This is a genomic window from Fischerella major NIES-592, assembly GCF_001904645.1.
Taxonomy (GTDB): Bacteria; Cyanobacteriota; Cyanobacteriia; order Cyanobacteriales; family Nostocaceae; genus Fischerella; species Fischerella thermalis.
This window is the reverse complement of record NZ_MRCA01000004.1, coordinates 230687-288357: the sequence shown is the minus strand read 5'-3', so window position 1 is coordinate 288357 and position 57671 is coordinate 230687. Positions and strand designations below refer to the sequence as shown.

The following is a 57671-nucleotide window of genomic DNA, read 5'->3' as shown; positions in this document are numbered from 1 at the left end:
CATTTAGCAGGATTGTTAATGATGTATTCGCGAATGCGATCTAAAGAACCATCAGCACGAATGATGTGGTCGTAGAATCGTGATTGCCAAGCAAAATGGTTATGACCGTTTTCCCGACACCAACGGGTGACAACAGATTTGTATGATCGTGCGATCGCACCTAACGAACCTGGTTTGGGAGATATGTTAGACATGAATTGACGTTGGGTGATGTCCCATGGCGCATCATTTTGTGTAGAGACGTTACACTGCAACGTCTCTACGTTTTCGGGACGGTCGATAACAACAATGCCGTGTACGTGATTGGGCATAATGACGTAGGCATCGATGTAGGTGTAATCAAAATGGTTGGGAATGTCTACCCAGAATCTTTGGGCAATTTCCCCAATTACTGATAAATGCACCTGACCTGAAACCACGTTACCGAAATCATGGTCACGATTTTTGGTACAAATGGTAATGAAATACGAACCGTTGGCGGCATAGTTGCGATTTGGCAAACGGGTTGATTCAACCCGGTATTTACCTTGGAATTTTGGTTGTGTCATGGTTACAATTCCAAATCCGTTACCCTGATGTAGAGACGTTGCAATGCAACGTCTCTACCCATTGCAACGTCTCTACTTCTTCAATTTCTCCACTAAGGTTTTGGTAGATTCTTGCTGTTGACGTGGTGGGAGTTTTTGCAATCCGAAACCATCAAATAATTCGTTCAACTTCACCGTTAAACCTAGATAAGGCCCACCGGCTGAACGGGTTCCCGAAAAGTCACGGTCATCAACTTTACCAAAGACATAACCAGCAGACAGGCGTAAGTTAGGTGTGAGATAGTAACCTGCTTCAACAACAAAGCCTGTTTCTGTATAATTACTTTGACTAATCACACGTGCTTCACCGAGCACATCCCAGCTGTAGCCTGGACGATAGGTTGCCCGTAATTGTCCTAAGTTCACTGTGCTAGTTCCTACTAAATCTTCAGCTAAATAAGAAGTACTCTTGCGTAGAGCATACTTACCGTAAAATTCCCATTGCCAATTGGGGGCGTAGATAGCTTCCACAGCAAAGGTATGGTCTTCGGAACCTGTACCACTCCCCAATAGAACAGTATCAGGAATGACGGCAGGATTTTTGCGATATTCATAACGCAGCAAGGCGTTAAATTTATCATTTTGAGGATCGCGATAGGCTAGACCAACTTTCAGGTTGGCTGTGTCTCCCAGTCCTGTTAGTTTTTGATTGGCAGAATTTGCCTGTTGATAACGTACTAAGGCTGTGATTGCTGGTGATATTTTACCTGTTGCACCTGCGGTAATTACGGTATTGTAACCACGGTCAGAACTGCGATGCTCCAAACGGGCGCTGGCTTGGAACTTCGGGTTATCAGTGTATTCCAGACCAATGCTGTAACTATCACCACTACCAAAACCCAAGGAGTAGCCACTTTGACCGACAGCAAAAGGCTGGGGAAATTGTTGCCCTGTGGCGGTGCGTCCGAAGAAGTTGCCAAAGAGGTGTTCATAAGCAAGATTGAGTTTTAAGCCAGGGGCGATTGTCCAACGGTTATTTAATCCTATGGCTCCTTGGGTAGTTAGTTCGTTCGCCCCACCCAAAATGGTGTAACGACCAGTGATAGTGGTATCTCTACCAAGTTTGTGTTGACCATTGACACTGAAACTGGTGATGGAGTTATCGTCATATTGACCGCGAGTGAAAAACTGTTGGGCCAAACTGACATTGATACCAGGTACAACAGCCCAATTTAAACCAAACGCAGTCCGGTCTGGATAGACAGGATCAGTTTCTGAAGATAGAGTTAATTCATTGATGGCTTGGAAAGTGAGGGTTTTAGTAATAGGGATTTTCAGTTGCGATCGCAATTGATCGGAATTTGTAGAGACGTTGCATTGCAACGTTTCCAGACACAAGCGGTCTTCCCTGTCCCGATGTACCCAATCCACATCTAAGGTTGCTCTTCCAAAGCGCTGTTGAATACCCGCAGTAATTGTCGTCAGAGAATTATCAACTTTGCTTCCAGGAACTGCTTGTGTACGCGGTGCAAATAACTCCTCAAAAGTATCTAGCGGTTGGGGTGCAGTCCCAAAATTATCTTCGTGGTCGTATTGGAACCGTAAATTTGTAGTAGGTGAAATTTTTCCTATTAATTGTGCGCCGTAGCGAGTTTGACCAGGGACAAAGCTGATTGTAGCATCGTTAGCAAAACCTGCATCTGTGGAACGGTAGTATGTCCGTCCACGTAAACCGGGGAAAATTTCTCCCTCGGCTTCAATCCGGTAGGCGGAACCGCTCACCTTTCCTGAGATGTCGGAACTATTGGTGGAATGGGCATATTCTGCGATCAATTTGCCTCTTGAACCCAAAGCAATCTGTGCATCTGCACCGTAGAGTTCAAAGTCATGCATCCCCTGGTCTTGTTGGAAGTAAGTTGTTCCTATCCAACTTTCTTTGTTGAGGGTGCGGTCAAAATTGTATTGTAGACGACCAGCATAAATATTACTATCGGAACCACTACCTTTGTATTGGTAGGTGACGACGATGCGCCGGACTAAAACCTGTCCGTCCTCACCTAAATCAGTACGTTGAATGGGTTCCCGGAATAAGATAGTGCCGCGATCATAGTCTATCTCGTAATCAGGGCCACGATTAAGTTGCTTGCGTTCCAACACAGTACCAGAACGGTTGAGTTCTTCCAACTCAATCGCGATGTTTTCACTACCCGGAACTAGTAATCTACGGGAAAGGAAATAGTAACCACTCGTACCATCAGGAGCAATGATATCCCTTTGAAAAGCTTCGATGTTATTGCCATAGAAAGCAGTGAGTTGTAAATTTCCCAGGCTGTAGTTTCCCTTGAAGCCATGCAATTGGCGTGTTACCGAGGTAAATTGCTGGGATGAACGAGCAAATTCCTGGGTGGTGTAGTCACCCCACATGAAATAATCGGGATCAGCACCGGTCGTTTTAGGCGATCGCTCAAATCGTGCATAGACGCTGTCAATAGAAGGTGTGAGTACTTCGGTTTTGGAACTGTCACCGTAGACAGGATAATTTTGATCGTTGAACTGGAAACTACGAAACAGCCTGTTATCACAGTTGCAGTCTTCATTCAGATTACGAGAACTGTTGTAAGCACCAGTAAACAACCATTCTCCAATCGTCCCAGTGGCAAATACTGACGAGCGTACATCTAATTGAGTACTATTGTCTTTCTTCGGCGGGAGAAAATCGCGAAAACTGCCGTAGTAATCTGTACCCCTAGCACCCAAACGCACATCTACTATCCCAGTTACCAAACTCGGACGCAGGGCTGTTTCAAATTGCAGTTGAGTGTATGCTTCTAAATCATTGGCGATCGCTCGAATTCTCACTGTTTGAGCATTCAAACTTGATTTCACAGAGGCGGTAAATTGCCCTTTCTTTGCCTCTACTTGGAATCCAGGTTGATCAGGTTTAAAGTCTGTACCGACAAACTCACCAGCCGTAGATACGAGAGTAACAACAGTATCACGGTTGGAACGGTTGCCATTTTCATCTCGGAGTTCCCCCTTGATTGTAGCTATGGAACGTCCATCTGCTGGAATCCGAGTTTCAACGGTTTCCAATTTCAATTGTGTGGGTGCGCCTCTGACAACTACTTGCACGCTGACAGGAGATTCACTAGAACCTACCACTTGGCCAGTAATAGTGTTGGTTCCTTCTTTGAGCGAGACACCGTACCATGTCTGCGTTACTAAGTTAGTATTGGCATCCGTTTCTGTCCGTCCCACCAATGATGGATCTACCAAATCCCCATTCACCCGCAATTCTACCTCTGTATCTAGTGGAAATTGCAGGATGACTGTGGTGGCTGGTATATCGACGACAGTATCAGGGGTGAGGATTTTGATAGGAGTAGGAGAAGATGTGTTTTGTGCTAGTTGTTTTAGACTTTTTGGTAATTGGATATCTTGTGCTGGTTGAAATGGTTGTATCCCTGGGGATGTTGTCGGAGATGGAGGAACCTCTGGTAAAGCGGATAACTGTTCCGTCAAGGGCGAGTCAATAGTCTCTTCAGATAAAATTGCGTTGGATTCTGGAGGTTTCTCTACATCTTTTGAGTGCTTGGGTGTGAGGTCTTGCTGTTCTTCTGGAATAAGATTGGGGTATTCTGCCTTAGCTACAATAGGATACAATGCTAGACTCACAGCCCCTGCGATCGCCCCCATGAATCTGAGGTTGAAACTAGTGATCTGACAACCTGAGTTTGAGGGGTAAAGCAACGAACCGCAAAGGCGTGAAGAACGCAGAGGACGAGAAAGAGAGGATAAAACTAGGAATAGGTTTACCTGGCAAAGTTTGTGTGGTGAACTACTTGTTGTATTCAATAGTTGAGACTTCAATAACTCCCTTCTGCCATTTGCCGTCTGCCTTCTGCCTTCTTGATTCATTTCTTGACCTCCTCACCAGATGCGGGGGTGACTGCAAAATTCATGCGTGCCATACCACCGGGTTCTAAACGTACTAGGCGGGATTGGCTGTTGCGTTCTTTAAATTTGAGGTTGGGTGCTAGGGTGTAACCAGGCAAGCTGCTGAGGTCAAGAACTCCTGTATGATTACCGGGTAAGACATTAGCTACAGAAAACAAACCATTAATATCAGTAGTTATACGGTTGCCGTCTTTCATAATAATCACTGCATTGGGAACTCCCGGTTCGCCTGATTGCTGTTCGCCATCAAAGTTTTTATCTACAAACACTCGGCCGATAATTGTGCCGCAGTCTGATACAATTCCCGGTCTAATTTGTAACTGGTGTGTAGCTGGTCCGTCTTTAGTGAGGAAACGGTTATCTGCTCTTTGAGCAGTGACACTGGCTAAGTTGCGTCCCGATCCACGTACTGCATCTGGCGTGAGTTGGGCTGCATAGGCAATATTTAATACTTTTTGCGACGGAATCACGGTATTTGTCCGGAAGACCACATTGGAGCCATTGCGTTCTGCTGTGATGGTGACGGGCTGACCATCAATTTCACCCCGGACGGATTTGGGTAAGAAATTGAAACCCAAGGGTAAGGTGTCGGTAACTACTAAGCTATCTAAACCAGCATCAGCTAAATTTCTGACTGAAAGGCGGTAGATGACTGTGTCTCCTGGTTCAGCCACAGCGCGATCGCCTGTTTTGACAATCTGTACCTGTTCCGGCTGACACATATTGGTAGTAAATTCAAAAGCTAGTAAGTCTAGTCCTTGGAGTTCAGCATTGGCGACTAAGACAACCGTTGATTCAGTTTGGGTTTGACCTGTAAGTGTAATTGGTTGACCGTCTAAGGATGTAGCAACATAGCGAACGACATTATTATTCTCTATACCAGTGCTTTGCACAATTTGAATTTTGATGCGACGCTGTTTATAAATAGAATTTGCTGGAGGATTAACTACAAAAATATAGGTTCTGCCAGGATCGGTTTGACCCACATTCGGATCAAGTAGGAAGTTATAAGCACCCAGTGGTTCTGTATTGGTTAGGAAATAGGGGTTGCTATTCTCAATATTTGGTTTTAATCCACCAGGAATTTTGTTGTTAGAAATATCAGGTAATTCTGTGCGAGTTAGGGGTAACAATTTTCCTAACTCTGTCCCTGTGGGATCGTTGGGGTTAGGCTCATAAACAGCAACAGAAAAGCCTGTATAGTCAGGTAAAACATTACCAGCACATCCTAAAATTCGTCCTAGTGGGTCAACTAATGGGCTAGGAGCAGCTTGAATCTGACGGGAAATTCCTTGATATTTAAGATTATTACTAGAATCTGTATAGGTATAAGTAGCTTGATTTGTAAAGTTGGTCAACGGCTTGCTACTCTCAACTTGAGCGATCGCAGACGTGGAAGTCTGCAATACACTTGTGACCAAAAACGTTGCTGCTATCCGCCTCAACCAGCTAATCTTGGCATGATTTTGCCATTGCGAACTTTGAGGGCGCACGCTTATACTCTCCTGTGAAACTTTACGGTTCCGTAGCTGGGAATTTCAGTCAACAGTGATCACTGACAACTGATCACTGTTGACTGACTTAGCGCACCTGCACTTGATAAGTTCCTTTGATTTGCGCCTTGGCTGCAACGGATGTACCAAAATTCCACCGAATATGGGTGTAGGCGATCGCTGGTGCAGGGCGAGTTTCCACTTTGCCATTGGGAAGCTTGACTTTTACCGTTGGCTTTTCTACAAAGGTACGTCCGTTATCAATGCTGTAAGTAATTTTGGCGCCAGTGTTAGGATTCACGGTTGCAGAGTTCAGCACATATATCATTCCTTTGGGAATTGGCTGATTAATAACAAGATTTTTGACTGCTTTATTGCCGTTGTTGACACCAGTAACTGTGTAACGGAGTATATCCCCTGGTTGTACTACGGCTTTACCTGACAATTTTTGCCAGCTTTCTTTTTGCTTACCTTGGACTTGCTGTCCTAATATTTTCTTTTCTGCTTCTAGGCGCAACTCTACTTGGCCCTTGGCTTGGGTATTTTGAGCCAAAGCAGCATGAGAATGCCAGATATTTGTGAGTATCGGAATTTGATTGACAAATGGAAGTGTAACAATCAGTGCTACTGCTCCCATACTGCCAATAGAAAAACGCTTCATATTGATACACCTGTTCAAAATTTTTCTTATTGGTTATGAGAGACGTTGCATTACAACGTCTCTACAAACTACTAATTCACCTTGCGTTGGAATGTGAATGTTCTAGATTCACCCGGTGCAACGTTACCTGTGACAGTATCCACGTACTTGGTGACATCAGTATTCACAGTTGTGCCGGTTTGGTCAATGCTAGAGTTAGTTGCAGGATTACCGTTGTAGAAGTTGATGGTTGCAGCCCCAGAATCTTTAGCTGACCCGACAATGTTACTGGTATCGATTTTACCGTCACTGTCGTTATCTAATGCCCAGTTGTTACCGCCCGTTGTACCATCTTCAGTAATCACAACTTTGTCAGCTCTTAGGAGTATGTTACCTGTACCAGCTTGAGCTTCTGAAATATTTTTGTAGGTAATCCGGTACTCAATAATGTTTCCTGGTGCAGGTTTCTTCGGATCGCTGCTGAAAGTACCATCGTTACCTTGAACAGCTGGGCCAGTTCCTGGGAGTACCCGTGATTCCTTGACTAGTTTCAAGAAGCCAGTGTAGACGCGATCAATTGTGGTATTCTGCGGTTCTGAACCTAAACCAGGTGTAGCATCATCAACAAAGGCGGTAACAGGAACTGGGAAACCTTTATCAATATCGGTAGACAGAGGAGTATTTGCAGGTAGATTTACCTCAACACCGTAGTTGACATTTGTACCTGGTGCAACGTTAGAAATAGTAATGTACTCAGAGGTAGCATCAATGGGAGATTGGTCATTGGTTGTGCTGGGATTACGGTCTGCATCATACAAGAACTCGTCACCATCCCAGACATAGGATTTGGACTCAGCCCCGTAAGTAATGGTTACTAGCGTACCCACAGGTAAATCAGCAGGGTTAGCTGGTGGTGTGGGAACCAGAGAGATGTTGTTCGGGTCAGTGCCGCTATTTCTAACTGTATTCGTAAAAGCTACACTAGAGGGATCAAGGGTGGAACCGGGGGCTTGATTTGGAGGTACAAAGGAAGATTTGTTAGTGAAGTCATCGTTATTGCTGGTTGGACCAATAGCATCTGGGGTACGTTCAGGCCCGTTCAGTACATCAGAAGCAAGAGGTGTTTGCACTGTAAAGGTGTTTGCTTCACCACCAGCACCACTACCACTGTTGTTGTTACCAGAGTCTGTACCTGTGTTACCTAAGTCAGTGGCGTCATTGATATAGCCGTCAGTCACCGCAGGATTTGTATCAGGAACACCATCATTATTGGTATCTGTGGAACCTGGAGGAATTGTCTGACCGTCGTAGTTACTGGGACTTTGGTCACCGGATTCATCGTATACCAGGGTTGTACCGCCTGAGGTTTGACCAAACAATTGAGCAATGTTGTTAACTGTTAGTGGTGAAGTTGCAGTTGATTTAACTTTGACGTCAATCGAAAATCCACTCACTGTTTGACCTGGTGCAATGGAAGTAATTACAGCTGGGTCGTTGACAAAACCGACACGGGTAACTGTAGAAAGGTTGGTAGCACTTGTAAGTGGTTGCCAGGTAGCGTCGTTAGCATTAATACTAATTGGGTCGGTTGTATAAACTACCTGCCAACCAGGTGGTGGAGTGGGTACAGCCGCTAATTCTGTACCATTCGGGATTGCATCGGAAACTAAAATGCGCGAACCTGTCAAGCCATTAATTGTTGTGCCCACCAGTGGTACAGGAGTAATATTGTTACCTGTTGGGTCGTTTAACTCTACCCTTAAACTCAAGACGTAGCTCAGGGTATCATCAGTAATTACTGGGGTGTTGGCATTGTCATAATTACTGCGGGTTTTGAGAATTGTAGCCAAGGCATAGTTCTTCAGGGAGGAATTTACAGTTGCTTTCTGAGTAGCGCTAGCCTCACGTACTCCGTTTACAGGTGTGCCAGCAACTTCTCCTGTAGCCGATCCATCGGCGTTATCTACGGTGTAAACGTCACCACCATTAGGATCTCGCAGTTGGTTCTGACCGTCACCAGGGGTATCACCAAGGGTAACGGTAATTACATCATTGGTTTGAGCTCCAGGTTGTACAGTTACCGGCACACGTACCAAGATTGAACCGTCAACAGGAATGGAATCTGTAACATATTCACTACCACTAATTGGTGTCCAGGTTGTACCGCCATCGGTGCTGTATTCCAAATTACCTGCCGTTGCTGGGCCTGTAACACGGGCTAAGTTGGGAACACGAAACTTGGTGGGGTCGTTACCGACGTTGGTGACGGTGTAGTTGTAGTACAGGATATCACCCACTGCAACTGGAGTTCCTGATGTATTGTCTGTAATGCCAGAGGCTGTGACAGTTATACCAGCGACCTCTGCTACGGTGACAGTTACTGTATTAGAAGTAGTATTGATGGTCGTGCCTGGATTATTCGGATCTTCGTAGGTTGCAGTTGCCGTGTTGCTAATCGATTGACCGGCTGTTGTGCCTTCTGCTAATACAGGGGCAACGAATTGGAAAATGCCGTTGGCAAGTAACGCTGTTATTACCAAGGAACGATACAGCCTTGGGGTTTGCTTGACAAAATGATTGAGTTTTGACATAATTTATACCGCTTAATTTATATTCAAAGTCAATCCTGTATCAAAACACAGGATTTTTTATCCAAAAGTTTCTATTCTTAGCAGGACTTACGCAAAAATTGACAAAAAGCTTAAAGTATTGTAGACGCGCAGCGGCTTCCCGCAGGGTATCGCCATGAGGCCAAGAACGCCAAGGGTTCGTAGACTGTGCGTAAGTCCTACTTAGGTGAGATAGCCGCAGATTTACTTGATAATTCAGGTTCAACCCAACACAAAAGCTAAATAACTACCTAGCTTTTCAGCGTTGGATGAAATAACGCAACACAAAAGGTAGACCTTTCGGCAATTGTGAAACCAAACATGGTTTGCCAAAACATGTACCAACAGATTCCTGCTCTTGAGTATTCATGTTTGATCATGCACCGTAGGATTTGAGTACTGCTTGAGTAGAGACTTTTAATCAACCATATGTCTAACCTAAGAAATCTATCTCAAGACATATTGATTAATTGTTAAAGGCATGAGTACAAAAGTAGCATTTATTACAAACTTAGACCATTAGTGAAAACAATGAAATTTTATTTGTTTGAGCTATAGTTGCTGTTGCTAAATATACATTTCAATATAATACATTGATAAGATTACGGAAATTTAGTCAGTAAAGATACATATATTCATAATCTATTGATTGTATGCATAGGATTGAATGTATGCAATTTATGCAATTTTATTAGCGTCTTAAAACCGACAAAATTTATCGGGTATGTTTGACTGGTATTTTTACTCGTGATAGCATCAAGCGACAGTTGAGGGACATCCAGGGAGAAGCTAGTTTATGACTCAGGCAATTGACACCCAAAAGGCAACCGCCGCTTTCAAAGCTTTGAAATGTAAAGAATGCGGTGCAGAATACGAACTCAAAGCCAGCCACGTATGTGAGTTCTGCTTTGGGCCTTTGGAAGTAAGTTACGACTACAGCAGCCTTCGTCAAACTGTCACCCGCGAATCAATTCAGGCGGGGCCAAATTCGATGTGGCGCTATCGGAAGTTTTTGCCTGTGGCTAGCGAGAATCCTATTGATGTGGGAACTGGTATGACTCCCTTGGTGCGTTCGCAACGCTTGGCACGTCGCTTAGGCTTGAATAAGCTTTATATTAAAAATGATGCAGTGAATATGCCTACCCTCAGCTTCAAAGATAGGGTGGTATCAGTTGCTTTGACACGAGCACGGGAGTTGGGTTTCACGACTGTTTCTTGTGCTAGCACTGGTAACTTGGCTAATTCTACTGCTGCGATCGCAGCTCATGCTGGTTTAGATTGTTGTGTCTTCATCCCTGCTGACTTAGAAGCTGGGAAGGTTTTGGGTAGCCTGATCTACAGCCCTACTTTAATGGCTGTTAAGGGTAACTACGACCAAGTTAATCGCCTCTGCTCGGAAGTTGCCAATACACACGGTTGGGGTTTTGTCAATATTAACTTGCGTCCTTACTACTCAGAAGGTTCCAAAACTTTGGGCTTTGAAGTTGCCGAACAGCTGGGTTGGCAGCTACCTGACCATATTGTTGCACCTCTGGCATCAGGTTCGCTGTTTACAAAAATTTATAAAGGTTTCAATGAATTTGTGGAAGTTGGTTTAGTCGAAGGTAAACCAGTGAAATTTAGTGGCGCTCAGGCTGAAGGCTGTTCACCCATCGCTCAAGCCTTCAAGGAAGACCGTGACTTTATTCAACCAGTCAAACCAAATACAATTGCTAAATCGATCGCGATCGGCAATCCAGCAGATGGTATTTACGCTGTCGAAATTGCCAAGAAGACAGGTGGTAGCATTGAATCTGTAACGGATGCTGAGATTATAGAAGGCATCAAGTTGCTAGCGGAAACCGAAGGTATTTTTACTGAAACCGCTGGTGGTACAACTATTGCCGTGCTGAAGAAATTGGTGGAAGCTGGCAAAATTGATCCAGATGAAACCACCGTTGTCTATATCACTGGCAATGGTTTAAAAACCCAAGAAGCTGTACATGGGTACATTGGTGAACCTTTGACAATCGAAGCAAAGCTCGATAGTTTTGAGGGAGCCCTTGAGCGTTCTCGTACACTTGAGCGCCTAGAATGGCAGCAAGTTCTTGTTTAGTTAGTGGTTAGTGGTTAGTGGTTAGTAGGAATCAACCACTAACTACTAACTACTAACTAATAACTATTAACAACCAACAACCAACAATTAACAGTTAAAAATGTCTGTAAAAGTTTTAGTCCCTACCGCTCTGCAAAAATTTACTGATAATCAGGCTACTATAGATTGCAATGCTAGTACTATTGCAGAACTTTTTGAATCTCTAGAGCAATCTTTTCCTGGTATTAAGTCACGCTTGTGTGATGAAGGAGGACAGCCACGAAGATTCTTGAATTTATACGTCAACAGCGAGGATATCCGGTTTTTAGAAGGAGTAAAAACACCTTTAAAAGAGGGCGATGAAGTCAGTATTGTTCCTGCTGTAGCTGGTGGTTGATCGGAAGTTATGAGTTATGAGTTAAGAATGACAATTTATAGCTCATAACTCTTTGTTTTTATGAGTACATTGATTGTGACTAATGAGTTATTAATTGGTTGAGTCTTTCTTGCCAATGTTTATTGTTATCAATAGTCAAGATAATTCTCTGATAGGATTCATTTTGTAATTCAATAGTTAAATAATCTTTATCTCTATTTACATACCAAAACTCTTTGCCTCGGTCTGTATAATAAGTACCAGCTTTAATCAATCCTGGAATAAAGCTACCAGCAGCGCGTATTTCTTTCCAATTACTTTCAGGCTCTGCTGTTTTAACTTGGGTAATATGTGCGAGCGGGATAGTCCAGCTTTTTCTCCAGCGAACGGCTAGTAGTTGTTCTGTAAATGTAAATTCTATATTTAATTTATTTTCATTGATATATAAATTCATAGTTGATTTCAAAGACTGATTTGAATTTAGGTCTATATTAAGACTTAGAATTATTGTCACTATCAATAAATTTTAAACTTGGAAAAATTTATACAACTTTACCATGGGCTGCTTGCAAATAGGAGTTAGTATATGTAGACTATTTTGGCTATGTCAAAATGAAAATGACCCCTATCTAAGGTATCTCAAGGTGAGCGATCGCTCCCCAAGCTTCCCTAAAAGCTATACATAAGGATTGATCTGAGCAATGACAGAACAAACCAATCACAATGAAGCGGGAGAGGTGGCTCCCAGCACCGATTCCCCGGAAGCGACAGACATTCCCACTTCCAACGCGCCAGATTCAAAAGCAGCAAATCCAGACACAAACCCCAATGCAGCTAAAACTACAACTGCACCACCCAAGCGGGAAAAACCCGCCGCCGCAGCTAAAACAGCAGATGGGGAAAAACCCGCTGCCAAGGCTGCTAAGAAGGAAAAACCACCAGCAGTTGAAGATAAGCCGTTTTCAGAGTTTATCCAACAATACTACTTACCTGCTTTACAAAAAGCTGTAGCCCAAGAAGGGGTAAAAGACTTACAAATTTCTTTTGTAAAACAGCCGGTTCCCATCAAAGGGATGGAACAACTCGGTGAGTGTTGGCAAGTTGTTGGCAACTTTGCAGATGGCGTACGCCACTTCAATTTATATTTTCCCGATGAAGATATTCAAGGGAAAAAAGCTTTTTCCTGCAATGAAGGGAAACGCCCCAGTACTTTGGAATCATTTTTAATTGATGAACGCAAAACCACACTAGATTTACTGGTGTATGGTTTGATGCAGCGATTGAATGGTCAGAAGTGGCTGGGGAGAAATTAACCTAGCTCATAGAAATGGTAGGTAACAGCTCCAGTTATGGGGTCGTTATCTATCCTCACATAACCTGATTTCAGTAAGTCTTTTAAAGCTGATTCTACTTCTGCAAAACTGGCTCCAGTTACTTTTACGCCTTGAGTAACAGTGATCATCCCACCTCGACTTTCAGCAGCCTCGATGAGTTTGACAATCAGTTGATTACCAGTAGGACGATATACTTGTGAAGCAACTACAGCTTGTTCCAAAGGTACGCCAAAGGGCGACACACCTGCTTTTAATTTTAGTTTTAGTTCGTGTTCATCTACCATGTTGGGGATGAAAAACAAATCTATAAACTGACCGATGCCAAAAACACCATAGGTCACTAACCATAACAAACCCGTCCCAATTTTGCCATTGTATAAACGATGTAATCCTCCCAATCCAAAAAACCAACCTGCACTCAAGATGTAGGAGACAAATAGACGTTCTTGGTGATCTTTGTTGGTATGGTTTTCTGCATTCATCTTTTTTCAACCCCTTGGACTCTTCACTCTTGGTTTTTAGACAGTTTTCTTATTGTTTTTTGTTTCTTGTGGCAATAGACTTTTAGATTAAATTTTGTGGTAAGGACGAGTTTGTATAATAAAGGATTTCTAAGTTGACTAAAATATTGCTAAACTCGCCTCTATATTAAGTAGTTGGCGGCTCTAAACATTGTCACTACGACCATGATTTGACTAACGCTAACCCACTTAATTCTAAGATAACTAACTTGTTGGATAAATTTAGAATTCGCAGTGACTAAAAATACAGAATATTAATTTTTATGTCACAACTAGGAACTAAGCAGGGAATAAAACAAGATTGGTAGATGAATGGCTAGACAGTGTTGACGTGGCTTACAAATTTAAGATTGATTTTGTACTCAGTTGTGAATACTTATGATAAATGTAATAGTAAAATACTAGCTATTTTAGGTACATCTATCCATGTTAACAAAAAAATCTATATTCTTTTTTCTGGCTTTTTTAGGAATTTTATCTATTTGTACATCAGCCAAAGCAGAATTTGGCTCTGAATCTACTGCATCCCAAGAACAAGTCGAAAAAGAGGTATTAGCACAAGCCAATGCAAAAGTTACAAGTTGTGATAAACAAGATAAAAGTGATACAACCTTACTTTTTAATACTAATAATGGCAAGACTGTGAGAGTTTTTCGGACAAGAAATACTTCACCACAGCAATTATTGATGAATATATATGACAGCAAAAACCGTAAAGAATTAGCTGCATGTTCTCCAGCAGCGCGGTTAACACAACCAAATCAAATTACTTACAATACAAAGGTGCAAAACACGATATACTATGCCACAGTCTTAATTAATAAGCAATCAAAAATAGAAGGAAGTATAATAGCAACTGATCAAAACGGCAAAAGAAGATTGTGGACAGAACCAGCTGCTGGCGAGGTGACGTTGAAGCTGAGAATTTCTGATTGACACAGTCCCATTGCTAAACGCTTTGCGTTCTAGCGGAAAATTATTTTTGTTCGTACATTTGTTTATGTCTTGCTACAAGTTGGAGATATTTCTCGTTAGTTTTAGCTTGTATCCACTTTTGTTTAAAGATGTTTGCTGATTCAGCTTTAATTGGGTCTACTTCATAAGATAAGATTTTATTTCTCACTTGCTTTTCGGCTTCTGCAGAGCCAGCCTTTTGGGGATTGATTTTATATTTTCTGCCACTTTTGTGGTTTGCATAACGGCGCGATCGCGTGTAACCCATTTGTAAAAATTTCCGTGCCATATCTACGCCCACAAAATCATCCTGATCAAGATAAGCTAGAAAATTTCATAGATTTTTTCGCCAGATTCTCGAGCAATATCTGGTGTTTTAAACAGCCAATGCGGCAAAATTTCCGATTTATATGGTTCTACCAAAAGCACACCCTGTTCACCTTTGCCAATACAATACAATTCAGGGTGTTGTCTAAAATTGATATTTTGAAAATCTAGTGAATAATCAAATATCATGATAGCTTTTTATTATTAAAAATAGATTTAAAAAAAAATCTTTGCCATCTATCCTCGAAAGTAAATTTTAGTAAAGTTATGTTATCCAGTCCCTACTCTCTCAACTCTGTTTTGACTCCAGGAGACTTGCGGCGTGTACATCATATAGCTTTGAATGTCCAAAATATGCAAGCTTCACGACACTTCTACGGCAATATTCTGGGTTTACATGAACTTACGGGCGATGAAGTTCCAGAAACGTTAAAGGATTTAGTTGTCCAGGGAAAAGTAGCTAACTTTATTACTCCTGATGGGACTATCCTTGATTTATTTTGGGAACCAGAATTATTACCACCAGATCCCAATCCAGAACGCACTTTTACCAGAGCTTATCATCTTGCTTTCGACATAGCTCCACCGAGTTTTGATCGCGCCGTCGAAGTACTCAGACAAAACCAAATTGCGATCGCCCACGGTCCAGTTACTCGCCCTACTGGACGCGGTGTCTATTTTTATGACCCCGATGGCTTTATGATTGAAATCCGCTGCGATCCCATTTGAAGGAGGACAAGGGAGGTGGGGAACTCGGCGCCCCTGGTGGGGATTAGGGGCGGTGGGGAGATGGGGAGAAAACAATTCAAAATTCAACTGAGTAAAATTCAAAATTTAGGAAGAGGGTGTGAGGAGTGGGGGGAGTGTGAGGAGAATAATATAGTGATACCAAGTTGTGTTTAAAAACCTCACCCCCTGCCCCTAATCCCCAACGCCAGGTGACGCCACGTGCTTTATGCCGAGAGACCCGTCCGCCGGAGTGGCTCCTTTATGCCGGGGAAAGAGTCCACCGCACTGGCTCCTCCCTTGGGGGAGTGGGGACCCCGAGTTTCCCTCTCCGAACTCGCGGAGAGGGGTGCCAAAGGCAGGGTGAGGTAATATCTATGAATGCAACTCGGTATGACAAATGACAAATAACAAATAACAAATAACCATTGACAATTGACCATTGACTAATATGCAAATTTTCCAAGTCATTGAAGAAGCAATCAAAAAACCTCCAATCCCACACGAACCAGCAAAACAGTCATTAAAAGCCTGGGCGATGTATTGCTTGCGAGACAGAGGTTTTAAGGTGGTATATGCTCAAAATGCTGATTTTGCTATTGAAATGAAGGGCGGTGAAAAACTTTATTTTAAAGTAGCAAACACTGATGATAACTTAGATCATCAATTTGGTTGGATAGTTTGGAACAGTGCTACAAAAACTGCTAGCCTTGTTCCCCCACAATAAAAAATGAGAAAATATATATTTAATTTATATCCTATAGGGTGGGGTATTGCCCACCCTATGATTTTTGTAAGATAAAATTTGTGCTACAAGCCAGACTAGATTGATATTGGGCGTTCTACATCATCTTCACCCAAGTACTCGCCATTCTGAATTTCCAGAATAATCAGTGGGATAAATCCTGGATTTTCTACCTGATGAAGTGTTGCAGGAGGAACAAAAGTTGATTGATTTTTATTAAGAAATTTTTCCTCCTGACCACAAGTAACCTTTGCTGTACCAGAAACAATGACCCAGTGTTCACCACGGTGATAATGGATTTGTGGTTTAATGCCGTGCTTTGGCTTAATTTCTATACGATTAATACTGTAGTTATTCCCTTTTTCTATGACTTCTACTTTGCCCCAATATCGTGTATCAATATGGGAAGAAGATTGATTGACTTTCGACTGAGTATTACAGTTCTCATTTCGAGTCATAACTAGTTTCTTAACTAGACAACTATTATTATTGTTCTCTAGCCCAAGGTGAAAATAACTACTGCTATAGAATTTTTAACTACATCTTTTTTAATGAATTTAAGGGAACTTCTGCATTTAACCATTCAAGAAAGTGTTGGTTGATTTCGGTGGGTGAAATTTCGGCAATAAAGTTAGTGTAATTAATATACTGGCGAATCACTCCTTCAATTTGTTCCCGATATCCAGCTTGAGTTTTCACAATTAAAACCATTTCTGGCTCTTCTGTGATTTCTCCTTTCCATATGTAAGCACAAGTAATAGGGAACCAATTGACACAAACAGCTAATTTTTGTTCCAATAAAGCACGACCTATCTGACGGGCTTCGTCTGCGTTATTTAAGGTAATGTAGTAAAGTTTCATATGAAAATTCTTGATATTGTTATCTAAATACTTGACTTTTTCTCAAAATTAGACGTTATTTAGTGTACCTAAGTTTTTCCAAAAAATCTATTACTAATAAACTTTAGTCAATTGTGCGATCGCTAGTTTCATCCAGCGTTGTAGTTTTGGTCATCTCTCATTGGTAGAACTGCGGCTAGTTGCCAAACTGTCACACTTTGCTAAACCTAGTCTAGGTGATTAGGCAAAATTGAACTTGTTATGGATGGAGGTAAAGAAACAGGAAATAGGCAGACGCGGTGCGGTGATGTATACCGTCAAAACCTTTAACTTACCTTTAACCCGGATGTTGCAGAATCAAAAAGTGTCCAGCTATAGTGCAGCTTAAAGTAGAATCAGCCAAAATTGATAGTAGGTATTTATTTATGAGAAATTGAATTTATGAAATGCTTACTACTAAATTTGGCACTTTTAATTGGTACACTTAGTTTGATTCCAAGCGCCTATGCCAACCAGGCGAATACTCCAGTAACTAATGGCAGTAATCGAGCAGGTTTTTTGGTTACTAAACCAGTGACAATTAACAACAGGTGGAGTAATATCAGCAACCGCAACAATCCTCTACAAACAACTGCAAATTCCATTACGGTAGTCAGGGAGCAGGGATGCACCAGGATTGATCCACTTGAGTTAATTCAGAATCCTGGTCTGGTTATCAAAGAATGCGAAGAGCGGAAAAATCAAACTCCTGAGTATCTCCAGCCAATAGAATATTTCAAGACTCCAAAACAAATCAATTCTGGTATTAATGTTACAGTGACTAAATTTTGACTTTATCAATTTACTGATCAATAACTATAGGGCAAATACTATAAGTACTGCGAGATTGAAACAGATTCGTCTCCATCGTAGCGATCGCACTCTCTGCAACAACCCCTACTAAACTGCAACTTCCACAGTCCCTTGTCTCATTATTTCCGGCGCGCGTACTCTCAAACTCAGGCGATCGCAACCACTAACCATTAACGGGACTTAACAAAAAAATGACCACCCAAAGGTATACCTTGAGTGGTAATTGTTAAATTTGTTGTTTGTTAATTGTTGATAGTTGATTGCAATAACCAACAACTAACGACAATCAACATTACTTAGACTCTGTGAAATCAGCGTCAATCACATCATCACCGCCACCACCAGCAGAGGAGGAAGCACCAGCATCTGTAGTACCAGCACCATCACCAGTTGCACCGCCACCAGCTTGCTGATAGATGTTGCTACCAACAGCAAACAACGCTTGTTGTAGTTCTGGCATTAGTTTCTTGATTTGCTCGTCGTCATCTTTGCTAATCGCATCGCGCAAATCTTTCACCAAACCTTCAACTTTGGTCTTGTCAGCAGCCGGGACTTTATCGCCCAACTCTTGCAATTGTTTTTCGGCTTGGTACGCCAAAGAGTCAGCTTGATTCTTGCGATCGATTTTCTCACGACGCTCTTTGTCGGCAGCAGCATTTTGCTCAGCTTCTCTTACCATCCGCTCAACGTCGGATTTATCAAGGGTAGAAGCACCTGTAATGCTAATGGACTGTTCCTTGCCAGTGCCTTTATCTTTAGCGGTGACGTTTAAAATACCATTGGCGTCAATATCGAAGGTCACTTCAATTTGGGGTACACCACGGGGTGCAGGGGGAATACCATCAAGACGGAAGGTTCCCAGACTCTTGTTATCGCCTGCCATTTCCCGTTCGCCTTGGAGGACGTGAATTTCTACGTTGGTTTGACCATCGACGGCGGTGGAGAACACTTCTGACTTCTTAGTAGGAATAGTAGTGTTGCGAGGAATAATCTTGGTCATTACACCACCCAAGGTTTCTACACCTAGAGATAGCGGTGTTACATCTAACAACAAGATACCCGTGACATCACCAGCAAGTACACCAGCTTGAATCGCAGCACCAACTGCTACCACTTCATCAGGGTTAACACTTTGGTTTGGTTCTTTACCTAACATCCGCTTCACCAAGTCTTGGACAGCGGGGATACGAGTAGAACCACCCACTAGCACGACTTCATCGATATCATTCTTGGTTAACTTAGCATCGCGCAGGGCATTTTCTACAGGGATACGACAACGGTCAATTAAATCAGAACAAAGTTCTTCAAACTTGGCCCGTGTCAGAGTCATATCCAAGTGTTTGGGACCATCTTGAGTCGCAGTGATAAATGGTAAGTTGATTTCAGCTTGGGTAACGCTAGAAAGTTCTATCTTGGCTTTTTCTGCTGCTTCTGTCAGACGTTGTAAAGCTTGTCTGTCTTTACGTAAATCAATACCTTCGTCTTTCTTAAATGCTTCTGCTAAGTAATCAACAATTTTTTTATCGAAGTCGTCACCACCAAGGTGGGTATCACCAGAAGTAGCTAGCACTTCAAACACACCGTCACCTACTTCCAAGATGGATACGTCAAACGTACCGCCACCAAGGTCAAATACCAGGATGGTTTCGTTGCTCTTCTTATCAAAACCGTATGCTAGGGAAGCGGCGGTAGGTTCGTTGATAATCCGCAATACTTCGATTCCCGCAATTTTACCAGCATCTTTGGTAGCTTGGCGCTGAGAGTCGTTAAAGTAAGCTGGAACAGTAATTACAGCCTGAGTTACAGTTTCGCCGATATATTTACTGGCGTCTTCTACTAGCTTGCGCAGAACTTTAGCAGAAATTTCTTCTGGTGCAAACGCTTTACCTACTTGGGGACATTCCAACTTCACGTTTCCACCACTTTGGACAACTTTGTAGGAAACTTCTGTGGCTTCGTTTGTAACTTCTTCGTAGCGGCGACCGATAAATCGTTTTACAGAATAAAAAGTATTTTCGGGATTCATCACCGCTTGGCGCTTGGCGATTTGCCCAACCAAGGTGTCGCCATTTTTGGCAAACGCCACAACTGACGGTGTTGTCCGAAAACCTTCCGCATTAGCAATAACCGTGGGTTTACCACCTTCCATTACTGCTACGCAGGAGTTTGTCGTACCTAAGTCAATTCCAACTACTTTTGCCATTGTAGGTGCTGGCTCCGTATAACTACAAATGAATGAATGGGAGTATAAGGGACTAATTTTTGAACTAACTGGTTTTTTGAAAGCAGCCAGTCCAGCATCAATACCTTTGGTTTTTACTTGGGCAAAAACCCAAGTCTATGCTGATATATATACTGAGCCTGTGTAGCCAGTCCATGAAGGGTGGTTTTCCGAACCTTAGCAAGGGCGGTTATGCTTCATGTTTCTACTTGGCTCATACATATTATTGCTTTCACTTCGTCTAATGTATGAGAATTAATACTTCCTGAGATTCGGGTGAACCGTAATCTGATGGTCGTGTTTGCCGTCTTTTGGTTAAGTTATGATCGTCAAGATGTAAGAAATACAAAAGCTTTTGATGAATGTGCGATCGCAAATGCAAATCCCAACTAGCCCTAGTAACGCTCTTTTGCTTGAGCGATCGCGCGGTAAAATCACAAGAGTGCAAAACTCAGTAACCTATAGAATGTGAAAACAGACAGCATCTTTTATCGTATTTTTCAGGAATTTCCCTACATCTTCTTTGAATTAATTGGTAAATCGCCTGAAACCGCAGACACTTATCAATTCTCCTCCATCGAAATTAAGCAAACTGCATTCCGAATAGATGGTGTTTTTCTTCCCATCCCAGAAGAACAAAACCCAATTTACTTTGTCGAAGTCCAGTTTCAAACAGACACAGAAATTTATTCGCGTTTGTTTTCAGAAATCTTTTTATACCTGCGTCAAAACCAACCCAAAAATTCTTGGCGGGGAGTGGTTATCTACCCAAGTCGTAGCTTAGATACATCAGATATCAACAATTACAGCGAATTTTTTACTAGTCAGCGTGTTAGTCGTATTTATCTGGATGAACTAGGTGAAGCAATATCCTTACCAGTTGGCCTTGCTACCATCAAATTAGTAGTAGACGATGAAAATCAGGCAATTGCAAATGCCAAGGAATTAATCAGTCGAACCCAACAAGAGATAGATAACGAACCGAAACAGCGGCAGTTATTAGAATTAGTAGAAACTATCTTGGTTTATAAGTTTCCAAAAATGACTAGAAAGGAGATTGAACTTATGTTTGGGTTAAGCGATTTGAAACAGACACGAGTTTATCAAGAAGCCAAGCAAGAAGGTAGGCAAGAAGGTAGGCAAGAAGGCGCGCGTCAAGAAAAATTTAGAATGATACCTTTGTTGTTGAGATTAGGATTGAGTATAGAACAAGCAGCAAAAGAGTTGGATTTGAGTGTAGAAGAGGTTCTGCTAGAGTCACAAAAACTCTCTCAAAGTCAAGATAGTTAAATAAAAAATAACAAAATTTGCACCGAAACATTATTTATGCTTTCTCCTATCCTCAAAACAAGACTCTCATCACCTTTACAAGTTGGCAACTTTGAGGTGAACAGTCGAGTTTTGCAGTCGCCTTTTTCTGGGGTGACAGATTTGGTGTTTCGTCGCTTAGTACGTCGCTATGCACCAGATTCGATGATGTACACAGAAATGGTGAGTGCGACGGAGTTACACCATGTCAAACAATTGCCAAAAATCATGGAGGTAGACGCCAACGAACGACCAATTAGCATTCAATTATTTGATTGTCGCCCTGATTTTTTGGCAGAAGCAGCACAGAAGGCAGTGGCAGAAGGTGCAGATACGATTGATATCAATATGGGTTGCCCTGTCAATAAAATTACTAAAAAGGGTGGTGGATCTTCCCTGTTGCGACAACCACAGGTAGCTGAAGCAATAGTACGGGAAGTCGTTAACGCTGTGGATCTCCCTGTAACAGTTAAAACTCGTATCGGCTGGAATGATGAGGAAATTACGATCCTGGATTTTGCAAAACGGATGCAGGATGCAGGCGCACAAATGATTACAATCCACGCCCGGACTCGCGCCCAAGGTTACAATGGTAACGCCCGTTGGGAATGGATTGGCCGTGTCAAAGAAGTGCTTTCGATTCCAGTGATTGCCAATGGTGATATTTTTTCGGTAGAGTCGGCAGTGCAATGTTTACAGTCAACGGGTGCTGACGGGGTTATGTGTTCTCGGGGGACATTAGGTTATCCGTTTTTGGTGGGAGAGATAGATTATTTTCTCAAGACTGGTGAGAAGTTACCACCACCAACACCGATACAGCGTTTGGAATGCGCCAAAAAACATTTACAGGCACTTTGGGAATATAAAGGTGATCGCGGAATTCTGCAAGCCCGTAAACATATGACTTGGTATGCAAAAGGTTTTGTGGGTGCAGCCGAGTTGCGTGCAGAATTGAGTTTGATAGAAACGGTACACCAAGGTGTAGATTTAATTGACAAAACGATTGAGCAGTTAAATTAATACCAATTTGAAAAAAGAATAGAACACGGAAATAATATCAGATCCCTCCCCAATCCCCTGATATTAAAAGTTTTTCTTTGTTTTCCCCCTTTCGGGGGGTTAATTCAACTTTTGCAAGAAGTCCACTAACTGCCACAATTCTGAAGTATTAGTTATTATTAAGTAATGTAACAATAATTGTCAGTCATAAGTCGCAAGTCTATTGTCAAGGTTTTAAATTCCCTAATACCAAGCCTAAAATCCAATGACAATTGACAATTGACTCTTGACTGTTGACTTAAATTTAAGTGCATTTGCTGTGAAATTACTTAATAAAATTGATACACCATTACGACAGAATCTGCTAGTTTTATTTACAGCAGGTTTATTATTCTGGTCTAGTTTGGCTTCTTTGTTGCCAACCTTACCACTTTATCTGGAAGAAGTGGGGGCGAGTAAGCAACAAATTGGGATTTTAATGGGCAGCTTTGCGATCGGACTGCTCTTATTTCGTCCTTGGTTGGGTAATTTAGCAGACCAACAGGGTCGTAAAATTGTACTACTGATTGGAATGGTAGTGGTAGCGATCGCTCCCCTCGGTTATGAACTCACGACCAATGTACAATTGTTAATGGTGTTGCGTGCATTTCATGGCATTAGTATCGCCGCCTTTGCTACTGGTTACATAGCGCTGGTAGCAGATTTAGCACCACCTAGCCATCGTGGTGAAATTATTGGCTACATGAGTTTAGTGAATCCGATTGGTTTAGCACTCGGACCTGCTTTGGGTGGTTATTTACAGGCTGCGGTTGATAATACCGCATTATTTTTGTTATCTGCGGGGTTAGGTGGGTTAGGGTTGTTATGTATTTTGCCAATTGTCAATCCACCAGTCCAGAAGCAAGCGCAAGTCGAAAACCATAATTCTAATTTTTGGCGAATGTTGTTTAGTCCCAGGGTGAGAGTACCAGCATTCGTGATGTTAATGGTTGGTTTAACAGTTGGGACTTTGCATACCTTTGCACCCTTGTTTATCAAATCTACTCGAGTTGACTTAAATCCTGGGTTGTTTTACACAGCTTCGGCAATCTCTAGCTTTAGTGGTAGGCTATTTATTGGTAGGGCAAGCGATCGCCTTGGGCGAGGACTTTTTGTGACTGTTGGTTTAGCTTTGTACTCTTTATCGATGGTACTGATGTGTCTAGCCAACAATGCCAGTACTTTTTTACTTGCAGCCCTGATTGAAGGTGCTGGAGGTGGTACATTAATTCCGATGATTTCAACACTCATGGCAGATCGTTCCCTTCCTCAAGAAAGGGGACGTGTTTTTGCTATCTGCATAGCTGGGTTTGATTTTGGCATAGCGATCGCAGGCCCAATTGGGGGTTTTGCTGCTGATCAATTCGGCTATCGCCTAAGCTTCGGTTTAGCAGCTGCTTTAACCGGACTTGGTATGATTGTTTTTCTTACCCAGTGCAGTAAAAATCTGCCCACTTCCCTACGTTTTGCCCTTGGTCGTGGTCAAGACTATTATGCCCTAAATGGAATTCAAGATTGAAAGCTGCAAATAAAAAATGAAGAATCCAACTTCTTCATTTTTTACTTTAGATTTGGAAACGGGCGAGGAGGGATTCGAACCCCCGACACCGTGGTCCGTAGCCACGTGCTCTAGTCCACTGAGCTACACGCCCTTGCGATCACAGAATCTAATAATAACACATCGTTATCATATGACGCAAGATAATTTTCAAAATACTTGTATTGACCTTACCCACCTAGACCACCAAGGGCAAGCCCAGATGGTAGATGTATCAGAGAAACCATCTACAGTTCGCCAAGCAACAGCAGCTGCAAGAGTGCGAATGCTAAGCGAAACCTTTGCTGCGATTCAAGCGGGAAACGCTCCCAAAGGAGATGTACTCGCAACAGCACGACTAGCAGGAATTATGGCTGCTAAACAAACAGCTAACTTGATTCCTCTATGTCATCCTTTACCTTTGCACAAAGTAGAAGTACTGTTAACACCAGATCCACAACTGCCTGGTTATCAAATTCAAGCCACAGTTAAAACCAAAGCCGAAACAGGGGTAGAAATGGAAGCCCTCACAGCTGTTTCTGTTGCTGCTCTTACCCTTTATGATATGGCAAAAGCTTTAGAAAAATCGATTCAAATTGAATCAATTCGATTAATTAGTAAAACCGGCGGTAAATCAGATGATTTTATCAATGACTTGCTTGGTCGCTAGGATTTGAGTGCGACCGAACGCGAGTGCTATGAAAAAATCCGCGATAGTAGTGCTTTTGACCCACGTTCCACACTACGTAGTTTTTTAACGCAAAGGGGCGCACAGACAGCGCGGAGGAACGCAGAGTTTTTCTAAGTTGATTTTTTGGCTAGACGGTAACAACAACCGAAAAAATCCTAAAATGGTTCAGAAACCAAATTTTATTAAAATCTGTAACAAAGTATATGCCTCCTCGTTGGCCTCGTAAACCCGATCGCAAAGACCCAGCTTACCGCAAACTAGATGACCGGATGAATTTTGCTGTCCATGTGGCAATATTTGCAGCCTGTAATTCGGGGTTATGGTTCTTTCACAACTTCTTAAAAGCTACTTGGGAATGGCTACCTTGGGTGACATCAGGGTGGTCAGTGATATTGTTAGTTCACCTGATTTATATTGCTGCGATCGCTAACTATTCGGAAATACCGCCCAAATCCACCTGAAGATGGACTAATAAAGCTGGGGCAATTGTAACTTGTGGCTGTAGAGTCTCCCAATAATTGAGCGATAATAGTTATAGTTTATAAATTCGCTTCCGTTCATTAGGGTTATTTTTATGACTAAGACTAACACCACAGAATTACTGGAAGCCCTAGCAAATGAAATTGGCGAAAACGTTTACATGGATATTGCCAAATGGCATTTATATCTATCAAATGCCAAATTGCATACTGTGGTTGCAGAACAAGTTTATCCCTTAATCACTGCTAATAAGCCTGTAGATGAAGATGATGTCATTCAGATTCTCGAATCTATTCCTGTGAAAATTGGTGGTGGTAGAAGGGAAATTCCTCTGATTGATTTATTACCTCTGCAATGTCAGGTGAATTTGGTAGATATTTTAGAAAAATTCCAACGCGAAATGTAATTTTTTTCTTTTGTGTTAAGTAGATTCAAAATTACTTGACTTACTAATTCTCTTTTGAAAAGAGAAGCTATGACTGCGTATCAGTTCTATTTATAAATCCACTCTAGTAGCAAAAATATTTGCAAAAGATTGAGAAGAAGGACTGTTACACAGTTTTTTTATGGTTGATTTTCTATTCAAGCAATATAAATTTACGGAGGTTATTTATTCTGTTGTTACAACTCAAAGATAGTGGTGAATTGTTGAAAATTCTTGATGTTCAAGAGTTAATTGATCCTAGCATCGATACTATTCATGCTAGAGATCAAGAAGGTCAAGAAGAACAATCACCAGAAGCTTATAAAAAAGAAGACCTCGTTTTTCCTTCAGGTGAAAGTCTACCACGCTGTTGGATGGATGCAAATTATAGAAATGCAAAAGCTTCTTAATTTGGTCGATTGATGTAGAGATGCGAGTAACATCGCATCTATGCTTTATTTGCTAAGGTCATTTTTATTTTTTACTACTTTAGGAACTTCCAAAAAATCATAGAATCTTCTTATAGCTTTTATTTTTTAAAATTGATGAGTAAACATAATTATTAAAATTTGGAATTTGAAAAATAAATCTCAAAATTCAAAATTGCCATGATGGGTATCACCCATCATACTTGCAATATTGAATGAATGTTATTATTAGCGATCGCACTTAAAAAATCTTCCTCACAAATACATCAATAAACAATTGGTGAGTTTGTTTGAGGAGATGCAATACAAAGAGCGATATCACTGATTTTGTGTGAAAAAATCAGAATTATTTGCAAAAAGAGGGATAATAATTGTTGTGGTTAAAAGTGAGGAGACTTTCTAGCAAAGTGACAATATAGGAGGTAAAGATGGGTCGTCTACTCTACGAAGAATCGTTGTCTTACAAGGGATATTTAATCATTCCTTTTGTTTTTGGAAAAGCGGATAATTACGAGATTTATTCGTATAAATTATTGTCAGAAATTGGTTACACAAGTAAATTCCACAAAGTGGAAAATCCAGCACAAATATATGGCAGTAGTGTCAGTAATATCCTGGATATTGCCAAAGAACATATAGACCAAAATTCAGAATTGGTTAGTGAAGGCGATTATTTTAAGAATCGCTATGTTTACCGTAATAGCCTCATAATTATTTATCGAGAAGAGGGTAAATATTTTTACGACCACTATCCACCAGATTCATTAAATAATATTGCAGCACCCAAAATCTTCACATCAGAATATGAATGTTTGAGTTGGATCAAGCAAGGACTTGATAGCCTGCATGTGCGGCGCAGGTAGTGGGAGATGGGGGAGTGGGGGAAGTGTGAGGGGAGTAAAAGAAATTTTCTATCCTTGTACTTCTCACACCCCACCCTTACGGGAAGCCCTCTGGGTAATCTTCGAGAAGCCGGGCTTCGCCCGTCTACGGGGGTTCGCAATCGTGACGGAAAGCGGAGCCAGTGCGGTGGACGGGTCTCCCGGCATAAAGCACCTGGCGTCCAAGACTGCGACCCCCTCACTGCTACGCGTCTACATACCCCTCATACTCCTCATACTCCTCACACCCTCTTTCAAGCCAGAGAAGTTAAGGTAGCCAAAAATTAGGCAAGATAGACTTACTCACATGACGCACTGTTCTATTGACAGTTCTTACTAGTTGAATATGAGGTTCATCAGCTGCCACTGGTAGAATTTGTGCTGGTGTTCCCTCGCCTAAGTGGGAAATCACTAAATTTGCTGCTTCTAATCCTGTGACGTAAGCTTTTTCTTGAGACCAAGAACCGTGGCGGCTAATAATCCAATCACCACTCATAAATACATTTTTTACGCTAGTTTTAGCTGGTAGCATATAGCGATAGCTACCAGGGGCAAAGTGAGTTACTGCTTGTGGTAAACGAATGACACTGCTATCGATTACTTTTGCTTGCTGAAATTCTGGAATGCAAGTTGCTAAATAACGCTGCACTATCGATACAATGTCCTGATCTTCTAGGGGAATAAATTGATTAGCATGATAAAAATCAACTTCTACTACTGTCCCTGATTCATGTTGATATTCATCGTGTAGCGCGTTTAAGTCAAAAAATGTCCAGCCTGTAGTCTGATCAAAGCCAAAGCAAGCATTAGAAGGACGAGGAATTGTAATTTTACGGTCAAACCAAAGACGAGTTGCTAAAACATCAATCGCCCCTAAGTTATTTAAATTCCGGAATTCTGCACGAGTTTGCAAACTGCTGCTACTTGAGACAATCTTTTTCATTCCAGTGACGCCGACAGCGAAAATTACTGCATCAGCATCAAACACTTCTTCACCACAAACTACACCTGTCGCTCGATTATTAGTATCAATAATTAAGTCAGTTACACGTTTACTGGTAAGGAATCTTCCCCCCAGCTTTTCAATGTGTTGTATCCACGGACGAAATATTTTTTCTCCCACGGTTCCCCGACACCAAACCACATCAAAATCAGGTTGATGTGCCAGAATAAAAAAGTAAAGCATTCCTAAAGTAGCTGCTGCGGAACATTGTTCACCAGGTGCAAACAAGCCCACCAATAACATTGGTTCAAATGACTCGCTATAAAGTCGTGCCGAAACTCCAAAATCTTTAAACAATTCCCGCGCAGTCACAAAATCATATCGTCGCCAAGCTGCATCAGAATTATCAAAATCAATGACGGCATAAAGTAAAGGTAAGGCACTGAGGCGATCAATTAATGGCAGACGTTTAAATTGAGTATAGATAAAAGTCCCTAGAGGTGTGGGAAGTTGGGGTAAATCTTGAAAAATTGGTGATTCAACTTCTAAACCTGCGGGTGAATATTGGGAAGAACGAGTCCAACTAGTAAAAGGGTTAATCTTTAGTTCATTAATTAGGGAAAAAATATTTCTGTAAGGATACCAAAAACCGTGAATTCCCGCTTCTACTGATCGTCCTCCTGGCGTTTTCCAACCTGCGACAAGTCCGCCAGGGTAGGAACCTGCTTCCAGAAGAGTCACATCGTATCCTTGTTTTGCTAGATGATAGGTTGCACCTAACCCAGCCCAACCTGCACCAACAACTATCACCTTTTTACGCTGTGATGCTTCTGTCATTGTTCAGTCTCCGGTTATCACTGTAGGGGTATACCCAGCCTTTGTGGTTCTAGTATTAATTTATTAGATTTTTAATAGCCAAAGTTTTGATTATGTAAAAAAAAGTGGAGCTAAGCGGATTCGAACCGCTGACCCCCTCAATGCCATTGAGGTGCTCTACCAACTGAGCTATAACCCCCCATAAAGTATTGAATTGTACAGCTTTTAGCAACTTTGTATAATTGCTATGAATTTTTCACTTTTATGATTATACAACAAAATCTGCTTTTTTAGCAAAAACTATCATTAATATACATTAACTGAAGCAAATTTGCAATTAATTCAGTGAGCAGTTCTCAGTAATCAGCGAGCAAATTAAATTGCTTATTGTTAACTGTTGACAGTTCACTGATTCCCAACCACTAACCAATACAATAGTCTGAAAATTCATAATCTCAAAAGGCTAAGATGCGGGCGCTATTGTCTGGGTACTACGGTAAAGGAAATGGTGGCGATGAGGCTTTGTTGGCAACGCTACTGCAAATGTTACCATCTAATGTCACACCAGTAGTTCTTTCTGGCAATCCAGAGGAAACACACAATCGTTATGGTGTAGAAGCTTATGAACGTATGGCTTTTCCTAGCTTAATCAAAGCTTTACGTTCTTGTGATGCTCTAATTTGGGGTGGGGGTAGTTTAATTCAAGATGCTACCAGTGCGATTAGCCCATTTTACTATGGAGGTATGATGAGTGTAGCTCAAAAAATGGGCTTAAAAACTGTTGCTTGGGCCCAAGGTATCGGGCCTTTACATCGTCGTGTGACGCGCTGGTTGGCACGACAAACTTTTGCAGGTTGTACGAGAGTAAGTGTACGCGATCGCGCTTCGGCAAGTTTACTGTCTGATTGGCAAATTCCCCACATCCTCGCACCCGATCCGGTTTGGGCGTTACAATCCAAACCTGTAGAGACGTACCATGGTACGTCTCTACAACATGGTACGTCTCTACAACATGGTACGTCTCTACAACATGGTACGTCTCTACAAAAGGATTTATCTGCACCGAGAGTTGCTGTCACATTGCGATCGCATCCCCAACTCACCCCGACTCGCCTCAGTCATCTGACTCGCGCCTTGGTTGATTTTCAAAAAGCTACACAGACTTTTATTGTGCTGCTACCCTTCCAAAAGGCACAAGATTTGAGTATTGCCCAAGCAATGCAATCATCACTCAAGGATGTTAGTCAAATTCTTTGCTTGGAAGAACCACAATTGTTAAAGGGTGTGTTTCGCGGCATTGAAATGGCGATTGGAATGCGCTTACATAGTTTAATCATGGCAGCAAGCGAAGGTTGTCGCTGTTTTGCTTTGAGTTATGACCCGAAAGTTAACCTTTTAATGGAGGATTTAGATATGCCGGGGTGGCATTTGGCAAATCTACCAGATGACCCCAATATTATTAGTAAAACCTGGATTGAACATTACGCCAATGGTGATCCACTCTCATCAGAAAAAATCCAGTTTTTAGTAGATGGGGCGCTGATTCATCGCGAGGTATTGCACCAAGCTCTAAATCATTAAACACTGATAACTTTTCACTGAACAAAGCCGATGGCGGGATTTGAACCCGCGACCGCCCGATTACGAATCGGGTGCTCTACCACTGAGCCACATCGGCACAAACAGTCCGTAATTATAGCATCTTTAATATCATGGTACAACCGAACCCCGAAAACCGCCGCTCCCAACACCCAATGCATCCGGAACGGTATGCTCGTCTGAAAGCAGAAATCGCAGCCCCCTATCGCAACATACGCAAATTTATTTATCTCGGTGCTGGTGCTTCCGGTTTTATTGGTGCATTTATCTTCTTTTTTCAGGTGTTGGCTAGACGTAATCTTGATACTGCCTTACCCAATTTTGCACTACAGGTAGGAGTAGTTGCCGTGGCCATGTATCTGTGGCGCTGGGAAAATAGGCGGAAAAGTTAGTGGGAGGTGGGGAGGTGGGGAGATTGAGAGATGGGGAGGTGGGGAAAATAAACATTGATACTTGCTCCCCAATTCCCAATCCCCAATCCCCAATATCTCTACTGCACTCTCACCAAATAGGGGGAGGAAATAGCCTGAACTTGTCCAGCACTTGCCAGTGCTTGGTAAACAAAAGCAGCGACTTCTGCCCTAGTTGCTTCACGGTTGGGATTTAGTTGTTTTGCGTTTGGATAATTTACCACTAACAGTTTTGTCGTTGCTGCTGCCACTGGCCCGGTAGCATAACTAGGAATCTGGGCAGCATCTGAGTAGAAGGAAAGCACATTCTGGTTGTTAGCAGTTAAATTTAGACCGTTAGCTAACGAGACTAGTACCTGTACTCGTGGAATTTGCTGTTGTGGTTTAAAGGTGCGATCAGGATAGCCAGAAACAAACCCCAATCTATACGCATTTCTAATAGCATCATAAGCCCAAAATTTACTATTAACATCGCTGAAGTTAGTAGCTTCACGTTTCGGTTGAGTTTGGGCAAAGGCTTTAGTGACAATAGCTGCAAATTGCGCCCGTGTTACAGGATCATTAGGCTTAAAAGTACCATCTGGGAAACCAGCAATAATATTCTTAGATGCTAAAGCTTCGATATAGCTTTTAGCCCAATAACCAGCTGTTACATCCCTAAAACCGCCAGCTGGTATATCAACTGTAGAGGCAACAAATTCAACTGAACCAGCTATTTTCTTAGTATCAATATCGTTGCCAACAGCCAAAATCTTAATCGTTTTGGTAGCGTTATTGAGGTCATAACGGGTGTTATTACGAATCAGATTACCGCCAGGACTTTCGGTTGTACCAAGATCAGGCGCAGCATTGACAGTTGCTACTACACCATCCCGTTTATTTCCCTGAATAATATTCTTACGCAGGATAGGTTTAGCTGTGTTGTTGATATAAACACCGTCTTGATTGCCGATGATTTGATTTCCCTCAAGCAAAGGTGTAGCACTATCACTAACCGCCACACCAAAACCAGTATCTTCAAAGATATTATTCCGAATGACTCCAGCAGCAGATTTGGCTACTGAAAGACCATTACCTTTGTTTTGTACAAAGATGTTGTTTTCTATCCTGGGATTACCTTTACCTGTGACAAAAACGCCATCTCTGACACTGTTAGTAAATGTACTGTTCGTGATCGTGGGGTTAGTTGATTCTACCCATACAGCCGTGCCACGAGAGTCTTGATTCGTAACCGTTACACCTGTAATGAAGCTATCCTTTTCAGTCTTAATCGTCACATTTTGACTGGCAAAGGTAGGACTAATGTACTTACCGCTACCGACAATTAGTACACCCTGACCTTTGGTCGCTTCATCCCCTCGTAAAATTACGCCCTGCTTAACTGTCAGCGGAAAGACTTCCCCACTTTCTTTGTTATAAGTACCGGGTGCTAGTTGAATAGTTGTACCTGGTTGAGCTTGACTAAGAGCATAGGTAATAGTTTTATAAGGTTGTGCGGTTGATGTGCCAGCACCAGTGGTATCTGAGCCAGTTGCAGGATTAACGTAGATAACGTTTCCAGTTACAGGAACTGTTGTTCCCTGAGTGGTGTTTTGAATTATTGTTTGATTAGTGTTCTGATTTCCTGTTTGAGTAGTGTTTTGAATTTCTACTTGAGTGGTATTTTGATTTCCTGTTTGAGTGGTGTTCTGATTTATTGTTTGAGTAGTATCAGCGTTTACCCCAACAGGCAAAAGCAGAGAACCACCGGAAAGCAAGAATAAAGTGGTGAGTGCTACAGGTACTCGGCAAGTATTGCAAAGGTTTTTACCAACAAGTAAGCGAATATTTTTTTGTTGAATGGGAAAACCCTGATGTTTCATATTTATTTATTACGTCTGTGATGTGCTGATTTACCGCATGTTTAGAAATGTGTCAATTGCAGCCACTCATTTGCTAAACACATGCAAAACTATAGCGGAAGACATGCACCTTTGCAGCTGGGTTCCCATGCAAAATTTAATTTCTGTTTTGTAAACTCAGAAAAATTTACAAGAAAGTTAAAGAGCAAAGCTGACTGGTGGTAAGTGTTCTGGCTGTTTTGCTTGCCTAATTTAGTCAAAGTTAGATTAAGCGATCGCTTTCCATCATTAAGTTAGCGATCGCACCTTTATAGAGAATCTCTATACTTTAGTACTGTATTAGCCTGTCGTAAACACGCGTAGTACCGTGTATCCTTAAGTAAAATTATGTATATGAATGTATCAGTATTTTGATTTAAAAACTTAACATTAGTATATAACTAGAAATACAAATAGACAAAAAATAAAAAAAATATTAGGAAATCAAAAAAATCAAAAATTTCTGCAAAACTAGTAATTGTTCAAACGGGGTCAGCTGATATAAAGACCCTGAATATAAACCATCATATTTAAAAGGAGTCAAAACTATTTCAAGACTCCCTATGAAGTAAAACTCACAATGTTCTAAGTGCCAAGTAACAGCTTTATATTGCTTGGCACTTTTAATTTGCCAACTTCTAGGAAACGGAGATCGCCCTCCTAGCTTCTACGTCAGCCCCTAACCTTACGGAAAGCTACTATTGCATCTACGTGACAGAACCGCCTTTGTGGGATCTGATAACCGCGCTGGTTCAGAAGCATACTACTTCAGCTATTCAGGCAAAAATTTAGCATATAAAAAACTGGAAGCTACAGGATTTTTGTAAGCTTCCAATTATTGCTTGCTGTTTAAATAGCAAATTTAACAGTAGATATAATCCCAATAGGGAGGATTAGGATTAGTATTTTTGCAACAGAGACAAAATAGCCGGAAATCCTACCAGCCACAAAAACGATTCAACTATTACTTTTACTTTTTCTGATCTTAGTTGTATTAAGTATTAGCTTATTTGAGAGAAAGCAACATCCACCACAATGTTGTAACTCCTATAAGCAATATTTAGACTTGAGCAGAAAAAGAACCACCACTAGTAATAGCTTGAGTTTAGAAGCATTCTTAGTAACTCAGGTTCGGTTAAATTTTGATTATCCTTAGCTTTGCTAAAAAAGGCTTACTAGGGTGTTCAAATACTTAACCTCACTCACTGAACAGTATTTTTGCTCGTCTCCCTTTTTCAAGTTTAATGTTTTGATTGTTATGTTAATCAATAATCATTCATTTACTTGCTCCTAACTATGGAAGTTTTAGGTAAACTAGATATCTAATTTTATTATTTATAATGTATAAAACTAAATCCTTGTTGTTATGCCAAAGTGGCATATTCTTTTATCAAAGCAACTCGGAAACGTCAAGTTTTATATTATTTTTACATTTGCTTTACGTACACATAAATAGTTTAATTACCCCAAATTTCGTTTTGTAGTTTTATTAGGATGTGTCATGCCGTAGGCTAACGCATCATTGAGTGTTTTTTGGTACGTTAGGATCAATGTCCATAACACACACACCATACCAGAATCAAGCCCTTGTGTGTACGCTTGAGCCTCGTTTAGGGGAGGACACCAAGGTGGTTATACCAAGTTGTGTTTAAAAACCTCACCCCCTGAAGGGGTGCCAAAGACGGGGTGAGGTAATATCTATGAATACAACTCGGTACTAATTTGACTTTTGCAAGAAGTCTAAGAAAGTTACGGAATCTAAAACAGGGTATTTCTTCTTTTTTTACCTAAATCAATCTAATAACCCCAGACCACTTTCTAAATTTGATAACTGATAAGTCCCCACTGATTTAATCATTCTGCCATACCATAAATTACTAACTAGTATGGCAGGTGATGTGAAACTCAACCCAGTATATTTCTGGCTTTATTGACCCAAAAGATATCTTAGTTGATTTCACAAAATTTGAATGACAAATCTTGATTACTTTCTGGTTTGAGTTCCGCTTGCATTGATTGGTATTCGCGAATTTGTGTTCCTAGCCACTGGTTTTGATGACCACCACGAATTTCTCTTTTTTGTTTACCCACTACTTCTAGATAAGCCAGATCCTTGATTTTACTTAAGCAACTTTGTGAGGGATTGCTATCAGATTTTTTCTCGGAGGGAAGTTTGGCGACTTTGAGATTTTCGTTGCGCTGTTGATTAACTCTTTTGAGTTGCGAGTTTTCTTTGATTAATCGGTTGTAGGTGCGGTAAGGAATGTAATGTAAAGGATTGTAGCCAGCAAAGCGCAGTATTAAAACACAAGCCCAGGAATACTTACCTGCAAGAATGGCTTCTACTAACTGATCAAATTGTTCTGAGTTAAGAGTCTTCTCGAAGTTGCTAGTAGCGCTAGATACATTTTGGTTCATGGTGCTGTTGTCCTGGATACAATAAATAAGTTTGTTAGTTTTTGTGGTGAAGAGTGGCCTAAGCAAGATTTATCAATCGCTTTCGCTGTTTTGCAATTCCTTCATTGGTTTGAGGAACATATCAGCAATACGGCGATGGTGAATGATTTCGGCTGTGACTACTTGTCCGGGTGTGAAGTTGACAGTTTGATTGCTATCCAAAGCTATTTCTACCCGACGCACCCAACCTAATCTTTTATCTGTTTGAGCATCCCTGGAGACTGAAACAACTCTTCCTGAGAGAATGTTGTTATTTCTATAGCTAGGAATACTCTGCTTTTGCGTTTTAGCAACATTTAGACGCTGGGAATCAAAATTAAGCTTGATTTCTACCAAATCTCCTTTATCAACAAATGCTGCTTTTTGGGAGGGTAGTATGAGCAACAAAACCCCAGACGCATGAATTGGAGGAATTTCTGCAATAATTTGCTTAGGTTTAACTTCCTCGCCAGTACCACGGATATTTAAAGAGGACACAACCCCATCTATAGGTGCGTACAGAGATTTTGACTTTAACTGTACTTGGCTTTTGTTGAGCAAATTTTGAGTTTCGGTAATCTTCACTACTTTACCCAACTCTTGTGGTTGAAGTTGATAAAGCTGTTGTGATGGTGCAACTTTTCCTTGAACTTGGCTGACTTGTTGTATCTTTCCAGTACAGACCCAAACTAATACAGTTGCAAAAAAAACTAGACCGCCTAACAAAATTAGATGAGGAACAATAGAAGGGCGTTGTTCTAATACTTTTTGCAAAGATGTAGAGTAATTACTTGTACTCGTAATTCCTGTCTGGATTGTAGGTAGTTCTGAGAAAACTGCTCCTGGTGAAGCAACATTACCTCCGTAAATTGATGCCATTTCAGGTGTTAGAGCGTAGCAGGGATGCACATCCTGTAAGTTAATTTCTAAACTCCCTGATTGACTTGAGGTTTCGACTGCATTTGACCTGATGATTCTGTCCATGAGCTGACCTAAAATCGGAAACCTGACTATGAGTTTTAGGTTTGATAAGGCAGTGACTGAGGCAAAAATTTACCTTGAGTCATCTTTGTTGAATGGTAGGAAAAAGTCTCCGTTTGGCTCTTAGTAGATGCAGTTTTGCCCTCTTGAATATTTGGCTCACGCCTAATTTAATTACTTTCCCCTGGCGATATTACGTAGTTTTTTATACTAAAAATTAGGAGATGTTTAAGTGAAGCTGCTGGGATTCTACAAGAGCAAAGAAAAAAATATTCATGCTTGATGTTCAAGGGCAACATTCGTACTTATACTATTTTTTTTCATGAATGTCATCTGCTGATTTTTCATTTCTTTCCGTTCGGTGTAGTCAATATTTTTCCCTATCTAACTAATTATTATACAACTCAGATTTTGTCCATCAGTGTTAAATACATTAGGGGTTTCGCCCCTCACCTACTATTTATTTTTGACTTTGATTTTTTCAAAAATTATGAATTTCACTATGAACTTTATTGATAAGTTTTCAATAAATAGAAATACGCACATGTGATGTTGTTGATGTTTACGTGGCAGGAAAATAATAATAGTTTTTACTGTTATAGCAAGATAATCTTGTTTGTACTTACGACAAAAAGCTTACCTGAAGTTGTTTTCAGATTAGCATTCTATTGCAAATTTATAGTGAAACTGCTGTTAATTTTACTTGAAAATAAATACTTTGCTGTGAATAAATAGTTGTGTTTTTTACCTTTTTATGGTATTATGTCTGAGGTACTTTCAGCAATACATCTGTCAATCAAAAACAATTACTACAACAATTTTTTCGCAGAACAAATGTAGCGGTTAACGCTGTGCAAAATTATGAAATACAGCAACTACAAAGAAAATTAGTCGCTATTGGTATCCCTCAGTATTTGAAAAATTTATTTGCATCCTTTCTGCACTCCAATTTATTGATATAGGTACGATTACAGATGTAGTTGTTGTTGAAATAAGTGGTAATAAAGACCCTGAATTGTCATTAATTTTTGATGATTGCCTTGCTCAATGAGGATACCTCGGTCTAAAACCAAAATGTGGTCAGCATGGCGAATGCTAGAAAGATGACGGGCAACAAAGAAGATAGTGGTACATGCTTCATGAGTGGAAGTGTTGCTGGAGGGACGCAAACGAGCTAGATTTGAGGCGTTATCCAGGCAACTAGTAGCTTCATCTAGAATTAGGATACGTGGATTTCTAACTAAGGCGCGGGCGATCGCTATTTTTTGGCGCTGTTCATCAGCAAGCATTATCCCTCCCTCACCTACACGGGTGTTGTAACCTAGAGGTAAGGCTTGGATAAAAGTGTGTGCATCTGCAACTTTAGCAGCGGCGATCGCTTCTTCTAGGGAAATCTCTGAATTAAACAGTGTGATATTTTCCAAAATGCTGCCAGCAAATAGAAAAATATCTTGCGGTACAACCCCTAATTGACCACGCAATGACTGGGGAGAAACCTCAGCAATATTATGCCCATCAATTAAAATACGTCCGCTATGGGGACGATACAAACCTGCCAGTAAATTCACTAAAGTACTTTTACCAGAACCGTTAGTACCAACAATTCCTACAGTCTGTCCTGCTTTGATTTGAAAGGAAATATTGTGCAAGGTGTTGCGTTCTGCATTGGCATTGTAACGAAAACAAACCCGTTCAAACTGGATATCACCTCGAATCGGAGGTAAAACCATTTGTGGTTGTTGGCTATTTTCTTCTGGTTGGGTTGTAAGGATATCATCTAAACGTTCAGCAGAAATCAATATCTCTTGTAACTCATCCCACAACTTCACCAGTGCTAAAACAGGGTTGATTGTACTGCCAATCAGCATATTAAAAGCAACAAATTGACCAATTGACATCTGGTTGCCCATCACTAGCGTTGCCCCGTACCATAGTAAAAAAGTGATCCCCAGATGATTGATCAAACTAGTTGCTAGCTGTAAATTATTAGCTAACTTCTGACCCCGAAATCTTGTTTGGACGGTGTTGGTAAAACTTTCCTCCCAACGCCAGCGCATTGGACGTTCAGCAGCAGCTGTTTTAACTGTGGCTACACCAGTGACAATTTCTAGCATTGTGGAATATTGCACCGCCGATTTTTGCTTAAGTTCTCGTGAGGCATGTTTGAGAAGTGGGCTAGTTGCAGCAGTCACAACCACAATGGGTAGAATTAAAAGCAAGACGATGAGAGTCAAGCGTAAGTTGTAATACGCCATCAATCCCAAGTAAACAATCACCATGACCGCATCTAGGATAGTACTAAGTGCTTGCTTGGTGAAAAATAGTTGAATTTTGCGGTTTTCTTGAATAAGAGTAATAATGTCTCCTGGTTGACGGGATGCAAAAAACTGCAATGGTAAGCGCAGGGTACGGCTGATAAAACCGCCTAGTAACGTCAAATCCATGCGATTGGAAAAATAGTCCAGCAGGTATTGGCGCACTGCTTGGACGATAATCCGCCAAATGCCAAAAAATAGAAAACCAAAGGCGAAGATATTTAGAGTCAGAGAACTTTTATAAGGCAGAACTTGGTCAAGTACAACCTGAGTAATTAAAGGTGCTGCTAAACCAAACACTGTTAATAGTACTGACGCTAGAACGATTTGCCCAAGTAATTCGCGGTGATGCCAAAAAGCGTGCCAAAATTCTCGTAAGGAAACTTTTTCGTTCCGTTGAGCGTTTAAGTGTTTGGTTGGGAATAATAGCAGAGCATATCCTGTCCAGTTAGCTTCAAACTCTGGGCGCAAAAGCGATCGCTTGCCAATTGCGGGATCACAAATCAATACGCGATCGCCTTTGACTCGCCAAACAACCACGTAGTGAATCCCTTGCCAATGAGCAATCCAAGGGTTAGGTTGTAACTCTAATTTGCTCAAAGAAGCTCTAACTGGTAAAGCATCATAACCTAAGGTTTCTGCCGCATCCGCTAAAGACGAAAGCGAAGCCCCCATCCGGTCTGTCTGCGCTAGGTTTCGTAACTTATTCAGGCTGAAACGCTTACCCCAGTAGAGGCTAATCATCGCCAAACACGCAGCACCACAATCAGATGAACTCTGTTGCTGGATAAAAGGATAGCGACGCCAGAGTTTGCTGACCGACCAGCGCTGTTTCCTCGGTGGTGGCAAATTCATCTCTGCATAGGTATTTTCAGAAGACACAGCCGTTGTGTCCCCCTTGTCTTCCTTGTCCCCCTTTTCCTCCTTCTCCCCGTATCCCCCTTCTCCCTGCGTCCCCGTGTCTTCTTTCTGTTGCTTGTGGAGAAAAATTTCCGATGCAATTGTGCTAGTTAATTCTTCATATTGTTGAGGTAGGTGGTATACTAGCAGATCCGTTTTGGCAACCCAATCTGGGATTGTGGCATCGGGGTATCCCCAGCTTTCTCCTATTTGTGGTGGCTGATTTTCTAGCGTGGCACTCAAAATTTTTCCACTCCGCAGCCAAAAGCGTCCCTTTGATGGAGGGGTCGCTTCTACCAGGGTAGAGCCAGCACTGACGCTAGCTTGTTCCAAGTAAGGTAAAAGCTGGCGTAAAGAATGGCTAGTATGTGAACGTAATTCTGTGGCGGTTTTGAAAAAAATCAAAGTTTGTCGCTCACAGGTTATCTTTTGCAAATAGCGTTGCAAATTAGGTAGTCGTTTTAACCACTGTTTCAGGTCATCTACATATATTGATGCAACTAAACCAGCACTAGCTGCGACTGCTCGATACGGCAAAGGCTGATTGTGAAATAAACGGTCTACTCCAAAGGTTTGCTCTGCTATTAGCAACTGAGTAGATACCTCCCGTTTCAATTTTGGATCAAATCCCAGTAGCCGCACTCGACCTTGGCAAACTAAAAAAAGAAGATCATTTTGATTTTCTGTTTCTCCTGCGATCGCTAACTCCGCCAACTCATCCCCTAACTGAAATTCACGCAAAACCCAAATTTGATGAAAGTCGGATGCGAGGGTTGTGTCTTCTGCGGCTATCCTCAAAAGCTTAAGGATAGTCTGTTTTGGCATTGAAAATTTCTGATTCTTTGTATAAACAGGCTCTCTGTTACCCCCTAACGACGAATACGAGTTCATGTCTTAATCTCTAATGCCTGAGTAAGCTGATAAAATACCTGCTGAGGCAGCCAATGTTAGTGGATTTGATTTCATAAAGGAAGCTTGAGCTTTTGCAAAGCCCGATTTTTTGTGTTCTTAATCACTTTTTTCAGTTTTTTTTGAGTAGTTTCTTGAGAAAGAAAGTTTGTTTAATAACAGGTCAATCACTAAACTTTATTTAGTTTTTCACTAGGCTGTTAACCACCTCTTTAATGCATTTTTATAGAATTTTGATAACTTTAGTCAAGATTTTTTTGGTGATTTACCAAAGTTTTACTAAGCTTTTAATCCATATTTTCCATCTTGTGTCTCCTTTATTTGTGCTTTTAAGCACTTGTATACATTATTACAACTCTGGCAAATCATTCCTTAAAAGGATGAGGTTGTGCTTAAAAACATCAAACTGAATTGTTGGCATTAATAGCTCCAGCCCTGTCATTTGTTTATAGGGCTTCATGTCTTGTATCTGTCACAACAGACCAAAAAACTATTATATTACCATTGCTCCAGGAGAATGCAATACATAGTGGTCTTAGCAAGTAACCATGCATCCATAAGTTAGTTGCATTTTTTTGGAGAATTCATATTAGTCAATTACAAGCAATTACAATCAAAACCGGATTTTTTGTCTTCATGATCAAAAAAGATGGGGATCAGGAATTGGGATCGCGAACTGGAAGGAGGACAAGAAAGACGAGGGAGACAAAGAAGACAAACCAACCACTAACTACTAACAATCAACCAGCAACAACTAACCAATCATCAAATAAATTGCCCAAATTGCCATTGCCCGTAGATAAGTACTAGCGCGGAAAGTGCCGACAGCAGTAATTGCTTCTGGTGTGCGGAATTGCAATCCATTCTCGTAAACTTGCCGAACTACAGCTTCTGTCAATTTCATCGCTTCGTCTTTCATACCCATCTGCACCATGAAGGCCGCTAGACCAAAATTGATCCCCGTCCATACTTCTAAAGGATGGGTAGCTTGGGGGTTTTCTGGTGAACCATCAGGACGCAGACCATTAGCAGCACCAAACTGACCATGATGAAACTTCAGGAAACAAGCGTTGTAAACGGTTTTCAATGCCGACAAAGCGCGATCGCGCTTTACAATATCAGGCAATCCTAATAAACGGGCGTAGAACTGGCCACACAATTGGTCTGCCATTACTACATCCGAACCACTTTCGCTATCTAGTCGATAATATTGACCATTCCAGAGTTTTGCTTCATAAATGGGGCGAGATTGTTGTAACCAAGTTTGGTAGATAGATTTTTGAACCGCCAAGTCGCGAAGATCGCCAAGAAAATTTTCGGCGTTCTCTGTATCTCTGCAGTTTGTTATCAAAACATCACAAATTGCGATCGCAGCTTCTAATGCTGCTAACCATAATCCACCACAATAAGCACTCACTCCCTGTAGCCGCCAGTCATCAAAAGTTTGATCAGGCGCACCAGAATTTTCCGGAATCCCATCGTTATCTATGTCAAAAGTTTTTAGATAGTCGAGGGTTTCTACAATGGCATTCCAGCATTCTGCTAGAAATGTAATATCGTCAGCACCAGTGAAAAGAAAATCACGGTATACCTGCAAAACAAAATCACAACCTAAATCCTTCCACAAATTACAATCTTGGTAGCTAGTATAATTAGTCTTCTCCCAAACATGTTCATTAGGTGCGCCTAAATCGTGAGGTGTTGCTCCTGCAACCTTTCGGATAGCAAAAGGGCTTTCTGCACAGATGGTATAATAGTAGCCAATAACACGAGTAGTTTGATCACTCACTGGAATTGCGCGGGCAAACGCACGCATGACCGCCTTCTCTAATTCTGGAAACAGCATCAATAAAGCAAAAGAGCCATAAAGCCGGACATCCAAACTTTCATACCAACGGTAGTCTAGGCACTCCAACACTGCAAACTGACCAATGGGATCACGCTCAGTTGCTGCACTCCAGAGAGTACCACCAGCAGAAAGGTCGTAAAGCTCATTAAATAAGGCCATCTTAAACCAGTCTGGTAAATCTGCACGGTCAAGAATGGGTTTCTGCCATGCTTGAATTTGTGCTCGCCAAGCCTGGTATTGTTGTAGTGCGATTAATGCGATCGCCCATGCATTCTTGCCATCATTCCCAAAAAAGTCTGTATATCTGCGGTAGTAATTGATGCCAGCCGCAAATTCTGTCACCGGGAAATCCCAAGTTAAAACAAAAGGGATCTCTAGTGTTTCCCCTGGCTGTAGAGTGAAACGCACAGCAAGCGCAGCTGCAATTTGTTCACCCTCAACTGCTGAGGCATGATCTAGATAGTTTGGTAAGGAGCCATCTTGAGCAAAACTTTGCCACACATCCTCGCCCGTGCCTCTAGGCTGCCAACGGCTATGATAAAAAATTTCTAGTTTGGGATGTTTAGAAGTAGCAATGCACCACTGTCCTTCTCCCTCTTGGATAGGTTGATCCACGCCAACCCGACCCAGAACACAACCAATATGTTCACTATTTTCAACTAGTTGATTAAAATTATCTTTACTTTCACCTAAGGGTGGCTGATATTCATAAACCGGACTACCATCATCCCGCATCCTTACCTCTGGGGATTTCAAGGCATTAGTAAACCAACCTACCATATTTTCCCAAGTGAGCATAATACTCAAAGTAATAGATGCGTTGGTAGGATTGTGTGCTTTCCACATAAAAATTGCCACAGGGTAGCTAGTTTCTTGGTAATTATTTGCCCAGATCGGAGAAAATTGTTCACAGGTTAACTGGGTTTTATACACCTGTTCATAAACAAACCAACTGCGCGGATAAAGGGCATGATAAGTTCCAGTGATACCGTCTTCATTTTTAATTGTTGGGTACCACTGCCAAGCAGCTAAATTCCCATCTTCAGGTGGTTGTGTACATAAAGCATATGCCTGAGTTCCTGCTCCAGTACGTTCAAATACACTAAATTGACAACCAGGGATATTTTTAAAGACGTGTTCGCCACCATCAATATGCCACAGATTAAAATCTCCCCGCGAAGAACGACCAATACAACCTGCACCAAAACCACCTAAGGGCATTCCGTGCCAAGGGCCATCATCAATGTTGCTAGCATAGCGAACAGTATAAGGCTTGTCCCAACCTAAACCAATGGGACGACTCCAAGTGCAAGAAGGGATTTGCGGGGAAGATTGATTTGTCATCGCCTGAGTTGACAGTGTGCAGTCACAATTAAAGAAGACTAGCGCGATGTGTAAATTTTCTCAAGTTGTCTGGCAATTTGATCCTCAAGGTTAGCGATCAAGAAAAGAAAGGCTGGCTAAAAAAGAACATATTAAAGAGTTTCCTTGTCAAGATTTACGCACTATTGACGCTCTTTGGACAAAGTACAGCCAAGGACACTTTGGTTTTAGTGTGCAGAAAAATATTTGGCTGGAACTAGGCGGTGAAATCGATAAGTATACAGAGTGTTTATTAGGCGATCGCGTTGGCTGGAGAATCAAACAAGAGTGGCTAAAATATTCTCATCTCAATTTTTCCCTTAATGCTCCCCAAGGTCATCTTCCATCACGCTTAGTAGGAGTTAGTCCATCTTTGGGGATGGAAGCGTTAATATTCCCCAAGGAGTATTGGTGCGTTGTTTCGCTGTGTTCCCCTTTAGTGGAGAATAGGCCAAACGGTTGGGTTTGGTTTTGGGGGGATTGTCTTTTTTATCCCGGGTTCACTCTTGTGAACTATGAAGTTTCACATCATAAGTATGGGCAGGGGAACTAAAATAAAATCACCCCGAAGGAGCCATCAATATATTTCCTAATCATCATGCGATGGAAACTATCACCCTAAATGTTCCTCCTAGTGTGGCTCTCACAGATGAGCAATTTTATCATCTGTGTATGGCGAATGAAGAATGGCGCATGGAGCTAACAGCTGAAGGAGAATTAATCATTATGCCACCAACTGGTGGAGAAAGTGGGATTAGAAATTCCGAACTGAACTTACAAGTAAGTTTGTGGAACCGCCAGACAAAGCTAGGTCATGTTTTTGACTCCTCCACCATCTTTAAATTGCCTAATAGTGCAAAGCGTTCCCCTGATGTTTCTTGGGTACGTCGGGAAAGATGGGAAGCTTTGTCTATTGAAGACAGACGAGGCTTTCCCCCTCTTTGTCCAGACTTTGCGATCGAACTACGTTCCCAAACAGATAACTTGCCAAAATTGCAAAGCAAAATGCACGATTACCTAAACAATGGACTTCGCTTAGGTTGGTTAATTGATCCCCAAACTCCCCTAGTGGAAATTTACCGCCCAAATCAGGATGTAGAAACCCTTTACTTTTCTGAACAAACTCCGCCTACTTTATCAGGAGAAACTGTACTACCCGGATTTCTTCTTGACCTAGCTCCTCTTTTTAATCTTTGATAGAAGTAAATTTATTTCAAATCCAGCAATCCTTCTTCCTTCAACTTGGGATTAAATCGAATTTGCATTTGCAAGCCACGTACCTCTAATACCTTTAAAATTTCCGCCTCGACTCGCCGCGCTACATTTTTAAGAATTTTGATTTTAGCTATTTCATCATTAACAGGGTTTTGGTAATTTGCTTGTTCTTCAGCGGTCATTACTACTTTTGCATCTATTGGCTGTGTCCATTTTCCCTTTTCATTGCCGTTCCCCACAGGGACACAACCATTTTCTTCTATCCAAGCCTTTTCAATATTTTCTAATACCGCACGGCTGGGGCGTTCAATTGTTTGGACTTTTACCCAATAACATTGTTGTGGCTGACGCACAATGTGCTGCTTGAGGCTAAGATAAACATCACGAGAATACCCGACAAATTGCAGCGTTTGTTGTTGGTCAAAAATTGCATAGACTCCGATTTTACCTTGTAAATATTCAGGTAATTGCCCGTTTTCGTCAATGTAAGGAATGTATTCTAAATTCGCTAAAGCAGGAATATTTGTGTCTGTAGTCATAAAATTGAGTTAGTGGTTGGTGCTTAGTGGTTAGTGGTTAGTCAGTAGAGACACCAAGAACATCGCGTCTGTACGTTAGTAGTTAGTAGTTGGTATTTTCCCCTTTTCCCTAATCCCCAATCCCTAATTTCTTATAAACAGCACAAAGCCGACTAGGTTTAAAAATCTTGGCTGTGAACATGAAGTTAGGCGGAACGTTGATAATGACGTACTCCTCCGATTCATGGTATTTTTCAAATTCAGCTGGCATTCCTTTGGGAGTAGCTATACTGTAAGGAACTGGCTGAAAAAGCAATTCTGTAAATTCTACTTGTTCACACTCCAAGTTTTGGCAAATTTGATTCAAAAATGCTTCACTAGTTAATAATTTAAATAGATTCTCTTTCGCTTGTGGTTCGAGAGTGAAACTGCTATCGAAATTTTCGATAATTTTTAAAGCCATGTTCTTATAGAGAATTTTGCTCTACTGATAAATGTTAAAAGAGTTAGACCTCAGGAACAGTATGTTTCACAAAAAATTACTAAAGAAACCTGAGACTTAATTCACAGTATGGGATTGTGTGACTGCTGTTAGCAGAGAACGATCGCTCTTGATGATGAAAAATTATGAAGACGGGTTTAGCTTCAAAAGCGCCAAAAGCGCCAAAAATCTGGAGTAGGTGAGCAGAGATCGGGAATCGGGGAAAAGGAAATGTGGGGTAACAAGGGAGAGTATGAGGAGTGTGGGGAGTGAATGACTTTTGACAAATGACTTTTGACCACTAACCACTAACAACCATCAACTAATGTAGACTCAAATACCAAAACCTGACTTTTTTCTCAGGAATCATAACATTGGCGTTTTGGATGCTATATTAGTAAGTCTAGTAGTGTGTGTACATATTTATAATCTTTCTGGAACTGACTGTGGCGAATACAAAGTCTGCTCTCAAGCGCGCCAAAATCGCAGAGCGCAATCGTTTACGGAATAAAGCTTATAAATCAGCTGTGAAGACGCTGATGAAAAAATACTTTGCTGCGGTAGAAACCTATGCAGCAAACCCAACCCCTGAATTACAGCAAGAAGTCCAAACTCGGATGTCGGAAGCTTATAGCAAAATTGATAAAGCTGTGAAGCGAGGCGTCCTCCATCCCAACAATGGGGCGAGAAAAAAATCTAGACTAGCTCAAAGGTTAAAAGCTCACACACAGCCAGCGGCAACTGCATAATAATAGTCAATTGTCAATTGTCAGTAGTCAATTGTCACTCAACTTTTGACTATGGACTCTTGACTACGGACTCTTGACTAAATAAATAAACAATGCAGCTAATCGATACCCACGTTCATATCAACTTTGACGTTTTCCAGGCAGATATAGAAAAAGTGCGATCGCGATGGCAAGAAGCGGGTGTAGTGCGTTTAATACATTCGTGTGTCGAGCCAACGGAATTTTCTAGCATTGCGGCTCTAGCTCATCAATTTCCCGAAGTTAGCATTGCTGTGGGGTTGCATCCTTTAGATGCAGACAAATGGAATCAGCAAACACCAGATGAGATTAAATATTTAGCTCAGTCTGGCCCTAGAGTAGTAGCTATCGGGGAAACAGGGCTAGATTTTTATAAAGCCGATAACTATGAACAGCAATGCATGGTATTTGAAGCGCAGTTAAGGATAGCTACTGAACTCAACCTACCAGTGATTATCCACTGCCGTAACGCTACGGCAGAAGTCAGGGACGTACTGCAAAAATGGAAAAATTTCAAAGGCGAGAGTGTACGAGGTGTAATGCACTGCTGGGGCGGAACGCCAGAGGAAACTCAATGGTTTCTAGACTTAGGCTTTTACATCAGCTTTAGCGGGACTGTTACCTTTAAAAATGCTAAACAGATTCAAGCATCTGCTGCAATGGTGAGAAGCGATCGCCTGTTAATTGAAACAGACTGTCCTTTTCTCGCACCAGTTCCAAAGCGGGGTGAAAAGCGTAATGAACCCGCCTATGTTCGCTACGTGGCTGAACAAATAGCCCGCCTTCGAGGAGAAACAACTGAAGCGATCGCAGCTATTACTACAAAAAATGCCTGTAATCTATTCAATTTGACACTATAAGCGAATATATAAATACGTAATTATGTGTATTTTCTGGAACTATCTTCTGGAAAAGAAAATTTTAGGGGGACAAAAATTATGATATTATTGTACCCTCCAAAAAATATTTAGTTGCGCCATAATGTTTAAGGAGGCAAATTATAAACTTTTCGGCTTTTGTTGTACTACTACTATATCACTCGACCATCCTCCTAAGCTCCATAGATGAAGCAAAAGCCTATAATTACCTAATTTCTTGTTTAGGTAGAGCTAGGTTTTGGCTCAAGCATTAAAGTTATAGAAATTTATAAACGAAATTTTCTGTGAGAATTATCCGCCAACCTCAAGCTATACAGACAAGCGCTAGGCTGAGAAAATTATTTGCTCAGTACTAGGATATCATCGCTCTGGGTTGAAAAAACCGACAGTTTACAAAGGCAACAGTCAAAAGAACTGCGTATGATCAATAGCGCGGTTTTTGGAGGGGAAGTGAAAAGAGCAAAATACATTCGGGCAAAGCTGAACCATCTTCTGTTTTTAGAAATCCAGCAAAAGGAGCAAATTCCCTATTGCCAAAATTGCTCTTTCCAGGTTTAATTGCTCCGTTTGCCTACACCTGCACTTTGCAGGTGGTGTAAGGAGAAGTTCCCACACACCAAAAAGTTTAACCAGGTTGACAAAGGTAGAGGCATGACTAACGACACAATAATGGAACCCGCCTTTTTGTTGCCCGACTTGATTGAAATCCAGCGTTCTAGTTTTCGCTGGTTTTTAGAGGAAGGGCTCATAGAAGAACTTAACTCCTTTAGTCCGATTACTGACTACACCGGCAAACTTGAGCTGCACTTTTTAGGTCAGAATTACAAACTGAAGGAACCAAAGTACGACGTTGACGAAGCCAAGCGGCGGGATAGCACTTACGCTGTACAAATGTACGTACCCACACGTTTGATTAACAAAGAAACAGGAGAAATTAAGGAGCAAGAAGTATTTATTGGAGATTTGCCTCTGATGACAGAGCGCGGCACGTTTATTATTAACGGTGCTGAGCGAGTGATTGTCAACCAGATTGTGCGATCGCCAGGAGTTTACTACAAATCAGAAATTGATAAAAACGGCAGACGTACTTATTCAGCTAGTTTAATTCCTAACCGGGGAGCTTGGCTGAAATTTGAAACAGACCGTAACGACTTAGTGTGGGTACGCATTGACAAAACCCGCAAATTGTCGGCCCAAGTACTATTAAAAGCCTTGGGATTGTCAGATAACGAAATCTTTGATGCTCTGCGTCACCCCGAATATTTTCAGAAAACCATCGAAAAAGAAGGGCAATTTTCTGAAGAAGAAGCCCTGATGGAACTATATCGCAAACTGCGTCCGGGTGAGCCACCTACCGTCTTAGGTGGACAGCAACTCCTCGACTCTCGCTTTTTTGATCCCAAGCGCTATGACTTAGGGCGTGTAGGACGCTACAAACTCAACAAAAAACTGCGTCTGCAAGTACCAGAAACCATGCGGGTACTCACTCCCCAAGATATCTTGGCGGCGGTCGATTACCTCATTAACCTGGAATACGACATTGGTAGCATAGACGACATCGATCACCTCGGAAATCGCCGAGTTAGAAGCGTCGGTGAATTACTGCAAAACCAAGTCCGGGTTGGTTTAAACCGTTTGGAGCGGATTATTCGGGAGCGGATGACTGTATCCGACGCTGAAGTTCTCACTCCAGCTTCCTTAGTTAACCCCAAGCCTTTGGTAGCAGCAATTAAAGAATTCTTTGGCTCCAGCCAATTGTCGCAGTTCATGGATCAAACCAACCCCTTGGCAGAATTGACACACAAACGTCGTCTTTCTGCCCTGGGACCCGGTGGTTTGACTCGCGAGCGTGCTGGTTTTGCCGTCCGTGATATTCACCCCTCCCACTACGGACGTATTTGTCCCATTGAAACACCAGAAGGTCCCAACGCTGGTTTGATTGGTTCCTTGGCAACCCATGCCCGGGTGAACCAATACGGCTTCCTAGAAACGCCCTTCCGACCAGTGGAAAATGGGCGCGTCAGATATGACTTGCCACCAGTTTACATGACTGCCGACGAAGAAGACGATTTCCGGGTAGCGGCTGGAGATGCTCCCATAGATGAAAATGGTCATCTGATAGGGCCAGAAGTACCTGTACGCTATCGTCAGGAATTCTCCACTACAACTCCAGAACAAGTAGACTATATAGCAGTCTCCCCCGTACAAATTGTGTCGGTAGCTACGAGCATGATTCCCTTCTTGGAGCATGACGACGCTAACCGCGCTCTCATGGGGTCAAACATGCAACGTCAAGCAGTACCCCTGCTCAAGCCAGAGCGTCCATTGGTAGGGACAGGCTTAGAAGCACAGGGAGCCAGAGACTCCGGGATGGTAATTGTCTCGCGTACCGACGGTGATGTCACCTACGTCGATGCGACCAAGATCCGGGTACGTCCACGGGTACGTCCAGGTGAGGAAAACGCCAAACCCCCTGCTGAAATCGAGTACATCTTGTCCAAGTACCAGCGCTCCAACCAAGACACATGTCTGAACCAAAAACCCCTCGTCCGCGTCGGTGAACGGGTTGTTGCTGGTCAGGTGCTAGCAGACGGTTCCTCTACCGAAGGTGGAGAATTGGCACTAGGACAAAACATCATCGTCGCCTATATGCCTTGGGAAGGCTATAACTACGAAGACGCAATTTTGATTTCCGAAAGATTAGTACAGGATGATGTTTATACCTCAATTCACATTGAAAAATATGAAATTGAGGCTAGACAGACAAAACTGGGGCCCGAAGAAATCACCAGAGAAATTCCCAACGTCGGTGAAGATGCCCTAAGAAATTTAGATGAACAGGGAATCATCCGTATCGGTGCGTGGGTAGAAGCTGGAGATATTCTCGTCGGTAAAGTCACTCCCAAAGGTGAATCAGACCAACCACCAGAAGAAAAACTACTGCGGGCTATCTTCGGTGAAAAAGCGCGGGATGTGCGAGACAATTCCCTACGCGTACCCAATGGTGAAAAAGGACGCGTCGTAGACGTGCGGATCTTCACCCGCGAACAAGGCGATGAACTACCGCCGGGAGCCAACATGGTGGTGCGGGTGTATGTAGCCCAGAAGCGGAAAATCCAAGTCGGCGACAAAATGGCAGGACGTCACGGCAACAAAGGGATTATTTCCAAGATACTTCCAATAGAAGACATGCCCTATTTGCCTGATGGTTCACCAGTAGATATCGTCCTCAACCCCTTGGGTGTGCCTAGCCGAATGAACGTTGGACAGGTATTTGAGTGTCTGTTGGGTTGGGCTGGTCACGTCATGGGAGTGCGGTTTAAGATTACGCCCTTTGACGAAATGTACGGTGAAGAAGCATCCCGCACCATTGTGCATGGCAAATTACAAGAAGCACGGGATGAAACTGGCAAAAACTGGGTATTTAACCCAGATGACCCAGGCAAAATTATGGTATATGACGGCCGCACTGGTGAACCCTTCGACCGACCAGTAACAGTAGGTGTGGCTTACATGCTGAAACTGGTACACCTAGTAGACGATAAAATCCATGCTCGTTCTACTGGTCCATACTCCTTAGTTACCCAGCAGCCTTTGGGTGGTAAGGCTCAGCAAGGTGGTCAGCGGTTTGGAGAAATGGAAGTGTGGGCATTGGAAGCCTTTGGTGCAGCTTACACATTGCAGGAATTGCTGACAGTCAAATCTGACGATATGCAAGGACGCAATGAAGCATTAAATGCGATCGTCAAAGGCAAAGCCATTCCTCGACCGGGAACACCAGAATCTTTCAAAGTCCTAATGCGAGAATTGCAATCTCTAGGATTGGATATTGCCGTCCACAAGGTGGAAACCCAAACAGATGGCAGTACCGTAGACGTAGAAGTTGATTTAATGGCAGACAATAGTGCCCGTCGTACACCTCCACGTCCAACCTACGAATCCTTAAGCCGCGAGTCGATGGAAGAGGAAGAATAAATACTGGTTGTTTGTTGATAGTTGGTGGTTGTTTGGATTTTCCAACCAACCCTACCCTTACGGGAAGCCACTTCGTGTCTACGGGTTCGCCAGTCCCCCTACCCTGACGGGAAGCCGCTGCGCGTCTACGTGACGGAGACCGCCTTTTTGGGGGGCTGGACTCACCAACAACAAACAACCATCAACTAAAAACTAAATACTCCTCCCACTAGCACGGCTAATTATGCCCGTGTTGTTTGTAAAGTCATAACTCAAACGCAGCATTAAACAGATGAGAAACACCCAAACTAATCAGTTTGACTACGTTAAAATCGGCTTGGCATCGCCCGAACGTATTCGTCAGTGGGGTGAAAGAACACTACCCAATGGCCAGGTCGTTGGTGAAGTTACTAAGCCGGAGACGATCAACTATCGGACTCTCAAACCAGAAATGGATGGTTTGTTCTGCGAGCGGATCTTCGGTCCGGCAAAAGATTGGGAATGTCATTGCGGTAAATATAAGAGAGTACGCCATCGGGGGATTGTTTGCGAACGTTGTGGTGTGGAAGTTACCGAATCAAGAGTACGCCGCCACCGCATGGGTTACATTAAACTCGCTGCGCCTGTAGCTCACGTTTGGTATCTCAAAGGTATTCCTAGTTATATCTCCATCCTGTTGGATATGCCACTGCGGGATGTAGAGCAAATTGTTTATTTCAATTCCTATGTTGTTCTTAGCCCTGGTAATGCTGAAACCCTCAGCTATAAACAATTACTCAGTGAGGATCAGTGGCTAGAAATAGAAGATCAGATTTACAGCGAAGATTCAACTTTACAAGGTGTAGAGGTAGGTATTGGTGCAGAGGCGTTACTGCGACTACTTGCTGATATTAACCTCGAACAAGAAGCTGAAACTCTGCGCGAAGAAATTACCACCGCCAAAGGTCAAAAACGAGCGAAGCTCATTAAACGCCTGCGGGTAATCGACAACTTTATCGCCACTGGCTCCAAACCAGAGTGGATGGTAATGACAGTAATTCCTGTCATCCCACCAGATTTGCGCCCGATGGTGCAGCTTGATGGTGGACGGTTTGCAACCAGCGACTTGAACGATTTGTACCGGCGAGTAATTAACCGCAATAACCGTCTGGCACGTTTGCAGGAAATTTTGGCTCCGGAGATTATCGTTCGCAACGAGAAGCGGATGCTACAAGAAGCGGTAGACGCATTAATTGATAATGGTCGACGCGGACGGACTGTAGTTGGAGCAAACAATAGACCCTTAAAATCTTTATCAGACATTATTGAAGGAAAACAAGGGCGCTTCCGGCAAAATTTATTGGGTAAACGGGTTGACTACTCTGGGCGTTCTGTAATTGTGGTGGGGCCAAAGTTAAATATCCACCAATGTGGTTTGCCAAGGGAAATGGCAATTGAGCTATTCCAGCCGTTTGTGATTCATCGCCTCATTCGTAGTGGCATGGTAAACAACATTAAAGCTGCGAAAAAGCTGATCTCCCGGTCTGATCCCAGTGTTTGGGATGTCTTGGAAGAAGTAATTGAAGGACACCCAGTTTTACTCAACCGCGCTCCTACTCTGCACCGCTTGGGTATTCAGGCTTTTGAGCCAATTTTGGTAGAAGGAAGAGCGATCCAGCTACACCCATTGGTGTGTCCAGCTTTTAACGCTGACTTTGACGGTGACCAAATGGCGGTACATGTGCCGTTATCTCTGGAATCACAAGCGGAAGCACGGTTATTGATGCTGGCTTCCAACAACATTTTGTCTCCTGCTACAGGTAAGCCCATCATTACACCTAGCCAAGATATGGTGTTAGGTTCGTATTACTTAACCGCAGAAAATCCCCACGCTACCAAGGGTGCAGGACGCTATTTTGCTTCTTTAGACGACGTAATTATGGCTTTTGATCAGGAACAGGTAGACCTGCACGCCTATATCTATGTCCGCTACGACGGTGAAGTTGAGTCAGACCAAGCGGACCATGAGCCACGAGAAGTGATTAAAAATGATGATGGTAGTGTGACTAAGTTGTATAAATACCGTCGAGTCAGAGAAGACGCTCAGGGAAATCTAATTTCTCAGTATATATACACAACTCCTGGTCGTGTAATTTACAATAAGGCAATTCAGGAAGCGCTAGCAAGTTAGGAAGTGTTGTTTGTTGTTTGTTGTTTGTAACAATCAACGAACAACCAACCATCAACCATCAACCACCCTTCGGGTTCGCCAGTCCCCCTACCCTTACGGGAAGCCCTTCGGGTAGTTGCCTCCGGGACGCTACGCGAACGCAGTCGCTCATGGGGGAAACCCCCAAGACCGCGCTGTCTCACCGCTTGCGCGTCTACGTGACGGAGACCGCCTTTTGGGGGGGCTGGACTCACCAACTACCAACAACTATTGACAAAATGACTAACGACAAAATGATTTTCCGCAATCGCGTTGTTGACAAAGGTCAACTGCGTAATTTGATTTCTTGGGCGTTTACGCACTATGGTACAGCGCGGACTGCTGTGATGGCGGACAAATTAAAAGATTTGGGTTTCCGCTACGCCACCAAAGCTGGTGTTTCCATCAGCGTAGAAGATTTGATGGTTCCTCCTTCCAAGCGATCGCTCCTGGAAGCCGCAGAAGCAGAAATTCGCGCTACTGAAGAACGCTACCAACGTGGGGAAATTACGGAAGTAGAGCGCTTCCAAAAAGTAATTGATACCTGGAATGGAACTTCTGAAGCTCTCAAAGACGAAGTTGTTAGCCACTTCAAAAAGACAAATCCCCTCAACTCCGTGTATATGATGGCATTTTCCGGGGCTAGGGGTAACATTTCCCAAGTACGGCAATTGGTCGGGATGCGGGGACTGATGGCAGATCCCCAAGGGGAAATTATCGACTTACCGATCAAAACCAACTTCCGGGAAGGACTCACCGTTACCGAATACATTATTTCCTCTTACGGTGCGCGCAAAGGCTTAGTAGATACAGCCCTCCGCACAGCAGACTCCGGTTATCTCACCCGTCGTCTGGTGGATGTTTCTCAGGATGTGATTATCCGGGAATTTGACTGTGGTACTACCAGAGGAATTCCCATCCGGGCCATGACCGAAGGTGGTAAGACCTTGATTAGGCTAGAAACCCGCCTCATGGGACGAGTTGTGGCGGAAGATGTGGTACATCCCACCACAGGCGAAGTTATCGCACCCCGAAATACACCGATTTCTGACGACTTGGCAAAAATCATCGAAAAATCAGGTGTAACTGAAGTAGTAGTGCGATCGCCCTTGACTTGTGAAGCAGCGCGATCAGTTTGCCAACATTGCTACGGTTGGAGTTTAGCCCACGCCAAAATGGTAGATTTGGGTGAAGCTGTAGGTATTATTGCTGCCCAAAGTATCGGTGAACCAGGTACGCAGCTGACGATGCGTACTTTCCACACAGGTGGTGTATTCACTGGGGAAGTAGCTAAACAAGAACGCGCTGTAATTGATGGTACAGTCCGTTTCCCCCGCCGCTTACGCACAAGACCCTATCGTACCCGTCACGGTGAAGATGCTTTGTATGTAGAAACCAACGGCACATTAACTTTAGATGCTGGTAACTCAACAAGCAGGGAAATTGCTGTTACCCAAGGTTCAACCCTGTACGTTGTAGATGGACAACAAGTCAAGCAAGGTCAATTAATCGCAGAAGTCGCCCTTGGTGGACGTACAACTCGCGCTAATACAGAAAAAGCTGTCAAAGACGTAGCGTCTGACTTAGCCGGGGAAGTTAAATTTGCCGATGTTGTCGCCGAACAAAAAACTGACCGTCAAGGTAACACCACCACCACAGCAGCACGAGGTGGTTTGATCTGGATTTTGTCAGGGGAAGTTTATAACTTACCACCTGGTGCGGAATTGGTAGTCAAAGAAAACGATACCGTCGCTACTAATGGCGTCCTGGCAGAAACCAAACTTACTACCCAGCATGGTGGTGTGGTACGTTTGCCCGAAGCAACCCCAGGCAAATCTACACGGGAAATTGAAATTATTACAGCTTCTGTAGTTTTAGACCAAGCCACAGTCACTGTCCAAAGCTCTCAAGGTAAAAATAACTACTTAGTTAGCACTGGTAACAATCAAGTCTTCAACTTGAGGGCAACCCCTGGTACAAAAGTCCAAAACGGTCAGGTAGTCGCCGAGTTGATTGACGACCGCTATCGTACCACTACCGGTGGAATGCTCAAATACGCTGGTGTAGAAGTCCAGAAAAAAGGTAAAGCCAAGCAAGGCTACGAAGTGGTGCAGGGCGGAACTTTACTGTGGATTCCCGAAGAAACACACGAAGTTAATAAAGATATCTCCTTGCTGTTAGTGGAAGACGGTCAGTACGTTGAAGCTGGTACTGAGGTAGTCAAAGATATCTTCTGCCAAAACAGTGGCGTCATCGAAGTCACCCAGAAAAATGACATTCTGCGAGAAGTGGTAATTAAACCAGGAGACCTGCTGATGGTGGATGACCCAGAAGCAGTGATGAGCAAAGATAACACCTTTGTCCAACCTGGTGAAGAACTGCTGGGACAAACCTTTAATGAACTGCGCTACATTCAGTACGTGGAAACACCAGAAGGTCCTGCCTTGTTAAGTCGTTTGGTAGTTGAGTATGCCGTACCCAACTATCCTGATGTGCCTTCTACTACATCCGTGAGCCAGCAAACAGCCCGCTCCATTCAATTGCGAGCTGTACAACGGCTGCCCTACAAAGATTCTGAACGTGTTAAATGTGTTGAAGGCGTCGAACTGCTGCGAACTCAACTAGTATTGGAAATTGAGCAAGAAGACGAGCAAGACCACACAGCCTCCCCCTTGGCAGCAGATATTGAATTGGTACCTGATGCCAATGATCCAGAAATTCAACGTTTGCAACTGGTGATTTTGGAATCTTTAACGGTTCGTCGAGATATTACCGCTGATGCTACTCAAGGTAGTACGAATACAACCCTTGAGGTTGAAGACGGACAAACTATTGCTCCTGGTGCAGTAGTAGCACGTACCCAAATCTTATGTAAAGAAGGTGGTATCGTCCGGGGCGTCAAAAAAGGTACAGAAGCTGTTCGTCGTTGCTTGGTGTTGCGTCAACAACACGACATGATCAAAATGAATTGCGCTGTCCAACCCAAAGTAAAACCGGGTGACTTGGTGGTAGAGGGTACAGAAATTGCTCCAGGAGTCTTTGCTGAAGAATCTGGGCAAGTTGTAGCTGTGAAAAAAGCAGAAAGTACAGGAGAAACTACGGCTGATTCATCAGCACTGGCTACTCAAAACTACTCTGTTACCATCCGTGTTGGTCGTCCCTACCGCGTCAGTGGTGGTGCGATCTTACAAGTAGAAGACGGTGATTTGGTACAGCGCGGTGATAACTTGGTGTTGCTAGTATTTGAACGTGCCAAGACAGGAGACATCATCCAAGGTTTGCCCAGAATTGAAGAACTTCTCGAAGCCCGTAAGCCGAAAGAAGCATGTATATTAGCTAAGAGAGCAGGAGAAGTTAAGGTCATCTATGGTGATGGGGATGAAGCGATCGCCGTAAAAGTGATCGAACCTAACGGTGTAGTTACAGACTATACCATTGGCCCTGGACAGAACTTAGTAGTTACGGATGGGCAAACAGTCAGTGCTGGACAGCCACTCACAGATGGTCCAGCCAACCCCCACGAGATATTGGAAGTCTTCTTTAACCTTGGTTCTGAAGAGGGAGTCTACGCCTGTGCTAGTCATGCATTACAGAAGGTACAAACCTTCCTGGTAAACGAAGTACAAATGGTCTATCAGTCTCAAGGAATTGATATTGCTGATAAACACATTGAAGTGATTGTTCGCCAGATGACTTCTAAAGTGCGGGTTGATGATGGCGGTGATACCACTATGCTACCTGGTGAATTGGTAGAACTGCGTCAAATCGAACAGGTAAACGAAGCTATGGCAATTACCGGTGGCGCAAAGGCGCAATACACTCCCGTATTGTTGGGTATTACCAAAGCATCTTTGAATACTGATAGCTTCATCTCTGCCGCCTCCTTCCAAGAAACTACTCGGGTATTAACCGAAGCAGCAATAGAAGGTAAATCTGACTGGTTACGTGGCTTGAAAGAAAACGTGATTATCGGACGATTAATTCCTGCTGGCACAGGCTTTAATACCTACGAAGAACCTGGTATAGTCGAAGACTACACCGATTCCTTCAGCAGTAGTGTCTTAGATGAAGTTGAAGATCCATTAGATATGGTGCTGGACGATCGCACAGCCCGTACCTACAACTTGGATTCTCCAACTCTAGGAGTAGGAGAAATGACTTATGGCAGCAGACCAAAGTCGATTTTGGATGATGATGATGATTTGATTCCTGGTGAAATCAACGATCTAACAGAAGACGACGAAGATGATTTCGATGAAGATGATTTCGAGGACGAAGACGACGAAT

General features: G+C 42.4%; 44 protein-coding genes, 3 tRNA genes and 1 pseudogene (2 of these 48 running past the window's edge). 24 read left to right on the top strand and 24 right to left on the bottom strand.

Annotated features, from left to right (window positions below; all coding sequences use genetic code 11):
- The 5 genes from NIES592_RS10425 to NIES592_RS10405 all read right to left on the bottom strand — a co-directional run.
- Positions 1 to 548: the 5' portion of a transposase gene (locus tag NIES592_RS10425; protein WP_062248168.1), read on the bottom strand. Its footprint begins 40 nt before the window's first position; 548 of the gene's 588 nt are visible here — the first part of the coding sequence; it begins with the start codon at positions 546 to 548; its stop codon lies beyond the left edge, outside the window.
- Positions 549 to 620: 72 nt separating this feature from the next.
- A complete protein-coding gene (locus tag NIES592_RS10420) occupies positions 621 to 4223 on the bottom strand; it encodes a TonB-dependent receptor (protein WP_256678114.1) in 3603 nt (1200 codons plus the stop codon).
- Between the two features lie 218 nt (positions 4224 to 4441).
- Entirely contained in the window at positions 4442 to 5977 is a 1536-nt protein-coding gene (locus NIES592_RS10415; protein ID WP_073555695.1) for a DUF11 domain-containing protein, read from the bottom strand.
- A gap of 88 nt (positions 5978 to 6065) precedes the next feature.
- Entirely contained in the window at positions 6066 to 6638 is a 573-nt protein-coding gene (locus NIES592_RS10410; RefSeq protein ID WP_073555694.1) for a DUF11 domain-containing protein, read from the bottom strand.
- A 71-nt stretch (positions 6639 to 6709) separates the two neighbouring features.
- Positions 6710 to 9208 (bottom strand): DUF7925 domain-containing protein, encoded by a 2499-nt coding sequence (locus NIES592_RS10405; protein WP_073555693.1) that lies wholly within the window; start codon positions 9206 to 9208, stop codon positions 6710 to 6712.
- An 814-nt stretch (positions 9209 to 10022) separates the two neighbouring features.
- Here NIES592_RS10405 and thrC point away from each other — a divergent pair.
- Positions 10023 to 11321: a threonine synthase gene (gene thrC / locus NIES592_RS10400; protein WP_016872187.1), complete on the top strand. Its 1299-nt coding sequence runs from the start codon at positions 10023 to 10025 to the stop codon at positions 11319 to 11321.
- A 100-nt stretch (positions 11322 to 11421) separates the two neighbouring features.
- Positions 11422 to 11697: a MoaD/ThiS family protein gene (locus NIES592_RS10395; protein ID WP_062248182.1), complete on the top strand. Its 276-nt coding sequence runs from the start codon at positions 11422 to 11424 to the stop codon at positions 11695 to 11697.
- 79 nt (positions 11698 to 11776) lie between these two features.
- Here NIES592_RS10395 and NIES592_RS10390 read toward each other — a convergent pair whose 3' ends face one another.
- A complete protein-coding gene (locus tag NIES592_RS10390) occupies positions 11777 to 12130 on the bottom strand; it encodes a hypothetical protein (RefSeq protein WP_062248184.1) in 354 nt (117 codons plus the stop codon).
- A 247-nt stretch (positions 12131 to 12377) separates the two neighbouring features.
- Between NIES592_RS10390 and NIES592_RS10385 the strand changes: the two genes are divergently transcribed.
- On the top strand, positions 12378 to 12989 hold the full coding sequence (locus tag NIES592_RS10385; RefSeq protein WP_073555692.1) for a DUF2996 domain-containing protein: 612 nt from the start codon (positions 12378 to 12380) through the stop codon (positions 12987 to 12989).
- On the opposite strand, the gene NIES592_RS10380 is transcribed toward NIES592_RS10385, so the two are convergent.
- Positions 12986 to 13492 carry a TM2 domain-containing protein gene (locus NIES592_RS10380; protein ID WP_073555691.1) on the bottom strand — a complete coding sequence of 169 codons (507 nt, stop codon included), beginning with the start codon at positions 13490 to 13492 and terminating at the stop codon, positions 12986 to 12988. The genes NIES592_RS10385 and NIES592_RS10380 overlap by 4 nt on opposite strands.
- A 465-nt stretch (positions 13493 to 13957) precedes the next feature.
- Here NIES592_RS10380 and NIES592_RS10375 point away from each other — a divergent pair, with 465 nt between their 5' ends.
- Positions 13958 to 14467, top strand: coding sequence for a hypothetical protein (locus NIES592_RS10375; RefSeq protein WP_062248190.1), 510 nt, complete (start codon positions 13958 to 13960; stop codon positions 14465 to 14467).
- Positions 14468 to 14507: 40 nt separating this feature from the next.
- Here the strand turns inward: NIES592_RS10375 and NIES592_RS10370 are convergent.
- Positions 14508 to 15001 (bottom strand): annotated as a pseudogene (locus NIES592_RS10370) (DUF4385 domain-containing protein).
- A gap of 78 nt (positions 15002 to 15079) precedes the next feature.
- On the opposite strand from NIES592_RS10370, the gene NIES592_RS10365 reads away from it, so the two are divergent.
- Both NIES592_RS10365 and NIES592_RS10360 read left to right on the top strand, forming a co-directional pair.
- Entirely contained in the window at positions 15080 to 15541 is a 462-nt protein-coding gene (locus NIES592_RS10365) for a VOC family protein (RefSeq protein ID WP_062248192.1), read from the top strand.
- Positions 15542 to 15989: 448 nt separating this feature from the next.
- On the top strand, positions 15990 to 16265 hold the full coding sequence (locus NIES592_RS10360) for a hypothetical protein (protein WP_009456927.1): 276 nt from the start codon (positions 15990 to 15992) through the stop codon (positions 16263 to 16265).
- Positions 16266 to 16360: 95 nt separating this feature from the next.
- Here the strand turns inward: NIES592_RS10360 and NIES592_RS10355 are convergent, their stop codons facing one another.
- Together NIES592_RS10355 and cutA are read right to left on the bottom strand one after the other, a co-directional pair.
- Positions 16361 to 16741 carry a phosphomannose isomerase type II C-terminal cupin domain gene (locus NIES592_RS10355; protein ID WP_009456926.1) on the bottom strand — a complete coding sequence of 127 codons (381 nt, stop codon included), beginning with the start codon at positions 16739 to 16741 and terminating at the stop codon, positions 16361 to 16363.
- Between the two features lie 79 nt (positions 16742 to 16820).
- On the bottom strand, positions 16821 to 17144 hold the full coding sequence (cutA, locus tag NIES592_RS10350) for a divalent-cation tolerance protein CutA (RefSeq protein WP_009456925.1): 324 nt from the start codon (positions 17142 to 17144) through the stop codon (positions 16821 to 16823).
- A 420-nt stretch (positions 17145 to 17564) separates the two neighbouring features.
- Between cutA and NIES592_RS10345 the strand changes: the two genes are divergently transcribed.
- Positions 17565 to 17954, top strand: a complete 390-nt coding sequence (locus tag NIES592_RS10345; RefSeq protein WP_062248195.1) for a hypothetical protein — start codon at positions 17565 to 17567, stop codon at positions 17952 to 17954.
- A gap of 313 nt (positions 17955 to 18267) precedes the next feature.
- Here the strand turns inward: NIES592_RS10345 and dnaK are convergent, their stop codons facing one another.
- Entirely contained in the window at positions 18268 to 20178 is a 1911-nt protein-coding gene (dnaK, locus tag NIES592_RS10340) for a molecular chaperone DnaK (RefSeq protein ID WP_062248198.1), read from the bottom strand.
- Between the two features lie 259 nt (positions 20179 to 20437).
- Complete coding sequence (locus tag NIES592_RS25065; RefSeq protein ID WP_178379514.1) at positions 20438 to 20644, bottom strand: hypothetical protein; 207 nt, start codon at positions 20642 to 20644, stop codon at positions 20438 to 20440.
- A gap of 20 nt (positions 20645 to 20664) precedes the next feature.
- Between NIES592_RS25065 and NIES592_RS10335 the strand changes: the two genes are divergently transcribed.
- From NIES592_RS10335 to NIES592_RS10325, 3 genes are all read left to right on the top strand, one after another.
- The gene (locus tag NIES592_RS10335) at positions 20665 to 21486 is read left to right on the top strand and encodes an Rpn family recombination-promoting nuclease/putative transposase (protein ID WP_073555690.1); all 822 of its coding nucleotides are present in this window, start codon (positions 20665 to 20667) and stop codon (positions 21484 to 21486) included.
- A gap of 36 nt (positions 21487 to 21522) precedes the next feature.
- Complete coding sequence (dusB, locus tag NIES592_RS10330; RefSeq protein WP_073555689.1) at positions 21523 to 22524, top strand: tRNA dihydrouridine synthase DusB; 1002 nt, start codon at positions 21523 to 21525, stop codon at positions 22522 to 22524.
- A gap of 298 nt (positions 22525 to 22822) precedes the next feature.
- The gene (locus NIES592_RS10325; protein WP_073555737.1) at positions 22823 to 24061 is read left to right on the top strand and encodes an MFS transporter; all 1239 of its coding nucleotides are present in this window, start codon (positions 22823 to 22825) and stop codon (positions 24059 to 24061) included.
- A 59-nt stretch (positions 24062 to 24120) separates the two neighbouring features.
- On the opposite strand, the gene NIES592_RS10320 is transcribed toward NIES592_RS10325, so the two are convergent.
- Positions 24121 to 24194: transfer RNA gene (locus NIES592_RS10320), tRNA-Arg, on the bottom strand.
- 39 nt (positions 24195 to 24233) lie between these two features.
- Here NIES592_RS10320 and moaC point away from each other — a divergent pair.
- The 5 genes from moaC to NIES592_RS10295 all read left to right on the top strand — a co-directional run bounded on the left by moaC (position 24234) and on the right by NIES592_RS10295 (position 26965).
- Complete coding sequence (gene moaC / locus NIES592_RS10315; protein ID WP_062248202.1) at positions 24234 to 24749, top strand: cyclic pyranopterin monophosphate synthase MoaC; 516 nt, start codon at positions 24234 to 24236, stop codon at positions 24747 to 24749.
- A gap of 224 nt (positions 24750 to 24973) precedes the next feature.
- Entirely contained in the window at positions 24974 to 25231 is a 258-nt protein-coding gene (locus NIES592_RS10310) for a 2TM domain-containing protein (RefSeq protein ID WP_062248204.1), read from the top strand.
- Positions 25232 to 25344: 113 nt separating this feature from the next.
- The gene (locus NIES592_RS10305) at positions 25345 to 25656 is read left to right on the top strand and encodes a DUF3181 family protein (RefSeq protein ID WP_073555688.1); all 312 of its coding nucleotides are present in this window, start codon (positions 25345 to 25347) and stop codon (positions 25654 to 25656) included.
- A 209-nt stretch (positions 25657 to 25865) separates the two neighbouring features.
- A complete protein-coding gene (locus tag NIES592_RS10300) occupies positions 25866 to 26084 on the top strand; it encodes an acetyltransferase (protein WP_073555736.1) in 219 nt (72 codons plus the stop codon).
- A gap of 446 nt (positions 26085 to 26530) precedes the next feature.
- Positions 26531 to 26965 carry a hypothetical protein gene (locus NIES592_RS10295; RefSeq protein ID WP_009456907.1) on the top strand — a complete coding sequence of 145 codons (435 nt, stop codon included), beginning with the start codon at positions 26531 to 26533 and terminating at the stop codon, positions 26963 to 26965.
- A 286-nt stretch (positions 26966 to 27251) separates the two neighbouring features.
- On the opposite strand, the gene NIES592_RS10285 is transcribed toward NIES592_RS10295, so the two are convergent.
- Positions 27252 to 28763, bottom strand: coding sequence for a hydroxysqualene dehydroxylase (locus NIES592_RS10285; protein WP_073555686.1), 1512 nt, complete (start codon positions 28761 to 28763; stop codon positions 27252 to 27254).
- Positions 28764 to 28868: 105 nt separating this feature from the next.
- A tRNA-Ala gene (locus tag NIES592_RS10280) sits at positions 28869 to 28941 on the bottom strand.
- Between the two features lie 269 nt (positions 28942 to 29210).
- Between NIES592_RS10280 and csaB the strand changes: the two genes are divergently transcribed.
- A complete protein-coding gene (gene csaB, locus NIES592_RS10275; protein WP_073555685.1) occupies positions 29211 to 30323 on the top strand; it encodes a polysaccharide pyruvyl transferase CsaB in 1113 nt (370 codons plus the stop codon).
- Positions 30324 to 30348: 25 nt separating this feature from the next.
- On the opposite strand, the gene NIES592_RS10270 is transcribed toward csaB, so the two are convergent.
- Positions 30349 to 30420 (bottom strand) — tRNA-Thr (locus NIES592_RS10270).
- 34 nt (positions 30421 to 30454) lie between these two features.
- On the opposite strand from NIES592_RS10270, the gene NIES592_RS10265 reads away from it, so the two are divergent.
- A complete protein-coding gene (locus NIES592_RS10265; RefSeq protein ID WP_062248213.1) occupies positions 30455 to 30733 on the top strand; it encodes a DUF3493 domain-containing protein in 279 nt (92 codons plus the stop codon).
- Between the two features lie 98 nt (positions 30734 to 30831).
- Here the strand turns inward: NIES592_RS10265 and NIES592_RS10260 are convergent, their stop codons facing one another.
- The 5 genes from NIES592_RS10260 to NIES592_RS10240 form a co-directional block, all read right to left on the bottom strand.
- Complete coding sequence (locus tag NIES592_RS10260; RefSeq protein ID WP_073555684.1) at positions 30832 to 32613, bottom strand: DUF1565 domain-containing protein; 1782 nt, start codon at positions 32611 to 32613, stop codon at positions 30832 to 30834.
- 1965 nt (positions 32614 to 34578) lie between these two features.
- Entirely contained in the window at positions 34579 to 35049 is a 471-nt protein-coding gene (locus tag NIES592_RS10255) for a HetP family heterocyst commitment protein (RefSeq protein ID WP_073555683.1), read from the bottom strand.
- 72 nt (positions 35050 to 35121) lie between these two features.
- Positions 35122 to 36051: an HlyD family efflux transporter periplasmic adaptor subunit gene (locus tag NIES592_RS10250; protein ID WP_073555682.1), complete on the bottom strand. Its 930-nt coding sequence runs from the start codon at positions 36049 to 36051 to the stop codon at positions 35122 to 35124.
- A gap of 965 nt (positions 36052 to 37016) precedes the next feature.
- Entirely contained in the window at positions 37017 to 40154 is a 3138-nt protein-coding gene (locus NIES592_RS10245; protein WP_178379513.1) for a cysteine peptidase family C39 domain-containing protein, read from the bottom strand.
- A gap of 772 nt (positions 40155 to 40926) precedes the next feature.
- Positions 40927 to 43365 (bottom strand): GH116 family glycosyl hydrolase, encoded by a 2439-nt coding sequence (locus NIES592_RS10240; protein WP_073555681.1) that lies wholly within the window; start codon positions 43363 to 43365, stop codon positions 40927 to 40929.
- Positions 43366 to 43477: 112 nt separating this feature from the next.
- Here NIES592_RS10240 and NIES592_RS10235 point away from each other — a divergent pair, with 112 nt between their 5' ends.
- Together NIES592_RS10235 and NIES592_RS10230 are read left to right on the top strand one after the other, a co-directional pair.
- Positions 43478 to 43936: a GUN4 domain-containing protein gene (locus NIES592_RS10235; protein ID WP_084552273.1), complete on the top strand. Its 459-nt coding sequence runs from the start codon at positions 43478 to 43480 to the stop codon at positions 43934 to 43936.
- A gap of 50 nt (positions 43937 to 43986) precedes the next feature.
- Complete coding sequence (locus NIES592_RS10230) at positions 43987 to 44580, top strand: Uma2 family endonuclease (RefSeq protein ID WP_073555679.1); 594 nt, start codon at positions 43987 to 43989, stop codon at positions 44578 to 44580.
- An 11-nt stretch (positions 44581 to 44591) separates the two neighbouring features.
- Here the strand turns inward: NIES592_RS10230 and NIES592_RS10225 are convergent, their stop codons facing one another.
- Together NIES592_RS10225 and NIES592_RS10220 are read right to left on the bottom strand one after the other, a co-directional pair.
- Positions 44592 to 45137 (bottom strand): GIY-YIG nuclease family protein, encoded by a 546-nt coding sequence (locus tag NIES592_RS10225; protein WP_073555678.1) that lies wholly within the window; start codon positions 45135 to 45137, stop codon positions 44592 to 44594.
- A 109-nt stretch (positions 45138 to 45246) separates the two neighbouring features.
- Positions 45247 to 45579: a hypothetical protein gene (locus tag NIES592_RS10220; RefSeq protein WP_009456878.1), complete on the bottom strand. Its 333-nt coding sequence runs from the start codon at positions 45577 to 45579 to the stop codon at positions 45247 to 45249.
- A gap of 464 nt (positions 45580 to 46043) precedes the next feature.
- Here NIES592_RS10220 and rpsT point away from each other — a divergent pair, with 464 nt between their 5' ends.
- The 4 genes from rpsT (at position 46044) to NIES592_RS10195 (ending at position 53366) form a co-directional block, all read left to right on the top strand.
- Positions 46044 to 46346, top strand: a complete 303-nt coding sequence (gene rpsT, locus NIES592_RS10215) for a 30S ribosomal protein S20 (RefSeq protein ID WP_062248229.1) — start codon at positions 46044 to 46046, stop codon at positions 46344 to 46346.
- A gap of 92 nt (positions 46347 to 46438) precedes the next feature.
- A complete protein-coding gene (locus NIES592_RS10210; protein ID WP_073555677.1) occupies positions 46439 to 47224 on the top strand; it encodes a TatD family hydrolase in 786 nt (261 codons plus the stop codon).
- Between the two features lie 669 nt (positions 47225 to 47893).
- Positions 47894 to 51217 carry a DNA-directed RNA polymerase subunit beta gene (gene rpoB / locus NIES592_RS10200; protein WP_026086561.1) on the top strand — a complete coding sequence of 1108 codons (3324 nt, stop codon included), beginning with the start codon at positions 47894 to 47896 and terminating at the stop codon, positions 51215 to 51217.
- 271 nt (positions 51218 to 51488) lie between these two features.
- Positions 51489 to 53366 (top strand): DNA-directed RNA polymerase subunit gamma, encoded by a 1878-nt coding sequence (locus tag NIES592_RS10195; RefSeq protein WP_062248233.1) that lies wholly within the window; start codon positions 51489 to 51491, stop codon positions 53364 to 53366.
- On the opposite strand, the gene NIES592_RS24495 is transcribed toward NIES592_RS10195, so the two are convergent.
- Positions 53363 to 53599 carry a hypothetical protein gene (locus NIES592_RS24495; protein ID WP_143168362.1) on the bottom strand — a complete coding sequence of 79 codons (237 nt, stop codon included), beginning with the start codon at positions 53597 to 53599 and terminating at the stop codon, positions 53363 to 53365. The genes NIES592_RS10195 and NIES592_RS24495 overlap by 4 nt on opposite strands.
- Before the next feature lie 24 nt (positions 53600 to 53623).
- On the opposite strand from NIES592_RS24495, the gene NIES592_RS10190 reads away from it, so the two are divergent.
- Positions 53624 to 57671, top strand: partial view of a DNA-directed RNA polymerase subunit beta'' gene (locus NIES592_RS10190; RefSeq protein WP_062250705.1) — the 5' portion only. It continues 2 nt past the right edge of the window; only the first 4048 of its 4050 coding nucleotides appear in the window; it begins with the start codon at positions 53624 to 53626; its stop codon straddles the right edge of the window (only 1 of its three bases is visible, at position 57671).

Coding starts and splice junctions, on each gene's coding strand:
- NIES592_RS10420 (WP_256678114.1), bottom strand. CDS start 4,223: ATGGGGGCGATCGCAGGGGCTGTGAGTCTAGCATTGTATCCTATTGTA.
- rpoB (WP_026086561.1), top strand. CDS start 47,894: ATGACTAACGACACAATAATGGAACCCGCCTTTTTGTTGCCCGACTTG.
- NIES592_RS10210 (WP_073555677.1), top strand. CDS start 46,439: ATGCAGCTAATCGATACCCACGTTCATATCAACTTTGACGTTTTCCAG.
- cutA (WP_009456925.1), bottom strand. CDS start 17,144: ATGAAACTTTACTACATTACCTTAAATAACGCAGACGAAGCCCGTCAG.
- NIES592_RS10220 (WP_009456878.1), bottom strand. CDS start 45,579: ATGGCTTTAAAAATTATCGAAAATTTCGATAGCAGTTTCACTCTCGAA.
- NIES592_RS10410 (WP_073555694.1), bottom strand. CDS start 6,638: ATGAAGCGTTTTTCTATTGGCAGTATGGGAGCAGTAGCACTGATTGTT.
- dusB (WP_073555689.1), top strand. CDS start 21,523: ATGCTTTCTCCTATCCTCAAAACAAGACTCTCATCACCTTTACAAGTT.
- NIES592_RS10380 (WP_073555691.1), bottom strand. CDS start 13,492: ATGAATGCAGAAAACCATACCAACAAAGATCACCAAGAACGTCTATTT.
- NIES592_RS10285 (WP_073555686.1), bottom strand. CDS start 28,763: ATGACAGAAGCATCACAGCGTAAAAAGGTGATAGTTGTTGGTGCAGGT.
- NIES592_RS10405 (WP_073555693.1), bottom strand. CDS start 9,208: ATGTCAAAACTCAATCATTTTGTCAAGCAAACCCCAAGGCTGTATCGT.
- NIES592_RS10225 (WP_073555678.1), bottom strand. CDS start 45,137: ATGACTACAGACACAAATATTCCTGCTTTAGCGAATTTAGAATACATT.
- NIES592_RS10255 (WP_073555683.1), bottom strand. CDS start 35,049: ATGAACCAAAATGTATCTAGCGCTACTAGCAACTTCGAGAAGACTCTT.
- moaC (WP_062248202.1), top strand. CDS start 24,234: ATGACGCAAGATAATTTTCAAAATACTTGTATTGACCTTACCCACCTA.
- dnaK (WP_062248198.1), bottom strand. CDS start 20,178: ATGGCAAAAGTAGTTGGAATTGACTTAGGTACGACAAACTCCTGCGTA.
- NIES592_RS10365 (WP_062248192.1), top strand. CDS start 15,080: ATGTTATCCAGTCCCTACTCTCTCAACTCTGTTTTGACTCCAGGAGAC.
- NIES592_RS10260 (WP_073555684.1), bottom strand. CDS start 32,613: ATGAAACATCAGGGTTTTCCCATTCAACAAAAAAATATTCGCTTACTT.
- csaB (WP_073555685.1), top strand. CDS start 29,211: ATGCGGGCGCTATTGTCTGGGTACTACGGTAAAGGAAATGGTGGCGAT.
- NIES592_RS10345 (WP_062248195.1), top strand. CDS start 17,565: ATGAAATGCTTACTACTAAATTTGGCACTTTTAATTGGTACACTTAGT.
- thrC (WP_016872187.1), top strand. CDS start 10,023: ATGACTCAGGCAATTGACACCCAAAAGGCAACCGCCGCTTTCAAAGCT.
- NIES592_RS10195 (WP_062248233.1), top strand. CDS start 51,489: ATGAGAAACACCCAAACTAATCAGTTTGACTACGTTAAAATCGGCTTG.
- NIES592_RS10305 (WP_073555688.1), top strand. CDS start 25,345: ATGACTAAGACTAACACCACAGAATTACTGGAAGCCCTAGCAAATGAA.
- NIES592_RS10390 (WP_062248184.1), bottom strand. CDS start 12,130: ATGAATTTATATATCAATGAAAATAAATTAAATATAGAATTTACATTT.
- NIES592_RS10360 (WP_009456927.1), top strand. CDS start 15,990: ATGCAAATTTTCCAAGTCATTGAAGAAGCAATCAAAAAACCTCCAATC.
- NIES592_RS10355 (WP_009456926.1), bottom strand. CDS start 16,741: ATGACTCGAAATGAGAACTGTAATACTCAGTCGAAAGTCAATCAATCT.
- NIES592_RS10310 (WP_062248204.1), top strand. CDS start 24,974: ATGCCTCCTCGTTGGCCTCGTAAACCCGATCGCAAAGACCCAGCTTAC.
- NIES592_RS10395 (WP_062248182.1), top strand. CDS start 11,422: ATGTCTGTAAAAGTTTTAGTCCCTACCGCTCTGCAAAAATTTACTGAT.
- NIES592_RS10245 (WP_178379513.1), bottom strand. CDS start 40,154: ATGAACTCGTATTCGTCGTTAGGGGGTAACAGAGAGCCTGTTTATACA.
- NIES592_RS10250 (WP_073555682.1), bottom strand. CDS start 36,051: ATGGACAGAATCATCAGGTCAAATGCAGTCGAAACCTCAAGTCAATCA.
- NIES592_RS10265 (WP_062248213.1), top strand. CDS start 30,455: ATGGTACAACCGAACCCCGAAAACCGCCGCTCCCAACACCCAATGCAT.
- NIES592_RS10375 (WP_062248190.1), top strand. CDS start 13,958: ATGTTAACAAAAAAATCTATATTCTTTTTTCTGGCTTTTTTAGGAATT.
- NIES592_RS10295 (WP_009456907.1), top strand. CDS start 26,531: ATGGGTCGTCTACTCTACGAAGAATCGTTGTCTTACAAGGGATATTTA.
- NIES592_RS10385 (WP_073555692.1), top strand. CDS start 12,378: ATGACAGAACAAACCAATCACAATGAAGCGGGAGAGGTGGCTCCCAGC.
- NIES592_RS10240 (WP_073555681.1), bottom strand. CDS start 43,365: ATGACAAATCAATCTTCCCCGCAAATCCCTTCTTGCACTTGGAGTCGT.
- NIES592_RS10230 (WP_073555679.1), top strand. CDS start 43,987: ATGGAAACTATCACCCTAAATGTTCCTCCTAGTGTGGCTCTCACAGAT.